This is a genomic window from Microbacterium yannicii PS01, assembly GCF_000304335.1.
GTDB classification, from domain to species: Bacteria; Actinomycetota; Actinomycetes; order Actinomycetales; family Microbacteriaceae; genus Microbacterium; species Microbacterium yannicii_A.
In genome coordinates, this window is record NZ_CAJF01000028.1 from 1 (window position 1) to 57,296 (window position 57,296).

Annotated in this window: 51 protein-coding genes, 3 tRNA genes and 1 pseudogene; 36 read left to right on the plus strand and 19 right to left on the minus strand. The window is 69.7% G+C overall.

Annotated features, from left to right (window positions below):
- Positions 1–164 precede the first annotated feature (164 nt).
- The 3 genes from WYM_RS14630 to WYM_RS14640 are packed head-to-tail and all read left to right on the plus strand — an operon-like array spanning position 165 to position 1,920.
- Positions 165–380 carry a hypothetical protein gene (locus WYM_RS14630; RefSeq protein WP_019181595.1) on the plus strand — a complete coding sequence of 72 codons (216 nt, stop codon included), beginning with the start codon at positions 165–167 and terminating at the stop codon, positions 378–380.
- 3 nt (positions 381–383) lie between these two features.
- Positions 384–977: a recombination mediator RecR gene (gene recR, locus WYM_RS14635; protein ID WP_019181596.1), complete on the plus strand. Its 594-nt coding sequence runs from the start codon at positions 384–386 to the stop codon at positions 975–977.
- 13 nt (positions 978–990) lie between these two features.
- Positions 991–1,920, plus strand: coding sequence for a DMT family transporter (locus tag WYM_RS14640; protein WP_019181597.1), 930 nt, complete (start codon positions 991–993; stop codon positions 1,918–1,920).
- A gap of 9 nt (positions 1,921–1,929) precedes the next feature.
- On the opposite strand, the gene WYM_RS14645 is transcribed toward WYM_RS14640, so the two are convergent.
- Entirely contained in the window at positions 1,930–2,418 is a 489-nt protein-coding gene (locus WYM_RS14645; RefSeq protein WP_019181598.1) for a hypothetical protein, read from the minus strand.
- A 304-nt stretch (positions 2,419–2,722) separates the two neighbouring features.
- On the opposite strand from WYM_RS14645, the gene WYM_RS14650 reads away from it, so the two are divergent.
- The 7 genes from WYM_RS14650 to galE all read left to right on the plus strand — a co-directional run bounded on the left by WYM_RS14650 (position 2,723) and on the right by galE (position 11,137).
- Positions 2,723–4,009 (plus strand): aspartate kinase, encoded by a 1,287-nt coding sequence (locus WYM_RS14650; protein ID WP_026059837.1) that lies wholly within the window; start codon positions 2,723–2,725, stop codon positions 4,007–4,009.
- A 111-nt stretch (positions 4,010–4,120) separates the two neighbouring features.
- On the plus strand, positions 4,121–5,191 hold the full coding sequence (locus WYM_RS14655) for an aspartate-semialdehyde dehydrogenase (RefSeq protein WP_019181600.1): 1,071 nt from the start codon (positions 4,121–4,123) through the stop codon (positions 5,189–5,191).
- Positions 5,192–5,339: 148 nt separating this feature from the next.
- Positions 5,340–6,815: a malate:quinone oxidoreductase gene (locus tag WYM_RS14660; protein ID WP_026059838.1), complete on the plus strand. Its 1,476-nt coding sequence runs from the start codon at positions 5,340–5,342 to the stop codon at positions 6,813–6,815.
- Positions 6,816–6,835: 20 nt separating this feature from the next.
- Positions 6,836–7,273, plus strand: coding sequence for a pyrimidine dimer DNA glycosylase/endonuclease V (locus WYM_RS14665; protein ID WP_019181602.1), 438 nt, complete (start codon positions 6,836–6,838; stop codon positions 7,271–7,273).
- A 9-nt stretch (positions 7,274–7,282) separates the two neighbouring features.
- Positions 7,283–9,337 (plus strand): DUF2207 domain-containing protein, encoded by a 2,055-nt coding sequence (locus WYM_RS14670; RefSeq protein WP_019181603.1) that lies wholly within the window; start codon positions 7,283–7,285, stop codon positions 9,335–9,337.
- A 55-nt stretch (positions 9,338–9,392) separates the two neighbouring features.
- Positions 9,393–10,040 carry a thymidine kinase gene (locus WYM_RS14675; protein WP_019181604.1) on the plus strand — a complete coding sequence of 216 codons (648 nt, stop codon included), beginning with the start codon at positions 9,393–9,395 and terminating at the stop codon, positions 10,038–10,040.
- Positions 10,041–10,117: 77 nt separating this feature from the next.
- Positions 10,118–11,137 carry a UDP-glucose 4-epimerase GalE gene (gene galE / locus WYM_RS14680; protein ID WP_019181605.1) on the plus strand — a complete coding sequence of 340 codons (1,020 nt, stop codon included), beginning with the start codon at positions 10,118–10,120 and terminating at the stop codon, positions 11,135–11,137.
- A gap of 16 nt (positions 11,138–11,153) precedes the next feature.
- Here galE and WYM_RS14685 read toward each other — a convergent pair whose 3' ends face one another.
- The gene (locus WYM_RS14685) at positions 11,154–11,987 is read right to left on the minus strand and encodes a DUF1295 domain-containing protein (RefSeq protein ID WP_019181606.1); all 834 of its coding nucleotides are present in this window, start codon (positions 11,985–11,987) and stop codon (positions 11,154–11,156) included.
- Between the two features lie 91 nt (positions 11,988–12,078).
- Between WYM_RS14685 and WYM_RS14690 the strand changes: the two genes are divergently transcribed.
- Positions 12,079–12,819, plus strand: coding sequence for a FadR/GntR family transcriptional regulator (locus tag WYM_RS14690; RefSeq protein ID WP_019181607.1), 741 nt, complete (start codon positions 12,079–12,081; stop codon positions 12,817–12,819).
- A gap of 17 nt (positions 12,820–12,836) precedes the next feature.
- Positions 12,837–14,225, plus strand: a complete 1,389-nt coding sequence (locus WYM_RS20390) for an alpha-hydroxy acid oxidase (protein ID WP_019181608.1) — start codon at positions 12,837–12,839, stop codon at positions 14,223–14,225.
- Between the two features lie 319 nt (positions 14,226–14,544).
- Here WYM_RS20390 and WYM_RS14700 read toward each other — a convergent pair whose 3' ends face one another.
- The 5 genes from WYM_RS14700 to WYM_RS14720 all read right to left on the minus strand — a co-directional run bounded on the left by WYM_RS14700 (position 14,545) and on the right by WYM_RS14720 (position 21,136).
- Positions 14,545–15,321, minus strand: coding sequence for an HAD-IIB family hydrolase (locus WYM_RS14700; protein ID WP_019181609.1), 777 nt, complete (start codon positions 15,319–15,321; stop codon positions 14,545–14,547).
- A gap of 69 nt (positions 15,322–15,390) precedes the next feature.
- A tRNA-Pro gene (locus WYM_RS14705) sits at positions 15,391–15,467 on the minus strand.
- A 17-nt stretch (positions 15,468–15,484) separates the two neighbouring features.
- The gene (locus WYM_RS14710; protein WP_019181610.1) at positions 15,485–17,320 is read right to left on the minus strand and encodes a hypothetical protein; all 1,836 of its coding nucleotides are present in this window, start codon (positions 17,318–17,320) and stop codon (positions 15,485–15,487) included.
- Positions 17,321–17,426: 106 nt separating this feature from the next.
- Positions 17,427–18,368, minus strand: a complete 942-nt coding sequence (locus WYM_RS14715; RefSeq protein WP_019181611.1) for a metallophosphoesterase — start codon at positions 18,366–18,368, stop codon at positions 17,427–17,429.
- A complete protein-coding gene (locus tag WYM_RS14720; RefSeq protein WP_019181612.1) occupies positions 18,368–21,136 on the minus strand; it encodes a transglycosylase domain-containing protein in 2,769 nt (922 codons plus the stop codon). Before WYM_RS14720 ends, WYM_RS14715 begins: the two co-directional genes overlap by 1 nt.
- A gap of 132 nt (positions 21,137–21,268) precedes the next feature.
- Here WYM_RS14720 and WYM_RS14725 point away from each other — a divergent pair, with 132 nt between their 5' ends.
- Entirely contained in the window at positions 21,269–21,484 is a 216-nt protein-coding gene (locus tag WYM_RS14725) for a DUF4177 domain-containing protein (protein WP_019181613.1), read from the plus strand.
- A 5-nt stretch (positions 21,485–21,489) separates the two neighbouring features.
- Entirely contained in the window at positions 21,490–21,957 is a 468-nt protein-coding gene (locus tag WYM_RS14730; protein ID WP_019181614.1) for a RidA family protein, read from the plus strand.
- A 64-nt stretch (positions 21,958–22,021) separates the two neighbouring features.
- On the opposite strand, the gene acs is transcribed toward WYM_RS14730, so the two are convergent.
- Positions 22,022–24,019, minus strand: a complete 1,998-nt coding sequence (acs, locus tag WYM_RS14735) for an acetate--CoA ligase (protein WP_019181615.1) — start codon at positions 24,017–24,019, stop codon at positions 22,022–22,024.
- A gap of 725 nt (positions 24,020–24,744) precedes the next feature.
- Between acs and WYM_RS20395 the strand changes: the two are divergent.
- The 9 genes and pseudogenes from WYM_RS20395 to WYM_RS14780 all read left to right on the plus strand — a co-directional run bounded on the left by WYM_RS20395 (position 24,745) and on the right by WYM_RS14780 (position 34,452).
- Positions 24,745–25,750, plus strand: a pseudogene (locus WYM_RS20395) (TadA family conjugal transfer-associated ATPase).
- The gene (locus tag WYM_RS14745) at positions 25,735–26,748 is read left to right on the plus strand and encodes a type II secretion system F family protein (protein ID WP_019181617.1); all 1,014 of its coding nucleotides are present in this window, start codon (positions 25,735–25,737) and stop codon (positions 26,746–26,748) included. The pseudogene WYM_RS20395 and the gene WYM_RS14745 overlap by 16 nt, the downstream one beginning before the upstream one ends.
- A gap of 65 nt (positions 26,749–26,813) precedes the next feature.
- On the plus strand, positions 26,814–27,047 hold the full coding sequence (locus WYM_RS14750) for a DUF4244 domain-containing protein (RefSeq protein WP_019181618.1): 234 nt from the start codon (positions 26,814–26,816) through the stop codon (positions 27,045–27,047).
- Entirely contained in the window at positions 27,044–27,397 is a 354-nt protein-coding gene (locus tag WYM_RS20400) for a TadE family type IV pilus minor pilin (RefSeq protein ID WP_019181619.1), read from the plus strand. The genes WYM_RS14750 and WYM_RS20400 overlap by 4 nt, the downstream gene beginning before the upstream one ends.
- Positions 27,397–27,747 carry an Rv3654c family TadE-like protein gene (locus WYM_RS14760; protein WP_019181620.1) on the plus strand — a complete coding sequence of 117 codons (351 nt, stop codon included), beginning with the start codon at positions 27,397–27,399 and terminating at the stop codon, positions 27,745–27,747. Before WYM_RS20400 ends, WYM_RS14760 begins: the two co-directional genes overlap by 1 nt.
- A 37-nt stretch (positions 27,748–27,784) precedes the next feature.
- Positions 27,785–30,541 carry a type I DNA topoisomerase gene (topA, locus tag WYM_RS14765; RefSeq protein WP_019181621.1) on the plus strand — a complete coding sequence of 919 codons (2,757 nt, stop codon included), beginning with the start codon at positions 27,785–27,787 and terminating at the stop codon, positions 30,539–30,541.
- A complete protein-coding gene (tmk, locus tag WYM_RS14770) occupies positions 30,538–31,179 on the plus strand; it encodes a dTMP kinase (protein ID WP_019181622.1) in 642 nt (213 codons plus the stop codon). The genes topA and tmk overlap by 4 nt, the downstream gene beginning before the upstream one ends.
- 487 nt (positions 31,180–31,666) lie before the next feature.
- Positions 31,667–32,869 (plus strand): DNA polymerase III subunit delta', encoded by a 1,203-nt coding sequence (locus tag WYM_RS14775; RefSeq protein ID WP_019181623.1) that lies wholly within the window; start codon positions 31,667–31,669, stop codon positions 32,867–32,869.
- Complete coding sequence (locus tag WYM_RS14780) at positions 32,866–34,452, plus strand: alpha/beta hydrolase (RefSeq protein WP_019181624.1); 1,587 nt, start codon at positions 32,866–32,868, stop codon at positions 34,450–34,452. Before WYM_RS14775 ends, WYM_RS14780 begins: the two co-directional genes overlap by 4 nt.
- A 58-nt stretch (positions 34,453–34,510) precedes the next feature.
- Here the strand turns inward: WYM_RS14780 and WYM_RS14785 are convergent, their stop codons facing one another.
- The 3 genes from WYM_RS14785 to WYM_RS14795 all read right to left on the minus strand — a co-directional run bounded on the left by WYM_RS14785 (position 34,511) and on the right by WYM_RS14795 (position 37,152).
- Positions 34,511–35,170, minus strand: coding sequence for a methionine ABC transporter permease (locus WYM_RS14785; protein WP_019181625.1), 660 nt, complete (start codon positions 35,168–35,170; stop codon positions 34,511–34,513).
- Positions 35,163–36,200, minus strand: a complete 1,038-nt coding sequence (locus WYM_RS14790; RefSeq protein ID WP_019181626.1) for a methionine ABC transporter ATP-binding protein — start codon at positions 36,198–36,200, stop codon at positions 35,163–35,165. The genes WYM_RS14785 and WYM_RS14790 overlap by 8 nt, the downstream gene beginning before the upstream one ends.
- Positions 36,201–36,273: 73 nt before the next feature.
- Positions 36,274–37,152, minus strand: coding sequence for a MetQ/NlpA family ABC transporter substrate-binding protein (locus WYM_RS14795; RefSeq protein WP_019181627.1), 879 nt, complete (start codon positions 37,150–37,152; stop codon positions 36,274–36,276).
- A 262-nt stretch (positions 37,153–37,414) separates the two neighbouring features.
- Here WYM_RS14795 and WYM_RS14800 point away from each other — a divergent pair.
- A tRNA-Thr gene (locus WYM_RS14800) sits at positions 37,415–37,487 on the plus strand.
- A gap of 50 nt (positions 37,488–37,537) precedes the next feature.
- Complete coding sequence (locus WYM_RS14805) at positions 37,538–37,948, plus strand: hypothetical protein (RefSeq protein ID WP_237739429.1); 411 nt, start codon at positions 37,538–37,540, stop codon at positions 37,946–37,948.
- Positions 37,949–37,981: 33 nt separating this feature from the next.
- On the opposite strand, the gene WYM_RS14810 is transcribed toward WYM_RS14805, so the two are convergent.
- Positions 37,982–38,953 (minus strand): EamA family transporter, encoded by a 972-nt coding sequence (locus tag WYM_RS14810; RefSeq protein WP_019181629.1) that lies wholly within the window; start codon positions 38,951–38,953, stop codon positions 37,982–37,984.
- A gap of 53 nt (positions 38,954–39,006) precedes the next feature.
- On the opposite strand from WYM_RS14810, the gene WYM_RS14815 reads away from it, so the two are divergent.
- Genes WYM_RS14815 through WYM_RS14825 form a run of 3 tightly spaced genes read left to right on the plus strand, consistent with a single transcriptional unit; the run spans position 39,007 to position 42,433 of the window.
- A complete protein-coding gene (locus tag WYM_RS14815) occupies positions 39,007–41,364 on the plus strand; it encodes an MMPL family transporter (protein WP_019181630.1) in 2,358 nt (785 codons plus the stop codon).
- Positions 41,361–41,966 (plus strand): isochorismatase family protein, encoded by a 606-nt coding sequence (locus WYM_RS14820; RefSeq protein WP_019181631.1) that lies wholly within the window; start codon positions 41,361–41,363, stop codon positions 41,964–41,966. Before WYM_RS14815 ends, WYM_RS14820 begins: the two co-directional genes overlap by 4 nt.
- Before the next feature lie 11 nt (positions 41,967–41,977).
- On the plus strand, positions 41,978–42,433 hold the full coding sequence (locus tag WYM_RS14825) for a GNAT family N-acetyltransferase (RefSeq protein ID WP_019181632.1): 456 nt from the start codon (positions 41,978–41,980) through the stop codon (positions 42,431–42,433).
- Between the two features lie 30 nt (positions 42,434–42,463).
- Here WYM_RS14825 and WYM_RS14830 read toward each other — a convergent pair.
- The 3 genes from WYM_RS14830 to WYM_RS14840 form a co-directional block, all read right to left on the minus strand.
- Positions 42,464–42,536, minus strand: a tRNA-Lys gene (locus WYM_RS14830).
- Between the two features lie 71 nt (positions 42,537–42,607).
- On the minus strand, positions 42,608–44,275 hold the full coding sequence (locus WYM_RS20405; RefSeq protein ID WP_019181633.1) for a serine/threonine-protein kinase: 1,668 nt from the start codon (positions 44,273–44,275) through the stop codon (positions 42,608–42,610).
- Between the two features lie 201 nt (positions 44,276–44,476).
- A complete protein-coding gene (locus WYM_RS14840; protein WP_019181634.1) occupies positions 44,477–45,145 on the minus strand; it encodes a fasciclin domain-containing protein in 669 nt (222 codons plus the stop codon).
- A 323-nt stretch (positions 45,146–45,468) separates the two neighbouring features.
- Between WYM_RS14840 and sigK the strand changes: the two genes are divergently transcribed.
- The 6 genes from sigK to WYM_RS14870 all read left to right on the plus strand — a co-directional run bounded on the left by sigK (position 45,469) and on the right by WYM_RS14870 (position 49,700).
- Entirely contained in the window at positions 45,469–46,071 is a 603-nt protein-coding gene (sigK, locus tag WYM_RS14845; RefSeq protein WP_019181635.1) for an ECF RNA polymerase sigma factor SigK, read from the plus strand.
- Complete coding sequence (locus WYM_RS14850) at positions 46,068–46,898, plus strand: anti-sigma factor (RefSeq protein ID WP_019181636.1); 831 nt, start codon at positions 46,068–46,070, stop codon at positions 46,896–46,898. The genes sigK and WYM_RS14850 overlap by 4 nt, the downstream gene beginning before the upstream one ends.
- 88 nt (positions 46,899–46,986) lie before the next feature.
- A complete protein-coding gene (locus tag WYM_RS14855) occupies positions 46,987–47,334 on the plus strand; it encodes a helix-turn-helix transcriptional regulator (protein WP_051008146.1) in 348 nt (115 codons plus the stop codon).
- A gap of 79 nt (positions 47,335–47,413) precedes the next feature.
- Positions 47,414–47,821, plus strand: a complete 408-nt coding sequence (locus WYM_RS14860; protein WP_026059841.1) for a VOC family protein — start codon at positions 47,414–47,416, stop codon at positions 47,819–47,821.
- A gap of 99 nt (positions 47,822–47,920) precedes the next feature.
- Entirely contained in the window at positions 47,921–48,559 is a 639-nt protein-coding gene (locus WYM_RS14865; protein WP_019181639.1) for a hypothetical protein, read from the plus strand.
- Positions 48,560–48,812: 253 nt separating this feature from the next.
- Positions 48,813–49,700 (plus strand): aminodeoxychorismate lyase, encoded by an 888-nt coding sequence (locus WYM_RS14870; protein ID WP_019181640.1) that lies wholly within the window; start codon positions 48,813–48,815, stop codon positions 49,698–49,700.
- A 53-nt stretch (positions 49,701–49,753) separates the two neighbouring features.
- Here WYM_RS14870 and pstB read toward each other — a convergent pair whose 3' ends face one another.
- The 4 genes from pstB to pstS form a co-directional block, all read right to left on the minus strand.
- Positions 49,754–50,533: a phosphate ABC transporter ATP-binding protein PstB gene (gene pstB / locus WYM_RS14875; protein WP_019181641.1), complete on the minus strand. Its 780-nt coding sequence runs from the start codon at positions 50,531–50,533 to the stop codon at positions 49,754–49,756.
- A gap of 31 nt (positions 50,534–50,564) precedes the next feature.
- Entirely contained in the window at positions 50,565–51,677 is a 1,113-nt protein-coding gene (gene pstA, locus WYM_RS14880; protein ID WP_019181642.1) for a phosphate ABC transporter permease PstA, read from the minus strand.
- A 1-nt stretch (position 51,678) separates the two neighbouring features.
- Positions 51,679–52,626: a phosphate ABC transporter permease subunit PstC gene (pstC, locus tag WYM_RS14885; RefSeq protein ID WP_019181643.1), complete on the minus strand. Its 948-nt coding sequence runs from the start codon at positions 52,624–52,626 to the stop codon at positions 51,679–51,681.
- Positions 52,627–52,699: 73 nt separating this feature from the next.
- A complete protein-coding gene (pstS, locus tag WYM_RS14890) occupies positions 52,700–53,809 on the minus strand; it encodes a phosphate ABC transporter substrate-binding protein PstS (protein ID WP_019181644.1) in 1,110 nt (369 codons plus the stop codon).
- Between the two features lie 240 nt (positions 53,810–54,049).
- On the opposite strand from pstS, the gene WYM_RS21210 reads away from it, so the two are divergent.
- Positions 54,050–54,844: a hypothetical protein gene (locus WYM_RS21210; protein ID WP_019181645.1), complete on the plus strand. Its 795-nt coding sequence runs from the start codon at positions 54,050–54,052 to the stop codon at positions 54,842–54,844.
- A gap of 7 nt (positions 54,845–54,851) precedes the next feature.
- The coding region (locus tag WYM_RS20420; RefSeq protein ID WP_423793916.1) for an amino acid adenylation domain-containing protein at positions 54,852–57,296 on the plus strand (2,445 nt) is incomplete at its 3' end.

A 57,296-nucleotide genomic window follows, 5' to 3' on the forward strand; every position in this document is an offset into this window, starting at 1 on the left:
CCCCGACTATCCGAGCGACGCTGTCTCGCTCACCTCGAACGCTCCCGGCCAGTTCGCGGTCGACGACGAGCCCGAGGACGCCGCCGCCTCGTCCTCCGCCGTCCGTGTGGCGACACTCGCGCCCGTCCGCGAAGGTGAGGTGCTGACCCCCCGCCGAGGTGGCGGTGTCGCTCGACAGCGCCGACGACGACGAGCTCGATGTCGCCCCCGAGACCCAGGCCGACGCGCCGGTGCCGCCTACGGTCGCGCCCCCACTGACACCCGTGACCACCATGCGCACCGGTGGCGTGCAGCGGTACGGCGAAGCCGTGGTGCGTCAGATGCTCGGCGCGACGTTTCTGCGCGAGGAGCCCTACGAGCCGCCCACGAGGTTCAGCTAGACCATGTACGACGGCATCGTCCAAGACCTGATCGACGAATTCGGCCGGCTTCCGGGCATCGGACCCAAGTCGGCGCAGCGGATCGCGTTCCACATCCTGCAGACCCCTGGCTTCGATGTCTCGCATCTCGCCGAACTGCTGAGCGAGGTGCGCGAGAAGGTGCGCTTCTGCGAGGTGTGCGGCAACGTCACCGAGCAGGAGCGCTGCTCGATCTGCCGCGATCCGCGCCGCAACACCACCCTGATCTGCGTCGTCGAAGACGCCAAGGATGTCGCTGCGATCGAGCGGACCCGCGAGTTCCGCGGGCTCTACCACGTGCTCGGCGGCGCCATCAGCCCCATCGCCGGCATCGGTCCCGACGATCTCCGGATCACGCAGCTGATGCAGCGCCTCGCCGACGGCACCGTGCAGGAGGTCATCCTCGCCACGAATCCCAACCTCGAGGGCGAGGCGACGGCCACGTACCTGAGCCGCCTGCTGCACAGCCTCGAGATCTCGGTCACCCGTCTGGCCTCCGGTCTGCCTGTCGGCGGCGACCTCGAGTACGCCGACGAGGTGACCCTCGGCCGCGCCTTCGAGGGCCGACGGTCGATCTGACGGACGCCGCGTCGTGAACCCCGTCCAGCGCTTCGATGCCCGTGCGTGGCTGCTCTTCGCCGCGATGGCCATCCTGTGGGGCATCCCGTACCTGTTCATCAAACAGGCGGTCGACTCGTACTCGCCGGCTGCGGTGGTGGCCGGCCGCACGCTTCTGGGCGGCCTGATCCTGCTCCCGTTCGCGCTGCGTCAGAAGGCGCTGCGCCCGGCGCTGCCGAAGATCGGCTGGATCCTCGCCTTCGGCGCGATCGAGATGGCCGGCCCGTTCCTGCTGCTCGGCCACGCCGAGCAGACGCTGCCCTCGGGCCTCACCGGGCTGCTGGTGGCGACCGTGCCGCTGTTCGCGGCGATCATCGCCCTCGGCGGCGGTGACCGGTCGGTGCTGAAGCCGTCGCGCGCCATCGGGCTGGTCATAGGGTTCGCGGGCGTCGCGATCATCGTCGCAGGCCCGGGCCTCGCGATCGAGGGCGGCGGGGGACTGGTCGCGGTCGGCGAGGTGCTCCTCGTGGCGCTTCTTTATGCCATCGCACCGTTCGTGATCGCCACCAAGCTGCGCGACGTGCCGGCGCTCGGCACCATCACGCTGGCCCTCCTCGCCGTGGGGATCTTCTATCTGCCGATCGGCGCGCTCACCCAGCACGAGATGCCGACGCTCACGAGCACCATGGCGCTCGTGGCGCTGGCGGTGCTGTGCACCGCGGTGGCGTTCATCGTCTTCTTTGCGCTCATCGCGCGCGTGGGCCCCGTGCGGGCGCCGCTGTTCACCTACGTCAACCCGGTCGTGGCCATCGTCCTCGGTCTCATCGTGCTGGGAGAGCCGCTCACCCTCGGGCTGCTCTTCGGCTTCCCGCTGGTCATCCTCGGCTGCTGGCTCGCCGCCACCGGCGGCACCCTCCGGGTGCGCAAGACCGAGAGCGACCTGCCGCCGGTCGCGCCGGGATAGCCCCCGACGTCAGCGCAGTACCTCGACGAGCACGATCCACGAGATGAGCAGTGCGGCGATCACGGCGATGATGCAGCCCACCGCGAACCAGATCAGTCCGCTCGGCTGCTGAGCCACCAGCAAAGCGCCGCCGACGACATACGTGAGTGGAGCCGCGAAGCCGACTGCGGACTTTCCCCACCGCAGCCGATTGGCCGGGTGCCGGTTGCGGTAGATCTGGCGGGCGGCCTGGAACGGGAAGACGCCCGCGGCGATCGCGAGAAGGATCATCGCGATGCCGTACGCCGAGGCATCCAGTCCGGGGATCAATCCCACCGCCGCGCCGCTCAGTGCCAGAACCAGGCCCGCGATCCCGGCCGCCAGGCGGGCCGTGAGGGATTCCGCCTTGATGATGTCGCTGATGTTGACACTCGCCGCGACGATCACCAGACCCGCAAGCGCGGCCGTCGCGCCGACCATCGCCACATTGAATTCCGACCACGCCTCGATCAGCTCCATGGTCGGATGCTAGCGGGACAGCGTCGCGCCGAGCACACGCTCGGATCGGCAGGAGCGGGCCGCGCCGGCGACACGCGGGTCCCGGATGCCGCGGCCGTGTGTCGCCTCTGAGCGCCGTACCTGCGGATCCAAGACTGTGCGGCGGGGGATCGCGCGACCGCTCCCGCTCTGTCACATGGCCGTGGCCGCATAAGCGCGTCCGTAAGATGGATCCCTGGGTGAGCGTGCAAGCCATCGTCCGGCATCCGTTCGTCCATCCACCACTTACGCGTGCCGCGTGTGCGGCACCTCCGGGAGTCTGATCGTGGCGCTGATCGTCCAGAAGTACGGCGGGTCGTCGGTCGCGGATGCCGAGAGCATCAAGCGGGTCGCGAAGCGCATCGTCGACACGCGCCGAGCGGGCCACGACGTGGTCGTCGCGGTGAGCGCGATGGGCGACACCACGGATGAGCTGCTCGACCTCGCATCGCAGGTCGCCCCCATCCCCGCACCGCGCGAGCTCGACATGCTGCTCTCGAGCGGCGAGCGCATCTCGATGGCCCTCCTCGCGATGGCGATCCACTCGATGGGCTTCGAGGCGCGGTCGTTCACCGGCAGCCAGGCCGGCATGATCACGACCGCCGATCACGGCTCGGCGCGCATCGTCGACGTGACGCCGGTGCGGCTGCGCGAGGCGCTCGACGAAGGCGCGATCGTCATCGTCGCCGGCTTCCAGGGCTTCAACCGCGACACCCGTGACATCACCACGCTGGGTCGTGGCGGCTCCGACACGACCGCTGTCGCGCTGGCGGCGGCGCTGGACGCCGACGTGTGCGAGATCTACAGCGACGTCGACGGGATCTTCACCGCCGACCCGCGCGTCGTGCCCAAGGCCCGCAAGCTGAGTGTCGTCTCGGCGGAGGAGATGCTCGAGCTCGCTGCCAACGGCGCCAAGGTGCTGTACATCCGCGCGGTCGAGTACGCGCGTCGGCACGGCGTGCTGATCCACGCCCGCTCCACGTTCAGCTCGGGCGTGGGGACCTATGTACTCGGCCCGGGGATGAGCATCCCCGATGGCCAAGAGGGAGAAGAGATGGAAGAGCCGATCGTCGCCGGCGTCGCCACCGACCTGGGGCAGGCCAAGATCACCGTCACCGGCGTGCCCGACGTGCCGGGCAAGGCGGCCGAGATCTTCAAGGTCGTCGCGAAGTCCGGAGCCAATGTCGACATGATCGTGCAGAACGTGTCGGCGGCGACCACGGGCCGCACCGACATCTCCTTCACGGTCCCCAAGACCGACGCCGCGGTGGCGCTGAAGGCGCTCGCGGGGGACCAGGCCGAGATCGGCTTCGAGAATCTCGTCCACGACGATCAGATCGGCAAGCTGTCGGTGGTCGGCGCGGGCATGCGCACGCACTCCGGAGTCTCGGCCACCCTTTTCGAGGCGCTGAGCGTCTCGGGGGTCAACATCGAGATGATCTCGACATCCGAGATCCGCATCTCGGTGGTGGTGCGCGGTGACGATCTCGCCGAAGCCGCACGCGTGGTGCACCGGGCGTACGGACTCGACGGCGACGACGACGCCACCGTCTACGCCGGCACCGGCCGCTGAACTCCTGCTCCGGGCCGTAACGCGGACCGGACCATCGCGCGGCGACGGTAGAATCGGGCAAAACGTGCGTCCGACGGTGCCCGCGCGTCCGCTCCACGCTGAGGAAACATCATGGCTCGCATCTCCGATTCAGGACTCTCCGTCGCCGTCGTCGGCGCCACCGGCCAGGTCGGGACGGTCATGCGCGAGATCCTCGCCGAGCGCAACTTCCCGATCGGCGAACTGCGGCTCTTCGCCACCGCTCGTTCGGCCGGCACCGCCGTGGAGTTCGCCGGCCGCACCGTGATCATCGAGGACGTCGCGACCGCCGACCCGTCGGGCGTCGACATCGCGCTGTTCTCCGCCGGCGCCACGGGCAGCCGCGCGCACGCGCCCCGCTTCGCCGAGGCTGGTGCCGTCGTCATCGACAACTCCAGTGCCTGGCGCATGGACCCCGACGTGCCGCTGGTGGTCAGCGAGGTCAACCCCCACGCGATCGCAGAGGCGAAGAAGGGCATCGTCGCCAACCCGAACTGCACCACGATGGCCGCGATGCCGGTGCTCAAGGTGCTCGACACCGAGGCCGGTCTCGAGCGCCTGATCGTGTCGACGTATCAGGCCGTCTCGGGCTCGGGCCTCGCCGGCGCCCAGGAGCTGCTCGGTCAGATCGAGGCCGTGGTCGCACAGCCGAACGCCATCGACCTCGTGCGCGACGGCTCGGCGGTCGACTTCCCGCAGCCCGAGAAGTACGTGGCCCCGATCGCGTTCGACGTGATCCCCTTCGCCGGCAACCTCGTCGACGACGGCTTGAACGAGACCGACGAGGAGAAGAAGCTCCGCAACGAGAGCCGCAAGATCCTCGAGCTTCCCGACCTTCTCGTGGCCGGCACCTGCGTGCGCGTCCCCGTCTTCACCGGCCACTCGCTCTCGATCCACGCCGAGTTCGCGCGCGACATCACGCCCGAGCGCGCGCGGGACCTGCTGGCCTCGGCCCCGGGTGTGTCGCTGGAAGAGGTTCCCACCCCGCTGCAGGCGGCGGGGAACGACCCGAGCTACGTCGGGCGCATCCGCGCCGATCAGTCCGCGCCCGAGGGTAAGGGGCTGGTGCTGTTCATCTCAAACGACAACCTGCGCAAGGGCGCGGCGCTCAACGCCGTGCAGATCGCAGAAGTGGTCGCGGCGAACCTGGGCGCGACCGTCTGAGCTCGCCGCCCGCTTTCTCGTCGGGCAAGAAACCTGAGACTTTCGGCTCTGTCGAGGGCTGCCGGTCGGGGGTACTTTGCGGCACGAATAGAATCGACTGGTGACCGAAACGCCCTCCGACGCCCTGCCCCATCCCGACGACAGCGATCTGCCCAGCGGCACGGTGGACGTTCTCCTCATCGGCGGCGGGATCATGAGCGCGACGCTCGGCACGCTGCTCCAGGAGCTGCAGCCCGATCTGAAGATCGCGGTCTTCGAGCGACTGAGCGACGTCGCGCTGGAGAGCTCGAACGCCTGGAACAACGCCGGCACCGGCCACGCCGCCCTGTGCGAGCTGAACTACACCCCGGAGGGCAAGGACGGCGTCGTCGACGCCACGAAGGCGATCTCGATCAACGAGCAGTTCCAGCAGAGCCGTCAGCTGTGGTCGTCGCTCGTGGAGAAGGGCGTCCTCGACGCCCCGTCCACGTTCATCAACTCCACGCCGCACATGACGTTCGTCCGTGGTGAGAAGGATGTCGCCTTCCTCAAGAAGCGCTACGAGGCGTTGAAGGACCAGCCGCTGTTCGCGGGCATCCAGTACAGCGAAGACTCGCGCGTGATCAATCAGTGGGCTCCGCTTCTCATGAAGAAGCGCCGCAGGGGAGAGCCCTTCGCGGCGACCCGGGTGCCGGCGGGCACCGACGTCGACTTCGGCGCGCTGACGCGTCAGCTGTTCGCCCACCTCGCCGAGAACGGCGCCGATGTGCGCACGAACACCGAGGTTCGTCGCCTGAAACGCCTTGAGGACGGCTCCTGGCGTGTCCGGTACCGCCGGACGATCGGCCGCTCGCCGGGCGAGATCCGCGCGAAGTTCGTGTTCGTCGGCGCCGGCGGGTGGGCGCTGAAGCTGCTGCAGCGCTCGGGCATCCCCGAGATCTCGGGTTACGGCGTGTTCCCGATCGGCGGGCAGTTCCTCAAGACCTCCAATCCAGCGGTCGTCGCTCAGCACAAGGCGAAGGTGTACTCGCAGGCGTCGGTCGGGGCTCCGCCCATGTCGGTGCCGCATCTGGACACCCGCGTCGTCGACGGCGAGGCATCCCTGCTGTTCGGCCCGTTCGCCACGTTCAGTCCCAAGTTCCTCAAGAACGGCTCGATGCTCGATCTCGTGACGCAGGTCCGTGCGCACAATCTGGGTCCGATGCTGAAAGTCGCCGTCGACAACCCGAGTCTCATCACCTACCTGGTGGGTGAGCTGCTGAAGAACCACAAGAAGAAGGTCGACAGCCTGCGCATGTTCGTGCCGACCGCGAAGGACGAGGACTGGGAGCTCATCCAGGCCGGCCAGCGCGCACAGGTCATGAAGAAGGACCCCAAGAAGGGTGGCATCCTGCAGTTCGGCACCGAGGTGGTCACCGGCGCCGACGGCACGATCGCCGGTCTGCTGGGTGCATCGCCCGGGGCGTCGACGGCCGCGTCGATCATGCTCGGCCTGCTGAAGACGTGCTTCCCCGACCGCATCGAGTCGTGGGAGCCGCGCCTGCGCGAGCTGATCCCGAGCTACGGCGAGACGCTGAACCCGCGCCCCGAGGTGGCGCAGGACGTGCTCACCGAGACCGCGGAGACCCTCGCCCTCACGGCTTAGGCGCAGACGGGCTGCCGTTCGTGAGACTGTGGTCGCTGCATCCGTCGATCCTTGATCGTGCCGCTCTCGTCGCGTGCTGGCGCGAAGGGCTCCTGGCGCAGCGGGTGCTCACCGGAACGACGCGCGGGTACACCAAGCATCCTCAGCTGGAGCGCTTCCGAGCCTCGACAGAGCCGCTCGACGCGGTCGGTCATTACCTGATGAGCCTGCGCGCCGAAGCGGTGCGGCGCGGGTACGCCTTCGACGCGACGCGCGTGATGAGACCGGATGCCGCGGCCCCCGGCATCCCCGTCACCACCGGTCAGCTCGCCTTCGAGCTGGAGCACCTGCGGGCCAAAGTCGGTGTGCGCGATCCCGGCTGGCTGCCGCGGCTGCCGACACTCGCCACGGCCTCGCCGAGTCTGCTCGAAGTGCCGGGCGCGGTCGAGTCGTGGGAGCGCGCCACTCCGGCCCCCTAGGGTGGGGGCATGCGGGCTCGGCTCTCCTGGCGCACGTGGGCGGTCGTGGCCGCTCTGATCGTCGCCGTCACGGTGGGCGGCGCCGTGGCCGTCTCGCGCAGCGCGGGTCCGGCGGGCGGAGTCTCATCGCCCGGGATCGCCGCGCGCGACGACGCATGGGGTGCCGCGGCGGCCCTGGGAGCCGTGGGGTCCGTCGACGACTTCTCGTACGACTCCTTCGAGGCGGAGTACTGGCTCGGGCGCGGCCCGGGTGGCCGGAGCGAGCTCTTCACGACCGAGACGCTCGTCGCGCGATTCCCCGAGTCCGATCAGAACAGGGGCATCGTGCGGTGGCTGCCGAAGGCGGATTCGGGCATCGCGCACGACACGAGGGTCGTCAGCGTCACCGACGCCGGGGGAGCTCCCATTCCGTGGTGGACCGAGGAGGACGACGAATTCGTCTACGTGCTCACCGGTGACGACAGCTACGTCCGCGGCCGCCAGACCTACGTGATCTCCTACACGATGAGCGATGTCGTACTGCGCTACGACGACACGGGCGCCGACGAGTTCTACTGGGACACCGTGGGCACCGACCACGCGCAGCCGTTCGGTGAGGTCCGCGCGAACGTCCGGGTGCTCGGTGACGCGGCAGACGGCATCCTGGCCGACCGGGTGTTCTGCTACACCGGCCCGGCGGGATCCACCGAGCGCTGCGATATCCGGGAGGTTGCCGCGGACGGCCCGCCCGACGACGTCCTTGCGTGGGCGCTCAGTCGTGGGATCACCGGGGCTGCTGAGAGGCAGCTCGCGTTCGCGGCCGCCGATTCTGGCCTCGGCGCCGACGAGAACGTCACCGTCGCTCTCGGGTTCGTCCCGGGCACCTTCGCCGCCCTCACGCCTCCGCCCCCGCCCCCGTACCCATGGTGGGAGTGGATCCTGCCGGTGCTCGGACTGGTGGCCGGTGTCGGCGGTTCCGTCTTCCTGCTCGTCGCGAGGACGTTGCTGCGGCGCAACCCCGACCGCTCACCCGTCATCGTGCAGTACAGTCCACCCGTGGACGAGTCGCCGACGCTGTCGGCCGGTGTCCTCGGCGTGCCCGCGAAGGCCCTCGCCGCGCACGTCGTGGACCTGGCGGTGAGGGACAGAGTCGAGATCACGGCGACGGGGAAGCGTGCCGACGCCGACGACTTCGCCGTCGTGCTCCGCGACGAGTCAGGGCTGGAGCACGATGACCGGCGGATCGTCACGACTCTGTTCGGGAAGGATGCCGCACCCGGGGACCGCGTGGACCTCGGAGTCTTCGCGAAGAAGCCCCCGATTCGCGCCGTGACCTACGTCCGCCGCATCGAAGACTCCGCGGTTGACCGCGGCTACCGCAGCAAGACGCCGCAGTGGGTCGGCAGCGTCCGCGGCCTGATGCAGTTCGGCGGGTTCGCCGTCGCGATCCTGCTGACCTTCTTCGTCGACGCCATGCCGTCCGTCCTGTCCGATCTGGACGCACTCGGCGGGTGGATCTACGCCCTCGCCATCGTGAGCGCCTTCGGCGCCTTCATCGTGCTGCCGTTCGTCAGGCTGCCCCGCACGACCCTCACGCTCGCCGGTGGAGTGCACCTCACCTACCTCCACGGCATCCGCGAGTATCTCTCTCTCGCCGAGGAGGAGCGCCTGCGCGTCGCCCAGGGACCACGGTCGGCCGACCTCGTGTCGGCCGGGCGCCGGCCTTTCGGAGACCAGCCGAACGCTCCCGGCGCCGACGTCGTCAATCTCTACGAGAGACTCCTGCCCTACGCGGTGCTGCTCGGCATGCAGCAGGCGTGGGTCGCGGTCATCCGCGCGGCGCAGCCGGCCGCCGAGGCGGGCCTGCCGGCAGCGAGGCTCGCGCTGTTCGACTCGGTGACGTCGGATTCCCTGTCCGAGGCGTCCTCGTCGATCGGTCGGCTCGCCGTGACCCCCGTGTCGCGGGGAAGCTCGTCGAACTCGTCCGGCTCCTCGTTCTCGAGCAGCTGGTCGTCGTCGGGCGGCTCCTCCGGCGGCGGGTTCTCTGGGGGCGGTGGCGGCGGAGGCGGATTCGGCGGCCGCTGATCGGGGGAGGGCCGGGAGCGGAAGCGCATGACCGCTCACGCACTACGCTCGATCCGTGGCCAAGCTCTACTTCCGCTACGGGGCGATGAACTCCGGAAAGTCGACGTCCCTCCTTCAGGCCGCGTACAACTACGAGGAGCGCGGGCAGCATGTGCTGCTGGCCAAGCCGGCGATCGACACGAAAGGCGCGGGACGCATCGACAGCCGTCTCGGAATGTCGCGTGATGTCGACTTCCTGATCGGTCCCGATGACGATCTTCGCGCCCTGTTCGCAGAGCATCGCGCACGCGTGAAGCGGGATGCCGCGACCACCCTCGTGCCGGAGTCGGACGAGCACGAGGTCGACGTCGCCTGCCTCCTGATCGACGAGGCGCAGTTCCTCACCAGCGAGCAGGTCGACGACCTCTTGCGCATCGTGGTGCTGGACGGCGTTCCGGTCCTCGCCTACGGCATCCGCACCGACTTCCAGACCCAGGCGTTTCCCGGATCGGCGCGCCTGATGGAGCTCGCCCACTCCCTCGAGGAGCTCAAGACCATCTGCCGGTGCGGCCGCAAGGCGCTCTTCAACGCGCGGCTGGTGGGCGGGCGGTTCGTCTTCGAGGGCGACCAGGTGGCGATCGACGAGCTCAGCAGCGACCGCGTGACGTACGAGTCGCTGTGCGCAGAGGACTACCTGCGCGAATCGGGTGGGCGCCTGCGCTGACCTCTCCGGTCAGCGGGGGTCACCTCGGTGGCCCGTCATGCGTCATGACCGACACGCGCTCGTTCTAGGCTGGAGTCATGCGCGTTCTCCTCGCCGGCGGCGCCGGTTACATCGGCGCCCACACGGCCGTCGCCCTTCTCGAAGCCGGGCACGACGTCCTCGTCGTCGACGACCTCTCGAACTCCTCCGCCGAGGCCGTGGCGCGGGTGGAGCAGCTGACGGGTGCGAAGATCCCGTTCCTGGCCGCCGACGCGCGCGACGTCGATGCGCTCACCGCCTTCGTGCGCACGCATGCGCCCGTCGACGCGGTGATCCACTTCGCCGGGCTCAAGGCCGTCGGTGAGTCGGTGGCCGAGCCGGTGCGCTACTACGACGTCAACATCGGCACCTCGATCGCGATCCTGAAACTGATGGCGGCCGAGGGCATCCCGACGATCGTGTTCTCGAGTTCTGCGACCGTCTACGGCGCTCCGGAGACGCTGCCGCTGTCGGAGGAGTCGCCCACCGGCATCGACCTGACGAACCCGTACGGCAAGACCAAGCGCATGATCGAAGAGATCCTGAAGGATGCCGCGGCCGCCGACCCGGCTCTGCGCGCGGTGAGCCTGCGGTACTTCAACCCGGTCGGCGCTCACCCCAGCGGCCGGATCGGCGAGGATCCTGCCGGCGTGCCCAACAACCTGATGCCGTACGTGGCTCGCGTCGCTGTCGGGGCACTCGACCGCGTCGGCGTGTTCGGCGACGACTATGACACCCCCGACGGGACGGGTCAGCGCGACTACATCCATGTGCTGGACCTCGCAGCCGGTCACGTCGCGGCGCTCGAGCACGCTCGCGAAGGGTACGAGATCTACAACCTCGGCACCGGTACGCCGGTGACGGTCCTCGAGCTCATCGCGGCCTTCGAACGAGCAGCCGGCAAGAAGATTCCGCGCGAGATCCTGCCCCGCCGGGCAGGCGACGTCGCGGCTTCGTACTGCGACCCGTCCAAGGCGCAGCGCGAACTCGGATGGACGGCCACGCGCACCATCGATGAAGCGTGCCGTGACTCGTGGAACTGGCAGTCGAACAACCCGAACGGCTACGCCCGGGCCTGATCGGGGCGAAGACCTCTCACGCCGTCTTGGGCGCCTTGGACCGTCGACGCCGGGGGAGAGGAAGCAGCATCGACACGGTCCGCTGATAGGCGGCGTAGGCCGGATACTTCGAGGCGGTGATCGACTCGGTGAAGATCGTCGAGCCGATGAACAGCAGCGTCAGCAACGCGGCGCCGACGATCGTCCAGTTGAGCCATCCGCCGCCGCCGGTCACGAGCGCCGTCGCACCTATCGCGTAGAACACCCACCACTGCGCCTGCTCGAACAAGAAATTCGGGTGGCGGCTGTAGGCGAACAGACCCGTGGTGACGAACCCGGGCTCGAGCGTCCCTCCCGCGGCGTTCTTCGCCTGATGGAAGTTCCACTGCTGCTGGTCGGCGACCCACTCGCCGACCAGGAACGCGGCGAAGAGCGCCGAGAACGCGGCATCCCATCCCGTGAAGGGCGTCGGATGCTGCCACCCGATGTACGCCGGAAGCGTGATGAGCACGAGCAGCGCGTTCTGGTAGAGGACGATGAAGAAGAGGTTGAAGAGCTGGAACTGCCACGGCTTCATCCGGCCGCGCAGGACTGCCCAGCGATAGTCCTCCATGCCGGTGTACCCGCCCTTGCGGGCGAAGTTGAAGGTGAGCCGTGCGCCCCACGCGGTGACGAGGAGCGCCATGACGACGAGTCGCGCCGCGTCTTCGCCTGCGATGAGCGCGGCGATGGCGAAGATCCACACGTAGACGACCGGGACGATGGACCAGAGCCGGTCGACCCACGAGGTGTCTTCCGTGACGAGCGATGCGATCCAGCAGAAGGCGCAGGCGACGCCGGCGACGCCGAGGACGATGACGAGGGGGTCCATGCGCTCAGGCTAGCGTTTGATTGTGGTCAGACCACACGGTATCGTGGTCTGACCACATGGATCGATGAGGAGACCCGTGGCACAGACTTCGATGACGCCCGCCGCCGCGGAATCGGCGACGCCGCCGACGACCGCGCGCGCCTGGCGCGTGGTGCTCGAGAAGATCGAGACCGACCTTCTGGACGGCACTCTGCAGCCGGGCGACCGACTGCCCCCGGAGCGCGAGCTCGCCTCGACACTCGGCGTCGGCCGATCCAGCGTGCGCGAGGCGCTGCGTGTGCTCGAGGTGATGGGCCTCATCCGCACCGGCACCGGCTCGGGTCCGACCTCCGGAGCGATGATCATCGCGACTCCGAACGGCGGCATGTCGGCACTCCTGCGCCTGCAGGTGGCGGCCCAGGGCTTTCCGCTCGACGACGTCGTCGCCACACGTCTCGTGCTCGAATCCGCTGTCGTCGAAGCGCTGGCTGCGGATCCGGACCGCGACACCGACGATGCTCGCGCCGTCCTCGACGCGATGGAGGCGACCGATCTCACGCCCGCCGAGTTCCTCGCACTCGATGCGCAGCTGCACCTGGCTCTCGCCGAGGCCTCGGGCAATGTCGTGATCGCGGCGACGATGGCGGGCCTGCGCACCGCCATCGAGTCGTACGTCCAAGCGGGAGCCGAGCGCATCACCGATTGGGATGCGACCGCCTCGCGTCTGCGCCACGAGCACCGCGCGATCCTCGATGCCGTCGAGAGCGGCGAGATCGACCGCGCCCGCACCCTCGTGCGGAGCCACATCACCGGCTACTACGCCCATGCGGGCCTCGCTCGCACTTCCGTCTGAACCCGAAAGGCACATCCATGGTCACGCGTCAGCTGCCCAAGCCCGCCGAGCTCCTCGAGCTCATGCAGTTCAAGAAGCCCGAGCTCAACGGCCGCAAGCGCCGCCTCGACGCGGCGCTCACGATCTACGATCTCCGTTCGATCGCGAAGCGCCGCACGCCCAAGGCCGCGTTCGACTACACCGACGGCGCCGCCGAAGGTGAGCTGTCGCTCGCTCGCGCGCGCCAGGCGTTCGAGGACGTCGAGTTCCACCCGAGCATTCTGCGCCCGGCCGAGCGGGTCGACATGTCGACCGAGATCCTCGGCGGGCCGTCAGCACTGCCCTTCGGCATCGCGCCGACCGGGTTCACTCGGCTGATGCAGACCGAGGGTGAGAGCGCGGGCGCTGCTGCCGCCGGTGCCGCCGGCATCCCATTCACCCTCTCGACTCTCGGGACGACGTCGATCGAGGACGTGCGGAAGGCCAACCCGAACGGACGGAACTGGTTCCAGCTCTACGTCATGCGCGACCGCGAGGTCTCGTACGCGCTGACGCGCCGCGCCGCCGAAGCGGGCTTCGACACCCTGCAGTTCACCGTCGACACGCCGGTCGCCGGCGCGCGTCTGCGCGACAAGCGCAACGGCTTCTCGATCCCCCCGCAGCTGACTCTCGGCACGATCATCAACGCCATCCCACGCCCGTGGTGGTGGTACGACTTCCTCACGACGCCCAAGCTCGAGTTCGCGTCGCTGTCGACGACCGGCGGCACCGTGGGCGAGCTGCTGAACGCCGCGATGGACCCGACCATCAGCTACGACGACCTCGACGTCATCCGCGAGATCTGGCCCGGCAAGATCGTCGTCAAGGGCGTCCAGAACGTCGAGGACTCCAAGCGGCTCATCGACGCCGGGGTCGACGGCATCATCCTGTCGAACCACGGCGGCCGCCAGCTCGACCGTGCGCCGATCCCGTTCCGCCTGCTGCCGGAGGTGGTGCGCGAGGTCGGCAAGGACGCCACCGTCATGGTCGACACCGGCATCATGAACGGCGCCGACATCGTCGCGTCGATCGCGCTGGGCGCGAAGTTCACTCTCATCGGCCGCGCGTACCTCTACGGCCTGATGGCGGGCGGGCGGGAGGGCGTGGATCGCACGATCGCGATCCTGCGCACCGAGATCGAGCGCACGATGCAGCTGCTGGGAGTCGCGTCGTTGGCCGAGCTCGAGCCGAAGCACGTCACACAGCTCACCCGGCTCATGCCGCTCGCCGGCGCCCCCGCCGACGCGGTCGGCGGCGGTGCGCCACGTGTGCGCGCGGTGTCGGATTCACCGGTCCGCGGCGCGAAGGCGTCGGGGGATGCGGAGGCCGCAGCATCCCGCCCCGCGAAGCCCGCGGCGCCGCGCGCCAAGGCTTCTGCCAAGAGCTGATCCGCAAGTCCGACCTCCCGAGCCACCCGTTGCTTCCGGCGTCGCCCGTTGCTGCCGGCGTCGCCCGGGTGCTCGGGGGTCAGGTCCTGCGGGTTTGCGGCGGGTGTTCCCGCGCGATGTGCCCCATGGGTCTCGGGGCGGGGGAGTGCCGGGTGCTCGGGGGTCAGGTCCTGTGGGTTTGCGGCGCGTGTTCCCGCGCGAACTACCCCCTGAGCGTGAGGGTGGCTGAGGGCGGTGCTCGGGGGTCAGGTCCTGCGGGTTTGCGGCGCGTGTTCCCGCGCAACCAGTACCCGGACCCGGGCCGCGTGCGATGGGAGCGTCAGACGCGGACGGGAAGGCTCGGGATGAGCTGCTCGAGGTAGGCGGCGGTGTCTTCCCAGCCCTCGACCGCGTGGCACGTCACGCCCATCGCGAGAACCGGGTAGTCGTTGCCGTCGGGATCGAGACGGTCGCCGATGAACAGCATGTCGTCGAGTGCGATGCCGGTCTGCTCGGCGAGCTGCCGCATGCCGTAGGCCTTGTCGATGCCCTGCTCGGTGATGTCGACCGACGTCGACCCGCCGGAGCGCACCTCGAGGTCGGGAAGCTGCGCCGCGACGGCGGCGCGGAGGGTGTTCTTCTTCTCGCCGGTCGGGTCCCAGGCGGTCTTGATGGCGACGGGGGCCTGCTGGCCGAGCGCCGAGAAGGTGATCTGCGAACCGCGATCCTCGAGGATGTCCCCCCAGGTCTCGGCCTCCCACAGACCCAGTCGGCGCGCTTCGCCCTCGACGGCGGCGAGTGCGCGGGACTTCTGGTCATCGGTCAGCGAGCGCTTGTAGACAGTGACGATGCCGTCGTCCGAGAGGCGGTAGTACTGCGTGCCGCAGGTCGGCAGGAGGTGCATCCGCGCGAGCGCGGATGACGAGGCATCCGGCAGTCGATCGACGACCTGCGCGGTGAACTGCGCGAGCTGGCCGCCGGAGATGATCGCCACCTCGACGCGTTCGGCCAGCGCGAGGAGAAGGTCACCGATGCGCGGGTCGATAGGGCTCTTCGAGGGAGCCAGCGTGTCATCGAGGTCGAACGCCACGAGGCGAGGCGGGATGCTGCCTGTCATCGGTCTCCGGTCTCTCAGGGCGGTCCTGCGATGAGAAAGGCTCCGCCGGTGGGGCGGAGCCTTTCTCTGTGGTCGGGGTGACAGGATTTGAACCTGCGGCCTCTTCGTCCCGAACGAAGCGCGCTACCAAGCTGCGCCACACCCCGTCGACAACCCCACGAGTCTACCCGATCTTGGGGCGTGCTCCGAACCGGGGACGTCGCGTCGCCGCGAAGGAGATGCCCGCCGTGAGCAGCCCGACCGCCACCGCGGCGGGCGCGCGCATCGAGTCGAACGAGGCGCCCGTGGCCGCCAACGCCGGCGGCTGCTCGCTCGGAGCGGGTGGAACCGTCGCCTCGACGACGCGCGAGGTCTCGTTCTCGATGCCGCAGATTCCGACGTGGACGAGGTCGCCCGCCGAGTCGAGCGCACGCTCCTGCCAGTAGTAGGTCCCGGCGGTGTCGACCACCGGCGAGGTCACGCTGTAGGTGCCGGCGGCAGACACCTCGACCGGTGCGCTCTCCCAGATGAGGTTCTCGAGGACGCACGTGTCGTCCGCCGGCACACTGTCGACCGCCCGATACAGCGCAGAGGTGATGCGCAGCCCGTCAGAGGGGACGCCGCCAGTGACGTTGATCGTGTCGCTGAGGGTCTCGCCAGCGGCGGCCACGGGCTGCGCAGTGGTCGATATCGCCGGGACGATGGCGACCTGGCTGCGTGCGCCGAATTGCTCGGTCCAGACGGTATCGGCTCCGCTGTGCCGCGATACCGCGTCGGACTGGTCGGCGCCACGGACGGTCCACACGGCGGTGTAGAAGCCGGGCTTCGCCATTTCCCACGACGAGGTCACCGTGTACGGCGCTGTCGGGCCGGTTCCGGCGTCCGTGGTGACCTCCAGCGTGCCCGCCTGCTCAGCGTCGGTGGGCAGTGGGTCGCCGGGAGCGGGTTCCCGGTCAGTGCGGTAGACCGTTGCACCGGCTGAGACGGGAAGGTACGAGCCGTCCTCCGCTCGCGGCCAGCTTCCGTCAGCGGGCCTGAACGTCACCTCGTCGATGTAGGGCCCCCCGGTCGCGTAACGCGCGGCGACCTGGGTCGTCATCGTCGGGGCGAACGGCGGCACGCGCGGTGAGGTGTCCGCTCCCGCGACGTCGAACTCGAGGGCGCCTGCGGGCCCGGCTGTATCCTGCCCGCCCGGGGTCGTGTAGTGACGGACGGCGGCCGTGAAGCCTGCGGAGAACCGCCCGGTGCCGCTCACCGAATACGGACGGCCCTCGGCCGGTGGTATCGCGATGATGGTGTACTCCGGGCCGGGCGTCACGCCCTCTCGCGTGGGGGAGCCGGTGTCGGCGAAGACCGCGTTCGTCAGGGTGATCGTCCCGGTCGCCGAGGCTGTGCTGGCGTCGACCCGGACGCTGCCGGAGCGGTGGTCCGCGGCATCCGTCGTGAATGCGAGGCTGCCGGTCGGAGTTTGTGAGCTGCCACCTGCGCGGGTCGCCTCGTCGTAGAAGGCGACGGCGCGCTCCTGCACCGCGCGACTGTGCTCGGGCGCGAGCGCGGAGAAGGTCCAGTGGATGGCCCCGGCGAGAGAGTCGCCCTGGTAGCCGAAGGCGTGCAATGTCTCTTCCCAGTGGGCGATGGCCTTCACCGCCCACCCGACGGCCGCCGCCTGGACGGGATCGTCGGTCTGGCCGTAGGTCGTCACGAGCAGGTTGATTCCTGTGAGCTGCTGGGGCGAGAGACCTGCGGCGGTTCCGCTGACACCATGGTCGGTGCTCGCGCCGGTCGGGGCCGGCGCACCGGGGGTGATGCAGTACGTGTGCACCCCGTCGACGAGCATCGAGCCGTGCCAGCCATACGTCGAGATGGGCGCCCACGTGCCGAAGCCGGCGCCCTGGGCGGCTGCGTGAGCGGGAGCAGCGAAGGCGACGCCGCCGGCGACGACTGCCAGGGCGGCGGCGCCCGCGACGAGCGATGCCAGGAGAAAGCGGACGGAACGGCGGTGAGACGTGGTGATCGGCACGTTCTCGATCCTGCGGGACCTCGGGGGATCGGAACGGCGGATCAGATCGATCTGTGAGCTCGACGGGTTGCGGCGCTCCTGGGGAGGAACCGGCGCAGCCGGGCGCTTACGACCGTGCCGTGAGGGTGAGGAGGGATGCCTCGGGTCGGCACGCGAAGCGGACCGGGGCGTAGATCGAGTGCCCGAGTCCGGCGCTGACGTTGAGCGGCACGGTCCGGCTGTCGGCGCTCCACGTGCTGAGGCCCCGGGCCTGCTTCAGCGGGATGTCGCAGTTGGCCACCAGGGCGCCCAAACCCGGAACCCGCACCTGCCCGCCGTGCGTGTGGCCCGCCAGGATCGCGTCGGCACCGAGGTCGATGAATCGATCGAGCACGCGGCGGTAGGGCGCGTGAGTCACTCCAAGAGTCAGGTCGGCGGGCCCGCTGTCGCGCAGTCCCTGCAGCAGTTCGGGCAGCACATCGAGCCGGTCCCACCCGCGATGGGCATCGCTGACGCCGAACGCGTCGATTCGCAGCCCGCCGGCTTCCACCGTCCCGACCGCGTTGTTGAGATCGAGCCAGCCGAGCTCGTCGGACAGGTAGCTGTCGAGCGGCTCGGTGTCGATGGGCTCAGCGGTGTGCCTGATCTTCGAGGGCCCCGTGAAGTACTTCAGCGGGTTCCGGGGGGAGGGAGCCGTGTGGTCGTTCGAGCCGTGCACGAACACCCCCGGGACGCCGCGCAGCGGGTCGAACGCCGCGCGCAACCCGCGCAGCCCGAGAGCGTGGCCCATGTTGTCGCCGGTGTTGACGATCAGATCCGGCTGGAGCTCGGCCAGCGCGGCGATCCACTGCTGCTTGCGTCGCTGCCACGGCGCCATGTGCGCATCGGACAGATGCAGGACGCGGATCGGCGCCGAGCCGCGCGGAAGCACGGCCACGTCATGGAAGCGGACGGTGAACAGATAGCGCTCGATCCCGACGCCCCACACCCCAGCGGCGGCGCCCACCGCCCCCGCCACGCCGAGCGTGGTGAGGGCGGCGCGCGTCGCGTGACTTGCGCCCGCCGGCACTAGTCGTCGTCGCCGTTGTCGTTGCCGCGGCCGCAGTTCGCGGCCGCGTAGTCGATGGTGATCGCGGAGTTGCGGTTCGTGACAGTGCCCGCGCCGGGGCTGGTGCCGGTGGCCCGTGGCTGTGCTGCCGCGGGGTCCTCGGTACACGTGCCCTCGGTGACGTTGCCGAAGCCGGCGCTGCGAAGCGCGGCCACTGCGTCGTTCACGGACTGGCCCGCGATATTCGGCACCGTACCGCCCTGGCCGTTGCTCGGATTGATCGTGACGGTTGCGCCGCCCGCGACCCTACCCGCACCAGGACTCTGAGCTCCGACGACACCTTCGGGCTGATCCGACTCGACAGGGTCGCCCACCACAACGTCGAACCCGGCGCTGACCAGTTCCTGCTGCGCCTGATCCACAGGCTTGCCTACGACGTTCGGAAGGTCGGTCAGAATCTGGCGCGACAGGTTCGCGTCGCGTTCGGGGAACCGCTCACCGGGATAGAGCTCGTTGGCAACGCGCTGAACGCGCTTGGCGAGCTGGTAGCGCTTGTTGTTCTGACCGAAGTCGAAGACGCTCTGCTGGCCCTCGTAGTTGCCGACCCAGGCGGCCGTCGCCACTTTGGTGCTCGACTCGATGAGCCACGTCTGAAGCTCCTGGTGCGTGCCCGTCTTGCCGATGAGCGGCGTGCCGTCGAAGGGATTGCCGTCGCGTCCAGTGCCGCCGCCCGCCATGACTCCTTGCAGGGCGTATGCAGCCGTCGCCGCCACCTCGGGCGAGATCACCTGCGAGCACGTGCGCTCGGGGCGGGGAAGCTCGACACCGTCGGAGTCGGTGACGCGGTCGATGGCCTGAGGCTGGCAGTACACGCCCTTGTTCGCGACCGTCGCATATGCGCCCGCCATCGCCAGCGGCGAGACCTCGTCGGAGCCGATGACCTGGTTGGGTCCCTGCATGACGATCTCGTTCCCGTTTCCGTTCGTCACGCCCATCCGCGTGGCCACCTTGCCGATGTCGCAGAGATCGAGTTCGGCGGCCATGGCGACGAAGCCCGAGTTCAGCGACGATGCGGTGAACGTCGCCGGAGTGCCGTTCCCGCCGGAGACCCGTCCGAAGTTTCCGGGCTTCCAGTTGCCGGCGTTGACATAGGTGCCGCCGTTATAGCAGCTGTCGGTGAAGCGCTTGATGACGCGATCTCGTCCGTTGAGCACTTGGTTCACCGACTTGCCCTGTTCAAGCCAATCGATCAGCGTGAAGAGCTTGAATGTCGAGCCCGCGTTGAACCCGTCCGAGTGACCGAACTTCCTGTCACCGGCGAAGACCAGCGACGAGTAGCCCGGCACACCGGCGAGGGCGGCGTCTTCGCTGAAGGTCGTGTTCTGAGCGATTGCCAGGATGCGGCCGCTGGTCGCCTCGACACTCACGATCGCCGATCCCAGATTCATGCCGTCGACGGCAGCAGGGACGTTGTCGGCCATGGCTGCCTGTGCCTCGCCCTGAACCCGGGGGTCGAGGGTCGTGTAGACGTTGAGCCCGCCGCGCCGCAGGGTGTCCGCCCGATCGTCGGCCGTCTCCCCGAAGGCCGGGTCATTGAGGATGACGTCCTTCACGTACTGGCAGAAGTAGGCAGCGCCACCCGCGTTGACACAGCCCGTCTTGGGCTCCTGGATCGCCGGCGTGATCGGCCACACGGCCGCTTCGACGTACTGCTCGCGAGTGATCTTGCCGTCTTCGAGCATGCGGCTGATGACGTACAGCTGGCGCACCTTGGTGGAGGTGTAGCCGTCAGCAGCCGCGAGGTGCTGCTCGGGCGTGATCTCGCCAGACGCGAGGAGATCATCGAGGACAGTGATGTTCGCGCCCTCGTCGATGATGCCGTCAGGGGCCTTGTTGAAAGCTGTCCCGTCGGCCGCGAAGATCGATCCGCCGGGCTTGTCGATGCGGTAGTTGTTCGGGTTCTGCACCATTCCGGCGAGCGTGGCCGCTTGTGCGACGGTGAGGTTCGCTGCGGTCGTGCTGAAGTATCGACGAGCCGCGGCCTCGATGCCGTAGGTGATCCCGCCGAAGTTTCCGATGTTCAGGTAGCCGAGCAGGATGTCGTTCTTCGAGTACTTCTGCTCGAGGGCGATGGCGTACCGCATCTCCTGCAGCTTGCGGGTATAGCCGTCCGGGCCCTCCGCCGTGGTCGCTTCGACCCAGCAGTTTCGCAGTGCCTGATCCCGGGTGACCTTGACGATCGGCTGTCCGGTCGCCTCGTCGAGCACCGGCTCGCCCGCGTCGTCGGTTTCGAGCTCCGCCTCGGCGTTCTGCTCGCACTTCTGGATGAGGACGTTCTTCACGTACTGCTGGCTGATCGTCGATCCGCCCTGCGTCGCAGCATCGCCCTGTGCGTTGGAGAGCACCGCACGGGTGGTTCCGATCAGGTCCACCCCGCCGTGCTGGTAGTAGCGCGGGTCCTCACTGGAGAGGAGTGCGTCGTACATGACGGGCGAGATCTGGTCGAACTCGACCGGCGTGCGGTCCTGCTCGAGGAACTGCGTCAGCAGCACCGGTTCGCCCGTTGCGGGGTCGGTGGCGTAGAAGTTGCTCGGCAGCATGAGCTTGTCGATTTCGAGGACGCTCGGAAGGTTGTCGAACATCGTGATCGCCCGCTCGGCTGCGGTGCCGGTGATGGCGACTGCGGGAGTGACCGTCGCGGCGATGAGGACACCCGCGACTGCGCTGAGGCCGACGAGGCCGGCGAGACCGCCGAGCACACCGGTGGCCGTGCGTTTGGTATCAGGCATAGGCTTGATCGTAGGGGAGATACCTGGGCGATTCCCTGACGGACGTGCGCCCGTGAAGGTGTTTCTCAGCTTCCATCTGCCCAATTCCGCGCGAGGATCCACGTCGATCCGAGCCCACCTCGAGGAGTCTCGATGACGACGTGGGAGTACCTCACCACGCCCCTTCTGATCCACAACACCGCAGCGATCCTCAACAACTGGGGCAAGCAGGGCTGGGAGCTCGTGCAGGTCGTGCCCGGTCCCGAGGGCGGACTGGTCGCGTACTTCAAGCGCCCGTCGGGCGGCGGACAGGCGAATGCGGGACTCGGTGCCGCGGCTCAGGCCGCGCAGCAGTTCGGGGAGGGCTGATCCCGATGAGCGTGAGTGAGCGACTGGCCGAGCTCGGCATCCGTCTTCCCGAGGTGGTCCCTCCTGTGGCCGCCTATGTTCCCGCGAAGGTGCACGGCGACCTCGTCTACACCGCCGGTCAGCTGCCGATGGTCGCGGGGGCGCTCCCCGCGACAGGCAAGGTCGGAGACGGCGAAGGCCTCGTCCCCGCTGCCGACGCCAACGGCTACGCCCGCCAGTGCGCCCTGAACGCGATCGCGGCCGCGGCGGCCGCGGCGGGCGGGCTCGACCGTCTCTCCGGCGTCCTGAAGGTGACCGGCTTCGTGGCCTCGGTCCCCGAGTTCACCGGTCAGCCGGGCGTCATCAATGGCGCGAGCGAGCTGCTGGGCGAGGTCTTCGGCGACGCCGGCACGCACGCGCGCTCCGCGGTCGGCGTGCCTGTCCTGCCCCTGGATGCGCCGGTCGAGGTGGAAGTGGTCTTTACCCTCTCCTGATCTTCACGACAGAGCGGATGCCGCGACCCGGGGTCGCGGCATCCGCTCTTCGTCTGCTCTTCCGCTACCGGACCTGAGCCGAGATCACGCTCATCACGGCGGTGTCGGCGAGCGTTGTCGTGTCGCCGACTTCGCGGCCCTCGGCGACGTCGCGCAGCAGGCGCCGCATGATCTTGCCGGAGCGGGTCTTGGGCAGTTCGCCGACGATGTAGACGTCGCGAGGGCGGGCGATCGGGCCGATCTGCTCGCCGACCCACAGCCGGAGCGAGTTGGCGAGGCCTTCAGCCGAGTGCTCGTCGAGGAAGGACTGCTTGAGGATCACGAAGGCGACGACGGCCTGACCGGTCGTCTCATCCGAGGCGCCGACCACGGCGGCCTCGGCGGTCGCCTCGTGGGCCACCAGGGCTGACTCGATCTCGGTCGTCGACAGGCGGTGTCCCGAAACGTTCATCACATCGTCCACGCGGCCCAGCAGCCAGACGTCGCCGTCGTCGTCCAGCCGCGCGCCGTCGCCGGCGAAGTAGTAGCCCTGCTGCTGGAATTTCTCCCAGTAGGTCTCGACGAAGCGCTCCGGGTCGCCCCAGATGCCGCGCAGCATCGACGGCCAGGGCTCGGTGACCACGAGCAGGCCGCCGTTGCCGTTGCCGACGTGGCTGCCGTCCTCGTCGACCACATCGATCGAGATCCCCGGGAGCGGCACCTGCGCGGATCCGGGCTTGGTCTCGGTGACGCCCGGGAGGGCCGAGATCATGATGGCGCCGGTCTCGGTCTGCCACCAGGTGTCGACGATCGGCGCGGTCTTGCCGCCGATGATCTCGCGGTACCACATCCATGCCTCGGGGTTGATGGGCTCGCCCACCGAGCCGAGCAGGCGCAGCGATGAGAGGTCGAACTGCCTCGGGATCGCGCGGCCGAGCTTCATGAACGAGCGGATCGCGGTCGGTGCGGTGTAGAGGATCGTCACCCCGTACTTCTGCGCGATCTCCCACCAGCGTCCCGGGTGCGGGGCGTCCGGCGTTCCCTCGTACAGCACCTGGGTCGCGCCGTTGGCGAGCGGACCATACGTGACGTACGTGTGCCCGGTGACCCAGCCGATGTCGGCCGTGCACCAGTAGACGTCGGTCTCGGGGTGGATGTCGTGGACGACCCGGTTCGTGAATGCGGCCTGGGCGAGATACCCGCCTGACGTGTGCAGGATGCCCTTCGGCTTTCCGGTCGTGCCCGACGTGTAGAGGATGAACAGCGGGCTCTCGGCGGCGAACGCCTTCGCTTCGTGCTCGGCAGGAGCCGACGCGACGACGTCGTGCCACCAGAGGTCGCGTCCTTCTGTCCACTCGACGTCGTTCTCGCCGCGCTTGACGACGAGCACGTGCTCCACGCTCTCCTGCACGCCCGAGCCGTTGCGGTCGGCGAGAGCCATGTCGACGGCGGGCTTGAGTGGCGAGACCTTGCCCTTGCGGTACCCGCCGTCGGCCGTGATGACGAGCTTCGCTCCGGCGTCGTCGATGCGCGCGCGCAGGCTGTCGGCCGAGAAGCCTCCGAACACCACGGAGTGGATGGCGCCGATGCGGACCACGGCGAGCATGGCAGCGACGGCTTCGGGGATCATCGGCATATAGATGGCGACGCGGTCGCCCTCACCGATTCCGAGGCCCTCGAGCACGTTCGCGAGGCGCTTCACCTCGTCGGTCAGCTCGGCGTAGGTGACGCGGCGCTCATCGCCCGGCTCGCCCTCCCAGAGCAGCGCCACCCGGTCGCCGTTGCCCGCTTCGACGTGGCGATCGAGGCAGTTGTAGGAGACGTTGAGCTCGCCGTCGGCGAACCACTTCGCGAAGGGCGGGTTCGACCAGTCGAGCACCTCGGTGAACGGGGTGTGCCAGTGAAGCGCGTTCGCCTGCGCCGCCCAGAACGCGTCGCGGTCGGCGGATGCCTCGGCATACAGCTCGGCGGTGGCCACCGCGTTGGCGGCGAACTCGGGCGCGGGCGCGAACCGACGATCCTCGGCGAAGAGATGGTCGATCTGACTGCTGGTGACCAGGGGGTTCGGGTCGGGGTTGCTCATGAGAGCGCGCTCCTTTGCGGGCTGGACGAAGGCCGGTGAACCGGCGAGGCTGCCACGAAAGTACCCGCGAGCCGCGGCGTGCGACTACCCCCGATAGTAGGGGCCGCGTCTTTTGACGGACTCGGGCGATATATCGGTGAGAATCCTCTCCTTTTCGCCCGTTCCTGTTTTGTGCGTCTTCACACCTCGCATATGCTGTCCCCCGGCCGAACATTCGATTCTGGCATTGCGAACCCGAAGTCACCCCCCGAAATCGGGTTTCGCGCGGCGGCATCCCATTCCCCCCATGGGATGCCGCCATCTTCTTGGGAGCGGTACCGCGACGATGCGGTTGCCACGGTTCCTCCCCAGAGGGCGAGCCACCGCCTTCGTCCACGGAATCGAGCTCTCGCCGCGGAGGCGGCCTGCGCCGCTTCTAGCGTCGGAGCATGTCCGAGCCCTTCGTCGTCCGCCCCCGCGCCGGGATGACAGCTACGCCGAGGGAGTCGCCCGGCCCTCGCGAGCTGGGCGGTCCCCGGAGCACGACCGGTCGCGGGGCTACGACGGCACCTACCGCGTGGCGTGATGCCGATGCCGCGTTCCGGTCGCCGGTGCTCGCCCCGCTGCGCGATGAGCCCGGCGCGGCCGGCGCCGGTGGCGCGTGGGTCCCACACCGGCGCCCGACCGACGGGGGCGCCCGCGAAGGCACCGGTGCAGGCGCTTCGGTCATCCGGCTGCCGGCGCGGATGACCGGCGACGCGCCTGAGATCCGGGCCCAGGGTGGACCGCGGCCTGCGCGAGGACGAGCGTCGGAACACCCCGTCCTCACCCCGCTCGCCGCCTACCTCGACGATGGTGACGTCACCGATGTCTTCATCAACGGCGCGGCGGGACTCTTCGTCGACCGCGGCAGCGGGCCGGTCGCCGCGAGAGAGTGGCGGGCGACCGAGGATGAGGTCCGCGAGCTCGCGGTGGCGCTCATCGGGCTCGGCGGGCGGCACATCGACGACGCCACCCCCTGCGTCGATGTGCGCCTCGACGGGGGGTATCAGGATCCATGCGGTGCTTCCGCCGGTCGCCGCCGGGGGCACGGCCATCTCGATCCGCGTCCCGCGGCTGGCCGATGCGGGATTGGATGCCCTCCAGGCGGCGGGCATGTTCGACGCCGCCGGGCGGGGAGTGCTCGACGAGGCCATCGTCCGCCGAGCGAACGTGCTGGTGTCGGGGGCGGCCGGTGCCGGAAAGACCACGCTGCTCGCCGCGATGCTCGGCGCGGCGCCGGCCCACGAGCGGATCATCACGATCGAGGACGTCGCCGAGCTGCGCATCGACCACCCCCATCACGTCCGGCTCGAGGCCCGGCAGCCCAATCTCGAGGGCGCAGGAGGGGTGGGCCTCGCCCGGCTCGTCCGAGAGGCCCTGCGAATGCGACCTGACCGGCTGATCGTCGGTGAGTGCCGCGGCGACGAGGTGCGCGAACTGCTGTCGGCGCTGAACACCGGGCACGACGGCGGAGCCGGCACCGTGCACGCCAACGGTCTGCACGATGTCCCCGCGCGGTTGGAGGCCCTCGGCGCACTGGCGGGCCTCGATGATTCGTCGCTTGCCCGGCAGGTGGCGAGTGCGATCGATCTCGTACTCCACGTCGAGCGGCGCACCGACGGCATTCGGAGCATCGCCGGCGCGGGGCGGCCGGTGATCGATCCGACAGGCCGCCTGGCGATCGAGGAGGTGCCGTGGGGCTCGGGCTGAGGCGTCCCCGAACGCGCACTGCGGCCGTTCCCGCGCCGAGGCAGGCCAAGCCGGGCACAGGTGACGCCGCCGGGGCGGCAGAGACCGTCCTGCGGCTGGCGGTGCTGCTGCAGGCAGGCGTCGCTCCGGCCCGGGCCTGGTCCCATCTCGCCGACGCGGGCGACCAGCGCGCCGCCCTCATCGTGAAAGCGGTCGCGGGAGGGATGCCGCTGGCCGACGCGATCGCGGACGGCGGCGCGTCCGGGATTCGCTCCAGCGACGGACGCCGGCGACCGGGCCTCGGGCGAGCACTGCGCCGCCCGCCCGCATTGGATGAATCCGATGCGTGGCCCGATGTCGCGGCGGCGTGGCGCGTCGCGACGACCGTCGGCGCTCCGCTCGCCGAGAGTCTGCGCGGTCTCGCCGTCGCGCTGCGCGACGCTCAGGAAGCGGCCGACGACGTGAGGATCGCGCTGGCCGAGCCCGCGGGCACTGCCCGGCTCATGGGCTGGCTGCCGCTCGTCGCGGTGGGTTTGGGAGCGGTGCTCGGGTTCGACACCTTCGGCATGCTGCTCGGTCAGCCGCTCGGGGTCGTGTGCCTCATCGCCGGAGCCGCGCTGATCATCGGCGCGCAGGCGTGGAGCAGGCTCCTCGTGCGACGCGCAGGGGCGGACGCCGGTGTGCCGGGACTTGAAGCGGAGCTGCTCGCGATCGCCCTGAGCGGGGGAGTGTCGATCGATCGCGCAACGGCGATCGTGCGTAAGGCCGGCATGACCGGCGCCGGCGGCGAGGATGTGCTTGCCCTGTCGCGATCGGCCGGGGTCCCTGCGGTGGAGCTTCTGCGGGCGTCGGCCGCACATGCCCGCCACCGCGCAAGGGTCGAAGGGCGACTGCGCGCCGCGCGCCTCTCATCTCGGCTGCTCCTGCCCCTCGGCGTGTGCACGCTTCCGGCGTTCCTGCTGCTGGGCGTGGCGCCGATGCTCCTCAGCGTCATGTCGACCATGCCTCTCTCTCTTTGACGGGTCGCTGCCCCGACATCCCCACGTGCCCGCCGAATCGTGCCCACCAATCGAACGGAGATCACATGTCCTTCCCCTCCCACACCTCACGCCTTCCCCGCCTCACTCGCCGACGTGCCGAGCGCCTATTCGCCGGGGCGATCCACGGAGGCGACGACACCGGCGCCGCCACCGCGGAATACGCCATCGCCACCATGGCCGCCGTCGCGTTCGCGGGGCTGCTGGTCGTGATCATGCGCTCCGACGAGGTCCGTGGCATCCTCACGGACCTGGTGCGCCGGGCGCTGACGGTGGCATGACGTCGACGCGAAGAGGGGACGACCGGGGCTCGAGCGACGACCGCGGATCGGTCGTCGCCGAGTTCGCGGTCGCCCTGCCCGCGGTAGTCCTCGTGCTCGCGGTGGGCGTCGGTGCGCTCGCCGCGGGCGCGCGGCAGGTGCGTCTTCAAGACGCGGTCGCGGATGCGGCGCGCCTCAGCGCACGCGGAGAGTCAGACGGCCGGGCCCGGCAGGCGGTGACGTCGGCGGTTCCCGGCGCTGCGGTCCAGATCGCCGCTCGAGGCGACCTGGTGTGCGTCGCGGCGTCCGCCGACGCAGTGCTGGGCCTGCGGGTCACCGCGGAGGGCTGCGCACTGGCCGGAGGCCTCTGATGGCGGGCGCGGTCGCCGCGGTCGGGATGGTGGCAGGCGTGACCGTGCTCACCGTCGGGCTCTCGGTCGCGGGGTCGGCGGCGGTCGTCGGGCAGCGTCTGGCCTCCGCCGCCGACGCGGCCGCGCTCGCCGCCGCCGACGCCGCATCGGGCGCCGTGACGGGGGTTCCGTGCGAACGCGCCGCCGAGGTGGCGGGAACGTTCGGGACCTCGATCGCGTTGTGCGATGTCGACGGGCTCGTGGCCACCGTCACCGTCTCGATACGGTTCGGGTTGGTTCCCGCGACCGCCTCCGCGCGCGCCGGTCCGGCGCCGGGAACGAACCCTCACAGCGACCACACCGAGAACTGACGTGTATGGTTTGCGACGAAGAAAGGACGCCCCCCACGTGTCAAAGGCAGCGTCACAAGGCAAGAAGCTCGTCATCGTCGAGTCACCGACGAAGATGAGGTCGATCCAGGGTTACCTCGGCGACGGCTACGAGGTGCTGAGCTCGGTCGGCCACATCCGCGACCTCGCGGACAAGAGGGACATCCCGGCCGACAAGAAGCAGGCCTACGGGAAGTACTCCATCGACATCGACAACGGCTTCGACCCCTATTACGTCGAGAGCGAGCGCGGGAAGAAGACCGTCGCCGAGCTCAAGCGCGCGCTGAAGGGGGCGGACGAGCTCCTGCTCGCCACCGATGAAGACCGCGAGGGCGAGGCCATCGCGTGGCACCTCCTGGAGACTCTCAAGCCCAAGGTCCCCGTCAAGCGCATGGTGTTCCACGAGATCACCAAAGACGCCATCCGGGCGGCCGTCGACAACACCCGTGAGCTCGATCTCGCCCTGGTCGACGCGCAGGAGACCCGCCGCATCCTCGATCGCCTCTACGGGTGGGACGTCAGCCCCGTGCTGTGGTTCAAGGTGCAGCAGGGCACGTCGGCCGGCCGAGTGCAGTCGGCCGCCACCCGTCTGGTCGTCGACCGCGAGCGTGAGCGCATGGCGTTCGTGTCGGCGTCGTACTGGGACATCGAGGCGCTGGCCGCCCCCAACCGCCCCCAGGGCTTGGACGAGGCGTTCGCGACCCGTCTCGCGCGCGTCGACGGGGCGGTCCTCGCGCGTGGCACCGATTTCGACGACCGGGGCCAGCTGAAGAAGGCCGTGCTCGTGCTGGACGAGGCTCAGGTGCGCGAACTGGCTGCTGCCATCGAGGCGGCGGCCGAGGCATCCGTCTCGAATCTCGAATCCAAGCCCGGCACCCGCAGCCCCAAGGCGCCTTTCACGACCTCCACGCTCCAGCAGGAGGCCGGTCGCAAGCTCTCGATGAGCGCCAAGCACGCCATGAGCGTCGCCCAGCGGCTCTACGAGAAGGGCTTCATCACGTATATGCGCACCGATTCGACCGCGCTCAGCAAGCAGGCCATCCAGGCTGCGCGCGAACAGGCGGTCGCGATGTACGGCGAGAAGGCCGTGCCGCTGAACCCCCGCGTCTACGCGAGCAAGAGCAAGAACGCGCAGGAGGCGCACGAGGCCATCCGCCCCTCCGGTGAGACGTTCCGCACGCCTGCCGATGTCGCCAGCGAGCTCGACCGCGACGAGCAGCGGCTGTACGACCTCATCTGGAAGCGCACGATGGCCAGCCAGATGTCGGACGCGAAATACGAGACGACGACGGTGACGCTCGAAGTCGACGCCGGCGGCCGCCGCGCCGAGTTCACGGCATCCGGAACCGTGTACACGTTCAAGGGCTTCCTCGAAGCGTACGAAGAGGGCCGCGACGAGAAGCGCGGCGATGCCGACAAGGCCGACGACCAGTCGCTGCCCGCGATGGCGGTGGGCGACGTGCTGCGTCTGAAGGACGTCGAGCCCAAGGGGCACTCCACGAGTCCCAAGCCCCGGTACACCGAGGCCAGCCTGGTCAAGGCGCTCGAGGAGAAGGGCATCGGCCGTCCGTCGACGTTCGCGAGCATCATCGACGTGATCCTCAACCGTGGGTATGTGAGCAAGCGCGGTCAGGCGCTCATCCCGAGCTGGCTGGCGTTCAGCGTGGTGCGGCTTCTCGAGCAGCACTTCGCCGACCTGGTCGACTACGACTTCACCGCGGCCCTCGAGGACGACCTCGACGCCATCGCGCGCGGCGAGCAGAGGCGCGAGGACTGGCTGAAGGAGTTCTACTTCGGGTCGGAAGGCCACGTCGGCCTGCGCAACATCGTCGACAACCTCGGCGAGATCGACGCGCGCGCTCTCAATTCGACCCCCATCGGCGACGTCGCGACGCTGCGGTTCGGCAAGTACGGGCCGTACCTGGAGGTGGCCGACAAGGAGAATCCGGATGCCGAGCCTCGGCGTGTCAACATCCCGGAGGATCTCGCCCCCGACGAACTCACCCCCGAGCGCGCGCAGGAGCTGATCGACGCGCCCGTCGCCGGCGACCGGGTGCTGGGGGAGAACCCCGCGAACGGCAAGCTCATCGTGGTCAAGGACGGACGATTCGGCCCGTACGTGCAGGAGACCGACCCGCCCGCCGAGGAGGAGATCGACGAAGCGACGGGTGAGGTCCGCCCGGTCGCCGAGCCCGTCGAAGCGCCGGAACCCGAGGGAACGGCCGCGCCGAAGAAGCGCGCCGCCAAGAAGGCGCCCGCCGCCCCGAAACCCCGCACCGCGTCGCTGTTCAAGTCGATGTCGGTCGACACCCTCGACCTCGAGACGGCGCTGCGCCTGCTCCATCTGCCGCGGGTGGTCGGCACCGATCCCGAGACCGGCGCCGAGATCACCGCGCAGAACGGTCGCTACGGGCCGTACCTCAAGAAGGGCACCGACTCGCGCACGCTGCAGAGCGAGCAGCAGATCTTCGACATCACCCTCGACGAGGCGCTCGCCGTCTACGCGCAGCCCAAGTACGGCGCCCGCGGCGCCAGCTCGGCGCTGAAGGAGTTCGAGAACGACCCGACCAGCGGCAAGCCGATCAAGCTCAAGGACGGCCGCTTCGGTCCGTACGTGACCGACGGCGAGACCAACGCGACCATCCCTCGCGGCGAGGAGGCGCTCGAGGTGACCTTCGAGCGCGCGGTGCAGCTGCTGGCCGACAAGCGGGCCAAGGGTCCGGTCAAGCGTCCCGCGCGAAAGACCGCCGCCCGCAAGCCCGCGGCGAAGAAGTGACCGGAGAGCGTCCGCGAAGCACAGGCCTGTTCGTCACCTTCGAGGGCGGCGACGGCGTGGGCAAGACCACGCAGGCGAGTCTGCTGCAGTCCTGGCTGACGGATGCCGGGCGCACCGTGGTGCGCACGCGCGAGCCCGGGGGGTCCGAGGTGGGCCTGCTCATCCGCGACATCGTGCTGCATCATCGCGGTGAGGTGTCGCCACGGGCCGAGGCGCTCCTGTACGCCGCGGATCGCGCACATCACATCGAGACGGTGGTGCGGCCCGCGCTGGCGCGCGGAGACGTCGTCATCCAGGACCGCTACCTCGACTCGTCCGTGGCCTATCAGGGCGCAGGGCGTGTGCTCGGTCGCGACGAGGTGCGCGACCTCTCGCTGTGGGCCGCCGAGGGTCTGCTGCCCGACGTGACCGTGCTGCTGGACCTCGATCCGGCCGCCGCTCGCGCGCGACTCGATGCCGACGACAAGCCGTTCGACCGGCTCGAAGCCGAGAAGGAGTCCTTCCACGCCCGGGTGCGGGCGGAGTTCCTGGCGCTCGCCGCCGCCGAACCCGACCGCTTCCTCGTGCTCGACGCGGCTCTCCCGTCCTCCGAACTCGCCGCCGCGGTGCGAGACCGGGTGGCTGCGCTGCTGTCCTGACCGCCCGGCCTTACCCGAAAGACGCGAACCGTCGCGAATGGCCGGCTGAGCGCCGTTCGTGCGGCCATTCGCGACGTCTCGAGGACTCGGGATGGCCGAGGAGCGGTCGTCTGTGACGGCCGGGGGTTTCCGGGTCGTCGGGCTGCCGTCTTGACCGCCCGGCCTGGCCCGGAAGACGGCGAACCGCCGCGAATGGCCGGCTGAGCGCCGTTCATGCGACCATTCGCGACGTCTGAAAGCTCCGGGTCGCTGTGCTGCTGTCTTGACCGCCCGACCGCGCTCGGAAACGCGGCGAACAGTCGCAGATGGCCGCATGGGCGCCGCCTGCCCGGCCATTCGCGACGTCTCGAGCTCTCAGGGTGACCGCGCACGCGGCCGTTCGCGACGTCTCGAGGTCTCACAGTGGCCGCGGAGCGGCCGTTCGCGACGGCGGGCGGCCGGGACGGTGGCGGCGCCGGCGTCCGCGGCCGCAGTTAGGCTGGGCGGCATGGATCCGGTCGCTGCTGTCGCTGAGACCGCCGGCGCCGTGGCCGACGGGTCCGACCTTCCCTGGGGTGCGGTGTGGGGGCAGGAGGAAGCGGTCCGCGCGCTGCAGGACGCGGCATCCGATCCGGCATCGCTCACCCACGCGTGGCTCATCACCGGACCTCCCGGCTCCGGGCGCTCGACGCTGGCCCACGCGTTCGCGGCGGCGCTCATCGCCGACCCCGCCGAGGGCGGCGAGCGATCCCAGCAGACGATGCGCCAGGTGCTGGCGGGAACGCATCCCGATCTGACCGCTCTGCGCACCGAGGGCGTCATCATCTCGATCAAGGACGCGCGCGCCCTGGTCGAGCGCTCATACTTCTCGCCCTCGCTCGGGCGATACCGGGTGATCGTGATGGAAGATGCCGACCGCATGGCCGAGCGCACCTCGAACGTGCTGCTGAAAGCGCTCGAAGAGCCCCCCGAGCGCACCGTCTGGGTGCTCTGCGCGCCCAGCGACGCCGACCTGCTGCCGACCATCCGCTCGCGGGTGCGCACCCTGCGGCTGCGCGAGCCCGACATCGACGACGTGGCACGGCTCATCGCGCAGCGCACGGGCGCCGACCCGGCGGTCGCCGAGCAGTCGGCACGCCACGCTCAGCGTCACATCGGCATGGCGCAGCGACTGGCGACGGATGCCGCGGCCCGCGCGCGCCGGGACTCCACGCTGCGAGCAGTGCTCCGCGTCCGCGGCGTGGGAGACGCGGTCGAGGTCGCCGGCGCGATCGTCGCCGCTGCGACCGACGACGCCAAGTCGCTGACGGCGGAACGTGACGAAGCCGAGCGCAGCGGACTGCTGCGCACGCTCGGGATCGCTGAAGGCGCGGCGGTGCCGCCCGCTGTGCGCTCGCAGCTCTCGGCGCTCGAGGACGAGCAGAAGCGCCGCGCGACGCGGAGCCTGCGCGACGGCATCGACCGGGTCCTGACCGACCTCGAGTCGATGTTCCGCGACGTGCTGATGCTGCAGTTCGGACGCGACGACGTGCTGATCAATCGCGAGCTCGAGCCCGACCTGCGGGGGCTCGCCACGGCGTGGTCGCCGGAGCGCACGCTCACGGTCGTCGATCGCATCGCCCAGACGCGGGAGAACCTCGAGCTGAACGCCGCTCCCACGCTCGCCCTTGAGAGCATGCTCGTCACCGTTGCGAGCGGAAGGATCCCGTGAACCCCTCCCGTCCCCATCGTGCTCGGTCCCGGTCCTTCGACAAGCTCAGCAGCCGGTCGAGAGGCGCGGCTGTCGTCGCCGGTCTCGTCGCGGCCTCGCTCGCTCTGAGCGCCTGCCTCTCCACGATGATCCCCGACGCCGCGCCGCGTCCGACGAGCAGCAAGGCGCCCGTCATCGACGGCGTGCCCGCCGACCTCATCCCGTTCTACGAGCAGCAGCTGGAGTGGACCGAGTGCGGCGACTTCGACTGCACGACCGTCGCCGCGCCGCTGGACTGGACTGAGCCCGATGCCGGCGAGATCGACCTCTCCCTCATCCGCAGCCGGGCGCTGACCGCCGACCCGATCGGCTCTCTGCTCACCAATCCCGGCGGTCCCGGGGCCAGCGGCGTGGGCTTCATCCGCGACTCTCTGTCGTTCGCGGTCGGCGACGCGCTGCGTCAGGACTTCGACGTCATCGGCTTCGATCCTCGTGGCGTGGGCGAATCGACGGCGGTGCGCTGCTTCGACGCGGCGGACATGGACGCCTACCTGTTCGACCTCCCTGATGAAGAGCGAGGCACGCAGGCTTGGACCGAGGAGCTGCTGGCCCGCCACGCCGAGTTCGCCGAAGCCTGTGATGCGAACAGCGAGGGAATTCTGCCCTACATCACGACCGAGAACGCCGCGCGCGACATGGACCTGCTGCGCGCTGTGCTCGGCGACAGCGAGCTGAACTATCTCGGCTACTCCTACGGCACCTTCCTCGGTGCGACGTACGCCAAGCTCTTCCCGGAGCGCGTAGGCCGGCTGGTGCTCGACGGCGCCGTCGACCCGTCGATCTCGGGTCTCGACGTCGGAACGATCCAGGGCGTGGGCTTCGAGTCCGCCCTGCGCGCCTACATGGCCGATTGCCTGCAGGACGACGAGTGCCCGTTCCGCGGATCGGTCGACGAGGCGCTGGCCGACGTCGCGACGCTCTTCGAGACCGTCGACCGCGATCCGCTTCCCAACGCGGACGGCCGGATGCTCGGCGCCGACTCGCTCCTCAACGCCATCGTGTCGGCGATGTATGCCGAGCAGCTCTGGCCATTCCTCACCACGGCGTTCACCGAGGTGCTGCAAGGCGATCCGACTGTCGCGTTCCTTCTTACCGACAACTACTACAACCGCGTGGACGGTGCCTATGTCGACAACTCGACCGAGGCTTTCCGTGCCTACAACTGCATGGACTACCCGCTCGAGTCCACGCCGGAGGACGAGGCCGCTGCGGCTGCGCTGCTGGCGGCCGAGGCGCCGACTGTCGCGCCGTACTGGGGCGGGCCGGACCCGTGCGAGGCGTGGCCGTATCCGGCGACCGGCGTGCGTGAGCAGATCACCGCGGAGGGCGCGGCTCCGATCGTCGTGGTCGGAACGACGAACGACCCGGCGACGCCCTACGAGTGGTCGGTCTCCCTCGCGGAACAGCTTTCATCGGGCGTGCTCGTGACCCGCGTCGGTGAGGGACACACCGGATACAACAAGGGCAACGCGTGCGTGGACGCTGCGGTCGAGGCCTACCTGCTCGAGGGCACGCCGCCGACCGACGGTCTGCGCTGCGAGTAGAGCGAAGAGAGCGGATGCCGCGGCCGGCGGCTGCGGCATCCGCTCGCTCTCCTGCGGATCAGCGGCGCAGCACCCGGCGTGCGAGCGCATTGCCGAGGAACTGCACGGCCTGCACAAGCACGATGATGACGAGCACGGCGGCCCAGGTGACCCACGGGTTGAACTGCTTGAAGCCGTAGACGATCGCGAACTCTCCGAGACCGCCCGCCGCGACGGCACCGGCGATCGCCGTCATGTCGACCAGTGCGACCACGATGAAGGTGTAGCCGAGGATCAGCGGACCGAGCGCCTCACGGGGGAGCAGCCGGATGAGGATGCGTGTTCGGCTCGCTCCGGTCGCGCGGGCGGCCTCGATGACGCCGGGGCGCACGGTGAGCAGGTTCTGCTCGACGATGCGGCTGATCGCGAAGAGCGACGCGACCGTGATGGCGAAGATGCCGAACTCGGGTCCGATCCCGGGGATGCCGATGCTGCGGGCGATGGGCTGCACCGCGGCCAGGAGGATCACGAACGGGATCGGCCGGAAGAAGTTGACCACCACGTTGAGCGTCGCGAACAGCGCACGGTTGGGGAAGAGGCTGCCCGCGCGCGTCGCGTACAGGGCGAGCCCGAGGAGCAGGCCGCCGAGCCCTCCGAGGAGGAGGCTGAAGGTCACCACGTACAGCGTCTCGGCGGTGGCCGCCCACAGCTCGGGCAGAAGATCGACGAGCCTATCCATGAACGTCCTCCTCGATGAGCGGCGCGAACGCCGAGGCCGCGTCGATCGCCCGCTGCACGGCCTCGCCCTCTCCCGTGAGCGCGAGGGTGAGATGCCCGAACACGCGACCGCGGATGTCGTTGATCCCGCCGTGGATGAGCTCGAAGCGCACGCCGTGCGATGAGAGGGCGGCGAAGACGTCGCCCTGCGTCACATCGCCATCGCGGATCGTGAAGGTGACGATGCGGCCGGGGTGGCGCGCGTGCAGCGCTCGCAGCTGGTCGCCGCCCGGAACGTCTTCGATGATGCTCGCGACGAACCGCTTCGTGGCGGGCTGCTGGGGGCCCGAGAGCACGTCGAAGACCTTTCCGCTTTCGATGATGCGCCCGTTCTCCATGACGATCACACGGTCGGCGAGGGTGCGGATGACGTCCATCTCGTGCGTGATGACGAGGATGGTGATGCCGAGCTCCCGGTTGACCCGCTGCAGCAGAGTGAGGACCTCCTGCGTCGTGTCGGGATCGAGCGCGCTCGTCGCCTCGTCGGCGAGGAGGATGCGGGGGCTCGTCGCGAGTGCGCGGGCGATGCCCACGCGCTGCTTCTGACCCCCCGAGAGCTGCTCCGGAAAGCTGCGAGCCTTATCAGCCAGCCCGACGAAGCGCAGCAGCTCGTCGACCCTCGCGGCGATCTCGGCGCGCGGCCGGCGTGCGACCTCGAGCGGGTAGGCGACGTTCTTCGCCACCGTGCGCGAGTCGAACAGGTTGAACTGCTGGAAGATCATGCCGATGTCGCCGCGCAGGCGCCGCAGCTCGCGCTCCCCGAGCCGGGTGATGTCTGTGCCGTCGATCTCGATGGTGCCCGATGATGGAATCTCGAGGGCGTTGACGAGCCGCAGCACGGTGCTCTTGCCGGCGCCGGAGTAGCCGACGATGCCGCAGACCTCGCCGGATTCGACCGACAGTGAGACGTCGTCGACGGCTACGACCGCGTTCTCCCCCTTCGAGGGCGGGGCGAAGGTCTTGGTGACGCCGTCGAGGCGGATGAGACTCATGGGGCTCCTCGGGCGGAACACGCGTGTGCGGTCCGCCGGATGAGCGGACCGCACACGACGGTGGTGATGGTGCTTACTGGTTGGCGCGGGTGTCGTCCTCGACCTCGGTGAGCGAGGCGACGAGGTCGTCCACGGGCGTCTTCACGATGACGGCGGTGCCCCCGGATGCCTCGACCACCCCGTCGACCACGTCCTGCGTGCTCTGGAAGATGTCGACGAGCTTCAAATAGGTCGGGTTGTCTGCGTCCTCGGCCTTGGCCGCGAAGATGTTGATGTACGGGACTGCGGCGGGGTCGGACGGGTCGTCCTGGGCGATGGCGTCCTCGGCCGTCAGGCCCGCGTCCTCGAGGAAGTCGTTGTTCACGATGGCAGCCGCGACATCGGGGAGCGACGTCGCGGTGAAGGCGGCATCCAGCGCCTCGACCTGGACCTTCGAACCCGGGAGGACGTCCGCGACGGTCGAGAAGATCGAGCCGCCGTCCTCGAGCTCGATCAGCCCGGCGGACTGCAGCACGAGCAGGCCGCGCGCCTGGTTCGACTCGTCGTTCGGCACCGCCACCGTGGAGCCCTCGGGGATGTCGTCGACCGATTCGTAATGCGCCGAGTACAGGCCGAGCGGGTAGATCGCGGTGGAGCCGATCGGCTGCAGGTCGTCGTCGCTCTGGACGTTGTAGGTCGCGAGGTAGATCACGTGCTGGAACTGGTTGAGGTCCAGCTCGTCTGCTGCCAGAGCCGGGTTCGGCTGCGTGTACTCCGTGAAGTTGACGATCTCGACCTCGATGTCCTCCTCGGCGGCTGCGTCGGCGAAGGTCTCCCAGTAGGCGTCACCCGAGTTGACGACCCCGATGCGAACGACCTCTTCTTCGGCGGACTCCGCGGAACCGGCGCAGCCGGCGAGGACCAGTGCGAGCGGCAGCGCGAGTGCGGCGGCGGATACGAACTTCTTGGACATGTGTGCTCCTGTGGATCGAGGCCCGGCGAGGAGTGCGGGTTCGACCGCCGGCGCGATCCGCGGGACCGCGCACGCTGCGTCGCGGACCGCGTTCGAACCTACGCGGCAGGTCCCGGAGGGCCGAATCGACTCGTAACACGTCGACACCGAGTCCTGCACGGCGCGGGACGGCGTCTGACGCCGGTCGGGGAGCGCCGCTCGGTTCGCCAGCGCTCGCCGGAGGCTGTAAGATCGTTGATCGTGCATCGCGCAAGCGAAGCGCGCCACCTTAGCTCAGTCGGCAGAGCGATTCACTCGTAATGAATAGGTCAAGGGTTCGATTCCCTTAGGTGGCTCAGAACCGGAAGCGGCCGCCACGGCGGCCGTTTTCCGTATCCGAAGGACGGTGGGCCCAGAAGTGCCGGATCACGCGCTCGACGCCATCATCGAGATCTTCTCGTGGGCCGGGTTCGGACTCGGTGCCCTGCTGGCAGTGATCGCTCTCCTGGTCTTCGTCTTCGACGGCACGTGGATGCCGGTGCGCGCGGTCGTCGAGGATGCGGAGCAGGGCAGGCTCGTCCGCTGGTTCGACGAAGACGGGGGCGTGAACGAGGCCCGGCTGACGCACGAGCAGGAGCGAGAGATCGGCCCGAAGGACATGGCCGACATCTTCTACCGTCGGGGTTCGCAGAACCGGATGCGGCTGACACAGGGCTCGCCCGCCGTCCGCGCCATCGCTCTTCTCGCCGCCGGTCTCCTCGCGCTCGGCGTCATCGCGCTCGCCGCGTCGCTCATCCTGCTCTTCGTCCGCGGCTGAAGGCCGCCCGGTTGCCGGGGCGGGCCGCAGGGCTCACGCGATCGCGAGCATGCCTCCTGCGATCACGGCGAGCGCCAGGCCGATCCACTGGATTCCCGCCACACGCTCGCGCAGCACGATGGCGGCGAGGAGGATCGTACCCGCGGGGTAGAGCGCAGTGAGCGCTGCGACCACCGAGAGATCCCCTTCGCGCAGCGCGAGGAGCGCGAGGGCATTGGCCGCGGCATCCGCAACCCCACCGATGACGGCGAACCACCACGCGCGCCGCATGGTCACCACGAGACCGGATGCGGCCACCTCGGCGCCGGACTCCTTCGCGTGGCGCAGGTCGGCGTGGCCGGTGGGCGTCGTGCCCGGGCCCGTGCCGGCCACCTCGAGCACTGATCGGCCGGGAACTCCGCGTCGTACGGCGGCGATCACGAGGACGCCGACGATGAGGGCCGTCACGATCCCGCTGGTCGCCCGGCTCACGACGAGCGGCACAAGCCCGCTCGCGTCGCTCGTCTGGTCGATGAGGATGAGGAAGGCGCCGATGCCGAGTCCCGCCCCCACCGCCATGAGGAGTCCGCGAGCGCTGGGGCGCACGATCCGCTCACCGGGGATGAATCCCACCAGCACGACGGCGACGAGCGCGACGGCGAGGCCCGCGTAGCCGATCGGTGCGAGCGCGTCGCCCTCGACCAGAAGTCCCCACAGCATCGGCGCGACGGCCGAGACGACGGCGGTCAGCGGCGACAGGATGCTCATCGGACCGATGGCGAGACAGGCGTAGAGCAGCGCAACCGCGACGATGCCGGCGCCGCCGGCGAGCGCGCCCCACGCGATGTCCGATGCCGTCCAGATTCCGCCGATCAACGGCTGGGCGAGCGCGAGCGCCGCAAGGCCCGAGAGCGCCGCGATGCACGTCACCACGATCGAACGGAGTCGCTTGGCGGCCAGCCCGCCGAAGAAGTCAGCGGACCCGTAGACAAGCGCGCCGACCAGGGCGAGGGCTGCGGAGATCATCGCGAATCAGCCTATTTGCGCGAAGAACCCATATCGCTAGATAAGCTAGCGATATGACGACGCCTCACCACGCTCGCCACGAGCCCTCCGGATGGCTCCGGCTCGGCATCCCGGCACTCCTCGTGCTCGTCTGGCTGACCGTCGGAACGATCGGCGGGCCGTTCTTCGGAAAGGTCGACGAGGTATCGACCAACGACAGGTCGACCTTCCTGCCTGAGAGCGCCGACGCCACGCGCGTCAACGAGCGACTCGCCGACTTCCAGGGTGAGGAGAGCATTCCCGCGCTCGTGGTCGTGACCGGCGAGGGTGAGCTGACCGATGCCGACATCGCGGACGTGCAAGCGCTCGCCGACGACATCGCGCAGATCGACGGGGTTCAGGACGACATCTCGCCACCCATCCCGTCCGAGGATGGCGAGGCGGCGCAGCTGTTCGTCCCGATCGACGCGGAGGGCGAGGTCGGCGAGATCGTCGGCGAGATCCGCGAGCTGGTCGGCCAGGACCTGCCCGCGGGCCTCGAAGGATGGGTGACGGGGCCAGCGGGATTCACGGCCGACCTCGTCGAGGGGTTCCTCGGCATCGACGGGCTGCTGCTGGCGGTCGCCCTGATCGCCGTGTTCGTCATCCTGGTGATCGTCTACCGGTCGCCACTGCTCCCGGTGCTGGTGCTGACGACGTCGGTGTTCGCTCTGTGCGCCGCCCTGCTCACCGTGTGGTGGCTCGCGAAGGCAGGGGTCGTCGTCCTCAACGGCCAGGTGCAGGGCATCCTCTTCATCCTCGTGATCGGAGCCGCCACCGACTACGCGCTGCTCTACGTGGCCCGCTTCCGTGAGGCGATCGCGACGGGCGCGCGACGGTGGGACGCGGTGATCGTCGCCTGGCGCGGCGCGTTCGAGCCGATCCTCGCCTCCGGCGGCACCGTCATCGCGGGTCTGCTGTGCCTGCTGCTGTCGGATCTCGCCACCAATCGTGCCCTCGGACCCATCGCGTCGATCGGCATCGCGTTCTCGGTGCTCTCGGCCCTCACCTTCCTGCCCGCTCTGCTCGCGCTGTGCGGGCGTGCCGCCTTCTGGCCCTTCATCCCGAAGAAGCCGATCGCGTCGATCCCCGACGACCTCGCGGCACCGGTCAAGGGGCTCTGGCCGCGCGTCGGGCGCTTCGTGGCGGAACACGCACGCGTGGTGTGGATCGTCTGCACGGTGGTCCTGCTGGCCGGGGCGGCGGGCATCACGCAGCTGAAGGCGGACGGGGTGCCGACGAGCGAGGTCGTCCTGGGCGAGTCGCAGGCCCGTGACGGCCAGGAGGTGCTCGCCGAGCATTTCCCCGCCGGCTCCGGCTCACCGGTGTACGTCATCGTCCCCCAGGAGGACCTCGCCGACGCGGCAGGAGTGCTCTCCGACGCGGATGGCGTCGACTCGGTCGCCGTCGCATCCGGGGATTCTCCAACCGGCCAGGCGGCCGTCGAGATCGAGGATGGCGAGGCGGTGCTCACAGCCGTCGGTCCGCCCGGCACCCCCGCTCCTGAGCCGACGGTCGCAGACGGCGACGTCCTCGTCGTCGGCACGCTGACGGATGCCGCGGACTCGGTCAAGGCGGAGGACACGGTGCGCGAGCTCCGCGTCGACCTCGACGACACTCTCGGCGAAGGCACGGCCATCGTGGGCGGCGAGACCGCGACCGACATCGACACCAACGACACCTCGACCCGCGACCGCACCGTGATCATCCCGGTGATCCTCGCCGTCATCCTGGTGATCCTGATGCTGCTGCTGCGCTCCGTCGTCGCGCCGCTGCTGCTGATCGGGACGGTGATCCTGTCGTTCGGCACGGCGCTCGGGGTGAGCGCTCTCGTCTTCAACGGCGTGTTCGCGTTCCCGGGCGGCGATCCGGCAGTGCCGCTGTACGGGTTCGTCTTCCTCGTGGCTCTGGGCGTGGATTACAACATCTTCCTGATGTCCAGGGTCCGCGAGGAGTCCCTCGTGCACGGCACGAGGCCCGGCATCCTACGCGGCCTCGTGGCCACCGGCGGTGTCATCACGTCGGCCGGCCTCGTTCTCGCCGCTACGTTCGCAGCCCTCGGCGTGATCCCGATCCTGTTCCTCGCGCAGATCGCGTTCATCGTCGCCTTCGGCGTGCTGCTGGACACCTTCGTGGTTCGGTCGCTCCTCGTCCCGGCGCTCTCGTACGACATCGGACGCGCCATCTGGTGGCCGTCCAAGCTCTGGCGCTCCGACGGGGCGCCGGCTGTAGCCGGTCCTGCGTCCTCGGCGGCTGACTCCGACACCCCGGTCGCTGACTCCGACACCCCGGTCGCTGAGCCTGTCGAAGCGCCTGCCACGTCGCCCGCACTCGTCGCCGACGACGGCCACCCCCTCACACGGGAGGAGTACCGGCGTACGCTCGAATCATGAGCAAGGCACTGTTCATCGTCGACGTCCAGAACGATTTCACGGAGGGCGGCGCGCTCGGGGTCGAGGGCGGAGACGCCGTCGCCGAGCGGATCACCGCATTCCTCACCACGCACGCCGAGGAGTATGCCGTCATCGTCGCCTCCCGCGACTGGCATGACGCCGAGAACGACAACGGCGGCCACTTCCACCCAGAGCCCGACTTCCGCGATACGTGGCCCGTGCACTGCGTGAGCGGCACCGCGGGCGCCGAATACGACCCCGCGCTCGACACCGGAGCCGTCACGCACCATGTGAAGAAGGGGCAGGGGATGCCGGCCTACTCGCTGTTCGAAGGCACGACCGACGAAGGAGTGACGGTCGCCCACCTGCTCGATGAGCACGGGGTCATCGACGTCGACGTCGCGGGCATCGCGACCGACCACTGCGTGCGGGCGTCGGCTCTGGACGCGATCGAGCACGGGCGGCGTGTGCGGGTGCTCACCGACCTCATCGCCGGCGTCGCACCGGAATCGAGCGATGCGGCGCTCGCGGAGCTTGCGCACGCCGGGGCGGAGCTGGTCGAGTCAGGCACGACGACGGGCGCTGCGACCGGGCACGAGTAACGTCGGTTGTCGTGACCGACATCCGACCGCTCGCCGCGACCGACTACGACTCCTGGCTGCCTCTGTGGCGCGGGTACCTCGAGTTCTACGAGGCGGATCTGCCTGCCGAGCAGACGGCGCTCACCTGGAGCCGCCTTCTGGACCCCGCCTTCCCGATGTGGGGAGCGATCTCCGTGGCAGACGGCCGAGCAGCGGGGTTCGTCCACTGGCTGACGCACGCGGCGACCTGGTCGGCGGGGCCCTACTGCTACCTCGAAGACCTGTTCGTGGCGTCCGACACGCGTGGCTCAGGGGCGGGTCGGGCACTCATCGGGCACGTGACCGACTGGGCGAGCGAGCATGGCTGCGCGAAGGTCTACTGGCTCACCCACGAGACGAATGCGACGGCCCGTCTGCTGTACGACCGGGTCGCGAAGCACACCGGGTTCGTGCACTACGAGATCGCCGGAACGGGCCGGAACAGCTGAAGCGCCGCCCGCGGGCGGCGCTTCATCGAGTGGGCCCCGTGGGGCTCGAACCCACGACCCGCGGATTAAAAGTCCGATGCTCTACCGACTGAGCTAGAGGCCCTCGCCTCCAGCCTACCGGCCCGCGGATCGCGCCTCGACGCTGCTCAGAGGACCTGCACCGCCGTCGCCGGTTCACGGAGCAGGTGTGACTTCTGGCGCCGGCGTGATCTCGGGGGCGGGCGTCTCACCGGTGCCAGAGCCCGGATCCGTCCCGGTGCCGGGATCCGTGCCGGCGCCGGGATCGGTGCCGGTCCCGGGATCCGTCCCCGGTCCGGTCCCGGGCTCTGTCACGACGTCCTGGGTGCCGGTGTCCGTTCCGTTGCCCTGGTTGCCGTTGCCCTGGTTCCCGTTCCCGTTGCCTTGATTCCCGTTCCCGTTCCCGTTGCCTTGGTTCCCGTTCCCGTTGTCGTTTCCTTCGTTGCCGTTGCCCCCGCCTTCTTCACCGCTGTCTTCCTCCTCGACGGCGGGAGCGGGCGGAATCGGCGTCGGGGTGCCGCTCGGCAGCGGCGTCTCCTCCACGACGGGAGTGGTGGGCGCCGGATCGGGGTCGGCGCCGGCGAGACCGAGTCCCCAGACGGCGGCGGCGATGGCGAGCGCCAGCAGACAAGCGCCGACGATGATCGCGATGGTCCGCCGCCGGCGGTCGCGAGAGTCGTCGGCGGGCGCGGTCGGGTCGACCGCTGATGGGGGAGGCGCAGCCGCCCCGAGTTCCGCCGGCGCCGCGGCGCCGGGAGACAACGCTTCGCCGGCCGTCGGCGTTGCGCTGGCCGCCGCTCCGCTGATGGCCAACGCTCCGCCGGCTGCCAGCGCTCCGCCCGCCGCCGGCAGCACCGCCGTGGGGCGCGTGTCGACGCGCACAGCCTCCGTCGCACCGGTGTCGACGCGCACAGCCTCCGTCGCACCGGTGTCGACGTGCATCGCCTGCGTCGGCAGATCGATGGCGGCGGCGCCCGTGGTCGCGGCGATTCGGGCGGCGACGGTCGCGACCTCCAGCGCGGTCGGGCGGTCTTCGGGTCGCGTGGCGGTCATGCCGCGCAGCAGTTCCTGCCATTCCGGTCGCAGCGTGTCGGGGATCTCGGGCGAGGAGATCAGTCGAGCCGTCACCGCACCGATGCCCTCGGCATCCGCAAAAGGGCGCGTGCCGGTCAGCGCTTCGATGAGCATGATGCCGAAGCCGTAGATGTCGGCGGGAGGAGCGGGGTCTGCGCCCTGCGCCTGCTCGGGCGCGATGTAGGCGACCGTGCCGATGACGAGGCCCGGGGTGGTCAGCCGCGTGGTGTCGAGCAGGAACGCGATGCCGAAGTCGGCGAGCTTGGCCCGCCAGGTCGGTCCGGGCAGGGGCGACCGGCCGAGAAGCACGTTCGAGGGCTTGATGTCGCGATGCACGATGCCCGCGGAATGGGCGACGTGGAGCGCCTCAGCGACGTCCACGGCGATGCCCGCCACATCGCTCTCCGTGATCGGTCCCTCCCGGATCCGATCACGCAGGGTGTTGCCCTCGACGTGCTCCATCACGATGTAGCTGCCGTCCGCCTCAGAGATGCGGGCGTCGAACACGGTCACGATGGAGTGATGGTTCAGCGACGCCAGCACACGGGTCTCGGCACGGGCTCGGTCCAGGGCATCTCCACCGTCCACCGGCCGGCGGAGTACCTTGACGGCGATCGTGCGGTTGAGGTGGGTGTCTTCGGCTCGATAGACGCGCGCCATCCCGCCTTCGCCGATGCGCTCCTCGAGGCGATACCGGCCGTCGAGCAGCTCTCCCGTCGAGATGTCGTCGACCTCGCGCAGGTCAGTCATGATCCTCCCCGCCGCGGATCGCCACGCAGGGGGTCGCGGCCATCCGGGCTGCATTCGACGGTAAGGGCGGGCGCGTGCCCGTGACACTCCCTTGACGACGAGCCGGATCAGTGCAACGGCGGGCACGACGAAGCCGCCGGCACCACCTCGCAGGTGCCGGCGGCAGCGCCGCTCATACTGCCGGCGATGCCGGCAGGAAGGTTACTGAGCCGGAGGCATCAGGACCGAGTCGATCAGATATACGGTCGCGTTCGCCGTCTGCACGCCACCGCAGATGACGTTGGCGTCGTTGACCATGAGGCTGTCGCCGCTGCCGGTGACCTCGACCTCGCCGCCCTGGACTGTGGCCTGCGTGCCGACGATGTCGTCGGGGGCGATCTGGCCAGGGACCACGTGGTACGTGAGGATGGCCGACAGGGTCGCCGAGTCGGTCTTCAGCGCCTCGATGGTGGCGGGGTCGATCTTCGCGAACGCCTCGTCCACCGGAGCGAACACCGTGAACTCGTCGCCGTTGAGGGTGTCCACGAGGTCGACCTCGGGGTTCAGCTGACCGCTGACCGCGGCGACCAGAGTGGTGAGGAGCGGGTTGTTCGACGCGGCGGTTGCGACCGGGTCGGCCGCCATGCCCTCGACCGAGCCGGCTCCGTCCGGCACCGCTTCGGCGTATCCGGCGCAGCCCGGACCGACGAGGTTCGCCGCCGGGTCCATCTCCATGGGCTCTTCAGCCTCTTCGGTCTCCATCGGGGCGCTGCTGGGCTCGTCCGACGGCTCGGCGGCGGTCGGGCCGCCCATGGAACAGGCCGACAGTGCGAACGTCGCGGCGATCGCGAGTGCGAGACCGGCCGAGACGCGCTTTCGGTTGAGTGACATGACTTCCTCCTCTAGAAGGTCCGTGCGGACCGGTGATCTGCAGGTCCCGCGGTGCGGGAGCCCGCCGCAGGAGCGGCTGTACGGGATGTTCGGAGGCGGTCGGGAATCGGATGGGATCGGATGCCGCGGCGAAGGTCACGCGTTCTTGCGCGGATCGCGACGAGGCCAGGCAATCCGTTCTCGACGCGGCTGCGAAGAATCATCGACGCGCGCGACGCGCGGCGCAGGAGAACGGGGGACCGAGGGAAGCCGCTGGGGCGAGCCGATCACGCGCCGCCACGGACGCGCGGCCGCAGGAATGTGAGCCGGGAGGGGGATAGGGCATGCTGGTGGACATGGTGATCGATGGTGTCGACGTGCCCGAGGACGGCACGACGCGCATCGACCGCATCGCCGTCCTGCTGCAGCGCGTCGCCGCCGGCGACCAGACCGCGTTCGCCCGTCTCTACGACATGCTCTCGCCGCGTGTCTTCGGGCTCATCCTCCGGGTTCTGGTCGATCGCTCGCAGAGCGAAGAGGTGCTGCAGGAGGTGTTCCTCGAGGTGTGGCAATCCGCTGCGAGATTCACTCCGAACAAGGGGCAGGGAAGATCGTGGGTTCTCACGATCGCTCATCGCCGGGCCGTCGACCGCGTGCGGTCGTCGCAGGCGAGCAGCGATCGTGACGTGCGGGCGGGGCTGCGCGACCTGGAGGTCGCGCATGACGGCGTCGCCGAGCAGGTCGAGCTTCGGATCGCCAGTGAAGAGCTCTCCGCGGCGCTCTCGGTCCTCCCGGACAAGCAGAAGGAAGCCCTGACCCTCGCGTATTACGGCGGTTACAGTCAGAGCGAGATCGCGGCGCTGGTGGGGGCGCCTCTGGGGACGATCAAGACACGGATGCGAGACGGATTGTCTCGCCTGAGGGATGCGATGGGGGTGAAGGCGTGAACGAGCAGGAGTTCGCTGAACTGGCGGCGGGATACGCGCTGAACGCCCTGTCGCCGCAGGACCGTGCGGCCTTCGATGCGGAGCGCGCGCAGCACCCGGAGTGGGAGCGCTGGATCGAGGCGGATGCCGAGGCGGTCGCCGCTCTGGCGGACGGGGTCGACGATGCCGTGCCACCGCTGACCCTGCGTTCCAGTCTGCTCTCGCGCATCGCCACCGTTCCGCAGCTTCCCTCCGTCGATGCGTCGGCCGCAGCCGCCGCGATCGAGGCGGGCGAGCCTCTTCCGGCTGTGGCATCGCCGCCGCAGCCTCGCACACCGATGGTCGAGCCCGCGCCGACGACTGGATCGATCCAGGCCGTGAGCCGCCGCAACTGGAGTCGCGGGCTGCTCACGCTCGCCGCATCCCTCGTCATCCTCGTCGTGCTGGGCTTCGGAGCCGCGTCGATCAACGAGATGGTGAACCGGCCGGCCGCGGTCGTCGCGCTGGATCAGATCGAGTCGGCGCCGGACGGCACTTCGGCGACGGTCGAGGTCTCCGGGGGAGGGACGGCCACGGCGCACTGGGCGCCGTCGGTCGGCAAGGTGGTGCTCGTCACGAACGGGCTTCCCGAGATCCCCGAGGACGAGACCTTCGAGCTGTGGCTGATCCGCGGTGACGAGCCGGTATCGGCGGGAACCTTCGAACCCGGCGTCGACGGTGCCTCCACGGTGCTGCTGGACGGCGCCTGGGAGGAAGAGGACGCCGTGGCGGTGACGGTCGAACCTGACGGCGGCGCGCCCGACGGGGTGCCGACCACCGAGCCCATCGTCGTCATCCCGACCGCCTGACGCCGGAGCCTCCCGGTAACCTGGGGCCGTGGCATCCGCCCCGCAGTCAGCCCAGACCCTCGTTCACCTGCGACGCGCTCGCGACCTCATGGACCGCGACTACGCGCAGCCTCTGGACGTGCCGACGATGGCGGCGAAAGCACTCATGTCGCCCGCCCACTTCTCGCGCGAGTTCAAGACCGCGTACGGCGAGACCCCGTACGCGTACCTCATGACCCGGCGCATCGAGCGCGCCATGGCACTGCTGCGCGGCGGGATGTCGGTGACGGATGCCTGCACCACCGTCGGTGCGACGTCGCTGGGCTCGTTCAGCTCGACCTTCACATCGATCGTGGGCGAGACCCCGAGCTCGTACCGCTCCCGCACGCATGACGCCGCCGAGGTGATGCCGGCCTGCATCGCGAAGATCCTGACCAGGCCCGCCCGGTACGTCTGAGCCCGTGGCGCCTCGAGCCGCGCAAGTCGAGCAGGATCGGAGAAGCGGTGCACCACGGCCGCGCTCTAGCGTGGCAGTCATGACCACCATCTCTCTCGCATACAGCCCCGTGACCGTCGACGACGTGGACGCCGCCGTCGAGTTCTACCGCGACGGCCTCGGCCTCGAGATCGTGAACGACGTATCGTACGACGGGCACCGCTGGGTGAGCTTCGGCTTCGCCGGACAGCCGGGTCTGGCGCTCGTCGTGTCCGACCCGTCCGCGGGCCGGTCGCCCGAAGACGGCGAGTCGCTCGAGCGGCTCATCGTGAAGGGCATCGGCCCCGGTCCCTACGTCTTCTCGACAGACGACCTCGACGCGACGTTCGAGCGCTTGCGGGCCTTCGGGGCCGAGGTGCTGCAAGAGCCGATCGCCCAGGACTGGGGCCCGCGCGACTGTGCCTTCCGCGACCCCGCGGGCAACCACATCCGGATCAACCAGGTCTGAGCACGGCCGCCGGGTCGGTCGCCGACCATGTGCCTTCCGTGGATGAGCGCTGCCGCGCCGCGCGCCCGAGTGCTCGCTGCCGCGGGTAGCGTGGAGCGGGTGAGCGAGGAGTCCAGGGAGTTCCACAAGCCGGTCCGTCGTCCAGCTGAGCTCTTCGACCGGCTGTTCGCCGCCGAGGATCCGGCCGAGGTGTCGCGCATCGCCCACTCCACCGCGCATGCGCTGCTCTCGCGCGTTCGATCCGATCCGGACGGTGCGATCGTCGATCGACTGGTCACCTTCACCGACGAGCACGGCATCGACGACATCGCCGAACTCTGGTCGCGTTCGCCCGCCAAATCGCTGCCGGGCGCGCTGTGGCGGCTGTACCTGCTTCAGCTCATGATCCACGACGACCCTCGCACCGCCGCGCTCCTCTACGAGCGCGGACGCACCGAACTGCGGTCCGTCGACGAGGTCGTGGCCGGTGCGCCGTCGCCGGCCGGCCCCGACGAGCTCGTCGCGCTCATCGACATGATCATGCGCGGGCTGTTCGAAGGCGACTTCGCAGTCGCCCTCGACCGCGCGTCGGCGTTCTGCCGTGTGCAGGCCTCGGGCGCCACCCATGTCGCCGACGACTACGAGGCGACCGAGCCCGAGCGGGCGTCGGCCTTCACAACCCGGGCGCTGCGGCTCTCGGACTACGCCGCCGACCTCGCGGCGTGCGCGGCGCTCTGGCGGCGCGACGCCCTGAGCTGAGGCATCCGTACTCGGCTGCGCGAGTGCTCGGGACAGCGCGAAACGGGGCAGATGCCGGTGTTCGGGAGGGACGTCTGACGCGGACCGGCGGACTGAAGGGGTCCGGGTACGAAAGTGCCGGGCCGCAGAACGCCTCTCGGCGCGGAGCCGCTCGCAGCGGCAGAAGATGGAGCCCGGGGGTTACTGCGGCCCGGCCAATCCATTGTAACCGAGCTCGCCGTCGTGACATTCCCGACGACCTAGGCTCGGAGGCATGACCAGGCGTTTCGCGCTCGTGATCGAGCCCGCGGCATCCGACGATCCCCGTTCCGACTTCGCAGGCACTTTCCGCGAGATCGACCCCGCCGCACCGGCGCTGAGCGTCGGCGAATTCAGCACGCAGCGCGGCGACGGCATCTTCGAGTCGATCGGCGTCGTCGACGGCCACCCGCAAGAGACCCAGGCGCATCTCGACCGTCTCGCCCACTCCGCCGGCATCTGCGACCTTCCCGCCCCTCACCTCGAGCAGTGGCGGCAGGCCGTCCGCGTGGCGGCCTCCCACTGCCCGCCCGAGGGCGAGGGAGTGATAAAGCTCATTCTGAGCCGCGGCGTCGAGCACGGGCCCGCACCGACCGCCTGGGTGACCGCGGCCGGCGCCCCCGACAACGCGGCCGTGCGCCAGCATGGTGTGCGCGTCGTGACACTCGATCGGGGCTATGGCATCGACACGCCCGCCCGCGCCCCGTGGTTGCTGCTGGGCGCGAAGACGCTGTCGTACGCGGTGAACATGGCGGCGATCCGCGAGGCCAAGCGCCGCGGCGCCGACGATGCGATCTTCGTGAGCTCCGACGGATTCGTCCTCGAGGCCCCGACCGCGTCGCTCATCCTCCGGATCGGCGACCGCTATGTCACGCCCGCCCCGAACGGCGGCATCCTCCACGGCACCACGCAGCTGAGCCTGTTCGAGCACCTCGCCGCCGGCGGCGCCGCCACCGCGTACGAGACCATCCCGGTGGCGGCACTGGCCGAGGCGGATGCCGCGTGGCTGGTGTCGAGCGTGCGCCTCGCGGCGCCCCTCACCGCGATCGACGACGCCGAGCTCTCGGTCGACGTCGAGGCGACGGCATCCTTCAATCGCTACTTGCTGAGCCCGCGCGACTGACGCCGACGACGAAGCCCCCGCACACGGCGGGGGCTTCGTGTCGTGCAGCTGGATTATCCGAAGCGGCCGGAGACGTAATCCTCGGTGGCCTGCACGGACGGGGTCGTGAAGATCGACTTGGTGTTGTCGTATTCGATGAGCTTGCCCGGCTTGCCGGTGCCGGCGATGTTGAAGAACGCGGTCTTGTCGCTCACGCGCGACGCCTGCTGCATATTGTGCGTCACGATGACCACGGTGTAGTCGTTCTTCAGTTCGCCGATGAGCTCCTCGATCGCGTATGTCGAGATCGGGTCGAGGGCCGAGCAGGGCTCGTCCATCAGGATCACCTGGGGGGAGACGGCGATGGCCCGCGCAATGCACAGACGCTGCTGCTGACCGCCCGAGAGGCCCGAGCCGGGCTTGTCGAGGCGGTCCTTGACCTCATTCCACAGGTTCGCACCCTGCAGCGACTTCTCGACCAGCGCGTCCGCGTCGGACTTGGAGATGCGCTTGTTGTTGAGCTTGACGCCCGCGAGCACGTTCTCCTTGATCGACATCGTCGGGAACGGGTTCGGGCGCTGGAAGACCATGCCGACCTGACGGCGCACGAGCACGGGGTCGACGCTCGCGCCGTACAGGTCGTCGCCGTCGAGCAGGACCTCGCCCTCGACCCGGGCACCCGGGATGACCTCGTGCATGCGGTTGAGCGTCCGCAGGAAGGTCGACTTGCCGCAGCCCGAGGGGCCGATGAAGGCGGTGACGCTGCGGGGCTCGATGTCGAGCGAGACGCCCTCGACGGCCAGGAAGTCGCCGTAGTAGACGTTCAGGTCGTTGACTTCGATGCTCTTGGACACGATTCCTCTGGTTCTGTTCGGGGAGATGGCCTCAGCGGCCGAGCTTGGGGGAGAACACCTTCGCGACAAGGCGCGCGATGAGGTTCAGGACCATGACGATGACGATGAGGGCGAGTGCGGCGGCCCAGGCGCGGTCGACGTACGCAGACGCCGGGATGCCCTGATTCATGTATTGGGAATAGGCGAAGACCGGAAGCGTCATCATGCGGCCGTCGAAGAGGTTGTAGTTCATCGAGGTCGCCACACCGGCGGTGAGCAGCAGCGGTGCCGTCTCCCCGATGACGCGCGAGATCGAGAGCATGATGCCGGTCGTGATGCCGGCGATCGAGGTCGGAAGCACCACCTTGGAGATCGTCAGCCACTTCGGCACGCCGAGGGCGTAGGACGCTTCGCGCAGCTCGTTGGGCACGAGACGCAGCATCTCTTCGCTGGAGCGGACGACGACGGGGATCATCAGCACCGCCAGGGCGATCGATCCCATGATCCCCATGCGGATGCCGGGACCGAAGAACAGCGCGAAGAGGGCGTAGGCGAACAGGCCGGCGACGATCGACGGGATGCCGGTCATGACGTCCACGAGGAACGTGATGCCGCGAGCCAGCTGCTTGCCTGCGCCGTACTCGACGAGGTAGATGGCGGTGAAGAGACCGATCGGAATCGAGATGACGGCCGCTGCGAGTGTGATGAGGAGCGTGCCGACGATCGCGTGGAGCGCCCCTCCGCCTTCGCCGACCACGTTGCGCATCGATGACGTGAAGAACTCGGCCGAGATGCCGGCGACGCCGTTGACGACGACCGTGACCGCCACCGAGACGAGCGGCACCATGGCGATCGCGAACGCCACGCTGACGACGCCGGTCACGAGGCGGTCGACGCCCTTCCGGCGGCCCTCGACCAGGCTCGAGATGATCGTGATCAGCACCAGGTACAGGACGGCGGTCACGACGGCCCAGGCAGCGATGTTGAAGCCGCTGCCCTCCGCCATCGCGACGATGCCGAACAGGAGCGCGCTGATGACGGCGCTGGCGCCGAGGAGCGCCCAGGGCGACCAGGTCGGGAGGTGTCCGCTCGTCAGACGCGGTGACTCCTCGAGGGGTGCTTCCGGAGGGGATTGCGGGGGAGCGGCGGAGGTGATCACAGTCATGTCAGTTCGCTCCCGAGAATTCCTTGCGGCGGCTCACGATGTACCGGGCGAGAGCGTTCACGGCGAAGGTCACGATGAAGAGGATGAGGCCCGTGGCGATCAGGACGTTGATGTTCACGCCGTAGGCCTCGGGGAAGGTCAGAGCGATGTTGGCGGGAATGGTGCTGGGGTTCTCGGACGTGAAGAGCCGGAACGTCACCACGCCCGTCGCCGAGAGCACCATGGCGACGGCCATGGTCTCGCCCAGCGCCCGGCCGAGGCCCAGCATCGAGGCCGACACGATGCCGCTGCGCCCGAAGGGGAAGACAGCCATCCGGATCATCTCCCAGCGGGTCGCGCCGAGGGCCAGTGCCGCTTCCTCGTGAAGAACCGGCGTCTGCAGGAAGATCTCGCGGCAGATGGCCGTGATGATGGGCGTCACCATGACGGCGAGCACGATGGCGGCCGTGAAGATCGAACGTCCCGTGGCCGAGGCCGTCCCGCTGAAGAGCGGGAACCAGCCGGCGTTCGCGGTGAGCCACGCATAGACCGGCTGGACGGCGGGCGCGAGGACGAGGATGCCCCAGAGGCCGAAGACCACGGAGGGGACGGCGGCGAGCAGGTCGACGATGTAGCCGAGGCCCTGCGCGAGCCGGCGCGGCGCGTAGTGCGAGATGAAGAGCGCGACGGCGACCGACAGGGGCACGGCCATGAGCAGGGCGAGGAAGGACGCCCAGATGGTTCCGAACGCGAGCGGCCAGACGTACTGCCAGAAATTGCCGGGAAGCAGCGACGCGGTCTCGCTCGTCGCCGTGAGGCCGGGGATGGACTGGACGATGAGGAAGAGGGCGACCGCGGCGAGCGTCACGAGGATCATGGATCCCGCGAACAGCGCGGTACCTGAGAACCAGCGGTCGCCGGGTCGCTGCTTCGGCTTCGGCTTGACGGCCGGCTCGGTCGTCGTCGTCATGGTGCCCTTCGGGTTCGGGGTTCTTCGAGGTGACACCCGGCCCGGCGGTGAGCCGGGCCGGGTGTCGACGGTGTTACTCGACGACGATCGTCTCGATCGCGGCGTTGATCTGCTCACGCAGCGAGTCGGAGATGGGCGCGCTTCCTGCGGCAGCAGCAGCCTCGTCCTGGCCCTCGGGGCTCGCGATGTACTCGAGGAAGCCCTTCACGACCGGAGCGACCGCGGCGTCCGCGTACTCCTGGCATGCGATCATGTAGCTGATCAGGACGATCGGGTACACACCGGCTTCGTCGGACGTGCGCTGCAGCTCGATGGCGAGGTCGCCCTCGGTGCGGCCCTCTTCGAACGGCGAGGCGTCCGCGATCGCGGCCGCGGCCTCGGGCGAGTACTCGACGAACTCGTCGCCGACCTGGACGGCGGCCGTCGACAGACCCTCTTCCGCTGCGCGGGAGGCGTCGGCGTAGCCGATGGTGCCGTTGCCGCCGGCGACAGCCGACACGACGCCGGAGGTGCCCTGGGCAGCCTCACCGGTCGAGAGCGGCCACACGCCGTCGGGCTCCGAGGTCCAGACGTCCGGTGCGGCCTGGAAGAGGTAGTCGGTGAAGTTCTCGGTCGTGCCCGAGTCGTCGGCGCGGTGCACCGGGGTGACCGCCTGGTCGGGCAGCTCGACGCCCTCGTTGAGGGCGGCGATGGCCGGGTCGTTCCAGTTGGTGATCGTGCCGGCGAACAGACCCGCGATGGTGGCGGCGTCGAGGTTCAGCGAGTCGACGCCCTCGAGGTTGAAGATGACCGCGATCGGCGAGATGTAGGTCGGCAGCTCGACGATGCCCGAGCCCTCGACGCAGCCGTCGAACGGGCCGGCCTCGATCTCCTCGACCTTGAATGCGCGGTCAGAGCCGGCGAACGGGAAGGCGCCGGCCTGGAAGGACTCGCGGCCTGCGCCAGAGCCGGCCGCGTCGTATGAGATGGTCACATCGGGGTTCGCGGTCTGGAAGCCGGCGGTCCAGGCCTGGACCGCGACCTCCTGCGAGGACGCGCCGCCTCCGGCGATCTCGCCGGAGAGGTCCGACGTGGGAGCGTCGGACGAGTTGGCCGCAGGGGTCTCGTTGGAAGCGCAGCCGGCGAGGGCGAGAGCCGCGACTGCGGCGACAGCGCCCACCTGGGCGATGCGGGAGATCTTCACTGTGTGAATCCTTCACGTGTCAGGGACTGGGCCCGCGTAGGGCCCTCGGGTTCGAGCCCGGTGCGGGGCTCGCACTGCAACGTAAGCGCGGACTCTTAAGAGAGTGCGCTGCACGGGTGAACGGAAGGTGAACGGGGTGCCGACATCCATGCGCGCGGATGCACGCCGGGACCCGGGTCGGGCGCCGCGCAGCGGCGCGCCGCCCCGTTCGTTCACCCCGGCCGGGTAAGGTGCTCGGCCATGGCGAAGAGCACGAAAGCCGAGCGCAAGGCGCTCGAGGCGATTGACGAAGCCGCAGCCGCTGCGAAGCAGGCCAAGAAGGTCGCGAAGGGACTTCCCGGCAAGCCGGCGAAGAAGCTGCGCGAGCTGGCAGCCGACGCGATCGAGGTCGGCGACGTCTCGAAGAAGAAGCTGCGCAACAAGCCGGGAAAGGTGACCAAGGCGGCCGAGCGCGCGGAGCAGCGCGTGCGCAAGGCGACCCGCGCGGCCATCGTCAAGGCCGAGAACAAGGCGCGCCTTCGGGCCGAAGCCGAGCGCGCGGCAGCCGAAGCGGAGCGCGCCGCCGCCGAGGCAGCCGCCCGCAAGGAAGAGACCAAGACCCTCAAGAAAGCCGCGGCCAAGGCGGAGCGGGCAGCGGCGAAGGCCGAGAAGGAGTCGCGCGAGGCGGACAGGAAGCTCGATGAGGCGCTTGCTCCGCAGGACGAGTCGCCGGCGACGGATGACGACGCCTCTGTGCTCGCTGAACTCGAGGCCCCACCGTCCGAGGTTGCCGACACGGCAGCCGTCGAGCAGGAGGAGGCGACTCCCGACGTCGCGATGCCGGCGGTGGCCGAGGCTGAGATCGCGCCTATCGCCGATGCCGGGCCGACGGCGGTCGTGTCGACCGGCAGGCGGGCTCCGCGCACACCGAAAGCCGCGCCGGCAGAGGACCTCTCTGCGCTGACGGTCGCGCAGCTGCGCGGTCGGGCCCGCGCCGCGGGCGTGGCAGGATACTCGCGCCTGACCAAGGCCGAGCTCGTCGCTCTGCTGTCCTGACGTGGTGCTGGGCGACGAATCCTACGAGGCGCGGGCTCCGATCCTCTCGCAGCCCGCGCAGCTGGACCGCACCGACGCGGCTCCCGACCCGCGCACTCTGCTCGACATCCTCCGAGCAACGACTGCGAGTGTTCCCGAGGCATCGGCGCTCGACGACGGCTCTGCCGCCCTGAGCTATCGCGAGCTGATGGCGCGGGTGGCGCGCACGGCCGCGCGCCTCCACGACGCGGGCGTGCGTCGCGGCGATCGCGTCGGCGTGCGCATGGCGTCCGGGTCGAAGGAGCTGTACATCGCCATCCTCGGCATCCTCGCCGCCGGGGCTGCCTATGTTCCGGTGGACGCGGACGATCCCGAAGAGCGGGCTCGCCTCGTCTTCGGTGAGGCGGCGGTGCGGGGCGTCGTGACCGGCGCCGGCGAGTACGTTCCGTCGGATGTCGAGACGGATGCCGCGGCTGCCGGTCTCTTCGACGGCCCCGCACCGCATCCCAGCACCTCGGCCGTCGTCACCGTGCCACCGCCCACCCCCGACGACGACGCCTGGGTCATCTTCACGTCCGGCTCGACCGGCGTTCCCAAGGGCGTGGCGGTGTCTCATCGCTCTGCCGCGGCGTTCGTCGATGCCGAGGCACGCCTGTTCCTGCAGGACGCTCCGCTCGGCCCGGGCGACCGCGTGCTCGCCGGACTGTCCGTGGCCTTCGACGCATCGTGCGAGGAGATGTGGCTGGCGTGGCGGCACGGGGCGTGCCTCGTTCCCGCCCCGCGATCGCTCGTGCGGTCGGGCGAGGACCTCGCCCCGTGGCTCATCCGCCAATCGATCACGGTGGTGTCGACGGTTCCCACGCTCGCGGCGATGTGGCCCGCCGATGCGATCGAGAACGTCCGGCTCCTGATCTTCGGTGGCGAGGCGTGTCCGCCCGAACTCGTCGCCCGCCTGGTCGCCGAGGGCCGCGAGGTCTGGAACACGTACGGGCCGACCGAGGCGACGGTGGTCGCGTGCGCCGCGCTTCTGGACGGCGTCGGAACCGTCCGGATCGGACTGCCGCTCGACGGGTGGGCGCTGGCCATCGTCGATGCCGCCGATCAGCCCGTTGCCGAGGGCGAGACGGGGGAGCTGATCATCGGCGGCGTGGGACTAGCCCGCTATCTCGACCCCGCGAAGGATGCCGAGAAGTACGCCGCAATGCCCTCGCTCGGCTGGGATCGGGCGTACCGATCCGGCGACCTGGTCCGCTTCGACTCGCGAGGCCTGGTGTTCCTCGGCCGCGCGGATGATCAGGTGAAGGTCGGCGGCCGCCGGATCGAGTTCGGTGAGGTCGAGGCGGCGCTGCAGGACCTGGCGGGCGTCACGGCCGCGAGCGCCGCGGTGCGCACGACCGACGCCGGCGTTCCGGTGCTCGTGGGCTACCTTGTCGTCGAGGGCGAGCTCGATCGGGCAGCCGCCCGCGCCGAGCTGGCCGAACGCCTCCCCGCCGCGGTGGTGCCGCTGCTCGCGGTGGTCGACGATCTTCCCGTCCGGACGTCGGGCAAGGTCGACCGCGCGGCTCTGCCGTGGCCTCTGCCCGGTGTGGAGATGCCCGACCCGGGATTCAGTCCGTCCGAGGCGTGGCTGGCTGAACAGTGGCAGGCGGTGTTGGGCCAGCCGGTGCCGAACCGCAAGGCGGACTTCTTCGACCTGGGCGGCGGGTCGCTCTCGGCGGCGCAGCTGGTATCGCGGATCCGCGCCCGCGTGCCCGAGTTCTCAGTGGCCGACATCTACGACGTCCCTCGGCTCGGGGCGATGGCGAAGGCCGTCGGGCCTTTCCTCACCGACGATGAGGACCACCCCTTCCGCATGCCTGCGCCCACGCCGCGCGTGACGCAGTGGACGCAGACGCTCCTGGGCGTGCCGCTGTTCATCCTGTCCGGCGTGCGCTGGCTGCTGTACATCCTCACCGCCGGCACCCTCCTCCAGCTGGCGCCCGGCTTCGAGGCGCTCCCGACGGCACCGTGGTGGGTTCTCGTCGCCGCCCTCCTCGTCTTCGCCACGCCGTTCGGCCGCATGGCGGTGGCGGCGGCATCCGCTCGCCTGCTGCTGGCGGGGCTGCGGCCCGGTGACTACCCTCGTGGCGGACTGGTTCATCTGCGGCTGTGGCTGGCCGAGCAGATCTCCGATCAGGTCGACGCCGTGGGCCTGGCCGGCGCCCCGTGGGTCACGAACTACGCGCGGGCCCTGGGCGCGAAGATCGGCCGCGACGTCGACATGCACACGCTTCCTCCCGTCACCGGAATGCTGGAGATCGGCGATCGCGCGTCGATCGAGCCGGAGGTCGACCTGAGCGGCTACTGGATCGACGGCGACCTCGTGCGGGTAGGCGAGGTGCGCATCGGAGCGGACGCGACGGTCGGCGCACGCAGCACGCTGGCGCCGGGCACCCGCATCGGGCAGCGGGCCGAGATCGCACCGGGCTCGGCC

Coding starts and splice junctions, on each gene's coding strand:
- recR (WP_019181596.1), top strand. CDS start 384: ATGTACGACGGCATCGTCCAAGACCTGATCGACGAATTCGGCCGGCTT.
- WYM_RS14645 (WP_019181598.1), bottom strand. CDS start 2,418: ATGGAGCTGATCGAGGCGTGGTCGGAATTCAATGTGGCGATGGTCGGC.
- WYM_RS14655 (WP_019181600.1), top strand. CDS start 4,121: ATGGCTCGCATCTCCGATTCAGGACTCTCCGTCGCCGTCGTCGGCGCC.
- WYM_RS14670 (WP_019181603.1), top strand. CDS start 7,283: ATGCGGGCTCGGCTCTCCTGGCGCACGTGGGCGGTCGTGGCCGCTCTG.
- galE (WP_019181605.1), top strand. CDS start 10,118: ATGCGCGTTCTCCTCGCCGGCGGCGCCGGTTACATCGGCGCCCACACG.
- WYM_RS14685 (WP_019181606.1), bottom strand. CDS start 11,987: ATGGACCCCCTCGTCATCGTCCTCGGCGTCGCCGGCGTCGCCTGCGCC.
- WYM_RS14690 (WP_019181607.1), top strand. CDS start 12,079: ATGACGCCCGCCGCCGCGGAATCGGCGACGCCGCCGACGACCGCGCGC.
- WYM_RS20390 (WP_019181608.1), top strand. CDS start 12,837: ATGGTCACGCGTCAGCTGCCCAAGCCCGCCGAGCTCCTCGAGCTCATG.
- WYM_RS14700 (WP_019181609.1), bottom strand. CDS start 15,321: ATGACAGGCAGCATCCCGCCTCGCCTCGTGGCGTTCGACCTCGATGAC.
- WYM_RS14720 (WP_019181612.1), bottom strand. CDS start 21,136: ATGCCTGATACCAAACGCACGGCCACCGGTGTGCTCGGCGGTCTCGCC.
- WYM_RS14725 (WP_019181613.1), top strand. CDS start 21,269: ATGACGACGTGGGAGTACCTCACCACGCCCCTTCTGATCCACAACACC.
- WYM_RS14730 (WP_019181614.1), top strand. CDS start 21,490: ATGAGCGTGAGTGAGCGACTGGCCGAGCTCGGCATCCGTCTTCCCGAG.
- acs (WP_019181615.1), bottom strand. CDS start 24,019: ATGAGCAACCCCGACCCGAACCCCCTGGTCACCAGCAGTCAGATCGAC.
- WYM_RS14750 (WP_019181618.1), top strand. CDS start 26,814: ATGTCCTTCCCCTCCCACACCTCACGCCTTCCCCGCCTCACTCGCCGA.
- WYM_RS20400 (WP_019181619.1), top strand. CDS start 27,044: ATGACGTCGACGCGAAGAGGGGACGACCGGGGCTCGAGCGACGACCGC.
- WYM_RS14760 (WP_019181620.1), top strand. CDS start 27,397: ATGGCGGGCGCGGTCGCCGCGGTCGGGATGGTGGCAGGCGTGACCGTG.
- WYM_RS14775 (WP_019181623.1), top strand. CDS start 31,667: ATGGATCCGGTCGCTGCTGTCGCTGAGACCGCCGGCGCCGTGGCCGAC.
- WYM_RS14785 (WP_019181625.1), bottom strand. CDS start 35,170: ATGGATAGGCTCGTCGATCTTCTGCCCGAGCTGTGGGCGGCCACCGCC.
- WYM_RS14790 (WP_019181626.1), bottom strand. CDS start 36,200: ATGAGTCTCATCCGCCTCGACGGCGTCACCAAGACCTTCGCCCCGCCC.
- WYM_RS14795 (WP_019181627.1), bottom strand. CDS start 37,152: ATGTCCAAGAAGTTCGTATCCGCCGCCGCACTCGCGCTGCCGCTCGCA.
- WYM_RS14810 (WP_019181629.1), bottom strand. CDS start 38,953: ATGATCTCCGCAGCCCTCGCCCTGGTCGGCGCGCTTGTCTACGGGTCC.
- WYM_RS14815 (WP_019181630.1), top strand. CDS start 39,007: ATGACGACGCCTCACCACGCTCGCCACGAGCCCTCCGGATGGCTCCGG.
- WYM_RS14820 (WP_019181631.1), top strand. CDS start 41,361: ATGAGCAAGGCACTGTTCATCGTCGACGTCCAGAACGATTTCACGGAG.
- WYM_RS20405 (WP_019181633.1), bottom strand. CDS start 44,275: ATGACTGACCTGCGCGAGGTCGACGACATCTCGACGGGAGAGCTGCTC.
- WYM_RS14840 (WP_019181634.1), bottom strand. CDS start 45,145: ATGTCACTCAACCGAAAGCGCGTCTCGGCCGGTCTCGCACTCGCGATC.
- sigK (WP_019181635.1), top strand. CDS start 45,469: ATGCTGGTGGACATGGTGATCGATGGTGTCGACGTGCCCGAGGACGGC.
- WYM_RS14855 (WP_051008146.1), top strand. CDS start 46,987: ATGGACCGCGACTACGCGCAGCCTCTGGACGTGCCGACGATGGCGGCG.
- WYM_RS14860 (WP_026059841.1), top strand. CDS start 47,414: ATGACCACCATCTCTCTCGCATACAGCCCCGTGACCGTCGACGACGTG.
- WYM_RS14870 (WP_019181640.1), top strand. CDS start 48,813: ATGACCAGGCGTTTCGCGCTCGTGATCGAGCCCGCGGCATCCGACGAT.
- pstA (WP_019181642.1), bottom strand. CDS start 51,677: ATGACTGTGATCACCTCCGCCGCTCCCCCGCAATCCCCTCCGGAAGCA.
- pstC (WP_019181643.1), bottom strand. CDS start 52,626: ATGACGACGACGACCGAGCCGGCCGTCAAGCCGAAGCCGAAGCAGCGA.
- WYM_RS21210 (WP_019181645.1), top strand. CDS start 54,050: ATGGCGAAGAGCACGAAAGCCGAGCGCAAGGCGCTCGAGGCGATTGAC.